The sequence below is a fragment of the Halomonas sp. MMH1-48 genome (assembly GCF_022348105.1).
Taxonomy (GTDB): Bacteria; Pseudomonadota; Gammaproteobacteria; order Pseudomonadales; family Halomonadaceae; genus Vreelandella; species Vreelandella piezotolerans.
In genome coordinates this window covers 1-50,147 of record NZ_JAKRFL010000021.1, presented here as the reverse complement: position 1 = coordinate 50,147, position 50,147 = coordinate 1, and the positions used below count along the sequence as shown (strand labels likewise).

Annotated in this window: 49 protein-coding genes; 37 read left to right on the top strand and 12 right to left on the bottom strand. The window is 58.6% G+C overall.

Annotation, left to right across the window (positions count from 1 at the left end; all coding sequences use genetic code 11):
* The 8 genes from MHM37_RS15055 to MHM37_RS15020 form a co-directional block, all read left to right on the top strand.
* Nucleotides 1–829 (top strand): IS3 family transposase (locus MHM37_RS15055; protein ID WP_239297197.1); only part of this gene is annotated, 829 nt, incomplete at its 5' end.
* 187 nt (nt 830–1,016) lie between these two features.
* A complete protein-coding gene (locus MHM37_RS15050; RefSeq protein ID WP_139526586.1) occupies nt 1,017–2,786 on the top strand; it encodes an SLC13 family permease in 1,770 nt (589 codons plus the stop codon).
* A gap of 72 nt (nt 2,787–2,858) precedes the next feature.
* The gene (locus MHM37_RS15045; RefSeq protein WP_219861463.1) at nt 2,859–3,524 is read left to right on the top strand and encodes an alpha/beta fold hydrolase; all 666 of its coding nucleotides are present in this window, start codon (nt 2,859–2,861) and stop codon (nt 3,522–3,524) included.
* A 79-nt stretch (nt 3,525–3,603) separates the two neighbouring features.
* Complete coding sequence (locus tag MHM37_RS15040; protein ID WP_139526588.1) at nt 3,604–4,284, top strand: DUF4040 domain-containing protein; 681 nt, start codon at nt 3,604–3,606, stop codon at nt 4,282–4,284.
* Nucleotides 4,281–5,771: a proton-conducting transporter membrane subunit gene (locus MHM37_RS15035; RefSeq protein WP_139526589.1), complete on the top strand. Its 1,491-nt coding sequence runs from the start codon at nt 4,281–4,283 to the stop codon at nt 5,769–5,771. The genes MHM37_RS15040 and MHM37_RS15035 overlap by 4 nt, the downstream gene beginning before the upstream one ends.
* Entirely contained in the window at nt 5,768–7,273 is a 1,506-nt protein-coding gene (locus MHM37_RS15030) for a proton-conducting transporter membrane subunit (protein WP_139526590.1), read from the top strand. The genes MHM37_RS15035 and MHM37_RS15030 overlap by 4 nt, the downstream gene beginning before the upstream one ends.
* The gene (locus tag MHM37_RS15025; RefSeq protein ID WP_239297200.1) at nt 7,270–9,039 is read left to right on the top strand and encodes a complex I subunit 5 family protein; all 1,770 of its coding nucleotides are present in this window, start codon (nt 7,270–7,272) and stop codon (nt 9,037–9,039) included. The genes MHM37_RS15030 and MHM37_RS15025 overlap by 4 nt, the downstream gene beginning before the upstream one ends.
* On the top strand, nt 9,039–10,064 hold the full coding sequence (locus MHM37_RS15020; RefSeq protein WP_231125560.1) for a YihY/virulence factor BrkB family protein: 1,026 nt from the start codon (nt 9,039–9,041) through the stop codon (nt 10,062–10,064). The genes MHM37_RS15025 and MHM37_RS15020 overlap by 1 nt, the downstream gene beginning before the upstream one ends.
* Before the next feature lie 46 nt (nt 10,065–10,110).
* Here the strand turns inward: MHM37_RS15020 and MHM37_RS15015 are convergent, their stop codons facing one another.
* Complete coding sequence (locus tag MHM37_RS15015) at nt 10,111–11,520, bottom strand: PhoH family protein (RefSeq protein ID WP_239297202.1); 1,410 nt, start codon at nt 11,518–11,520, stop codon at nt 10,111–10,113.
* A 211-nt stretch (nt 11,521–11,731) separates the two neighbouring features.
* Nucleotides 11,732–12,601 (bottom strand): LysR family transcriptional regulator, encoded by an 870-nt coding sequence (locus MHM37_RS15010; protein WP_139526594.1) that lies wholly within the window; start codon nt 12,599–12,601, stop codon nt 11,732–11,734.
* 125 nt (nt 12,602–12,726) lie between these two features.
* Between MHM37_RS15010 and MHM37_RS15005 the strand changes: the two genes are divergently transcribed.
* Together MHM37_RS15005 and MHM37_RS15000 are read left to right on the top strand one after the other, a co-directional pair.
* Complete coding sequence (locus MHM37_RS15005) at nt 12,727–13,590, top strand: cation diffusion facilitator family transporter (RefSeq protein WP_089675650.1); 864 nt, start codon at nt 12,727–12,729, stop codon at nt 13,588–13,590.
* A 104-nt stretch (nt 13,591–13,694) separates the two neighbouring features.
* Nucleotides 13,695–13,964 (top strand): hypothetical protein, encoded by a 270-nt coding sequence (locus MHM37_RS15000; RefSeq protein WP_153842651.1) that lies wholly within the window; start codon nt 13,695–13,697, stop codon nt 13,962–13,964.
* 57 nt (nt 13,965–14,021) lie between these two features.
* Here MHM37_RS15000 and MHM37_RS14995 read toward each other — a convergent pair whose 3' ends face one another.
* Nucleotides 14,022–14,210 (bottom strand): DUF3008 family protein, encoded by a 189-nt coding sequence (locus MHM37_RS14995; RefSeq protein WP_139526597.1) that lies wholly within the window; start codon nt 14,208–14,210, stop codon nt 14,022–14,024.
* A 107-nt stretch (nt 14,211–14,317) separates the two neighbouring features.
* On the opposite strand from MHM37_RS14995, the gene ybaK reads away from it, so the two are divergent.
* The 6 genes from ybaK to MHM37_RS14965 all read left to right on the top strand — a co-directional run bounded on the left by ybaK (nt 14,318) and on the right by MHM37_RS14965 (nt 21,349).
* The gene (gene ybaK / locus MHM37_RS14990) at nt 14,318–14,785 is read left to right on the top strand and encodes a Cys-tRNA(Pro) deacylase (protein WP_219861454.1); all 468 of its coding nucleotides are present in this window, start codon (nt 14,318–14,320) and stop codon (nt 14,783–14,785) included.
* 109 nt (nt 14,786–14,894) lie between these two features.
* Nucleotides 14,895–16,286 carry an ATP-dependent RNA helicase DbpA gene (dbpA, locus tag MHM37_RS14985; RefSeq protein WP_044629268.1) on the top strand — a complete coding sequence of 464 codons (1,392 nt, stop codon included), beginning with the start codon at nt 14,895–14,897 and terminating at the stop codon, nt 16,284–16,286.
* A 48-nt stretch (nt 16,287–16,334) separates the two neighbouring features.
* On the top strand, nt 16,335–17,192 hold the full coding sequence (locus MHM37_RS14980; RefSeq protein ID WP_044629267.1) for a PA4780 family RIO1-like protein kinase: 858 nt from the start codon (nt 16,335–16,337) through the stop codon (nt 17,190–17,192).
* 99 nt (nt 17,193–17,291) lie between these two features.
* On the top strand, nt 17,292–18,335 hold the full coding sequence (locus MHM37_RS14975; protein ID WP_239297205.1) for an AbrB family transcriptional regulator: 1,044 nt from the start codon (nt 17,292–17,294) through the stop codon (nt 18,333–18,335).
* A 68-nt stretch (nt 18,336–18,403) separates the two neighbouring features.
* On the top strand, nt 18,404–20,296 hold the full coding sequence (locus MHM37_RS14970) for an ABC transporter ATP-binding protein (RefSeq protein ID WP_275437534.1): 1,893 nt from the start codon (nt 18,404–18,406) through the stop codon (nt 20,294–20,296).
* A 45-nt stretch (nt 20,297–20,341) separates the two neighbouring features.
* Nucleotides 20,342–21,349, top strand: coding sequence for an NAD(P)-dependent alcohol dehydrogenase (locus MHM37_RS14965; protein WP_239297207.1), 1,008 nt, complete (start codon nt 20,342–20,344; stop codon nt 21,347–21,349).
* Between the two features lie 121 nt (nt 21,350–21,470).
* Here the strand turns inward: MHM37_RS14965 and MHM37_RS14960 are convergent, their stop codons facing one another.
* The gene (locus MHM37_RS14960; RefSeq protein ID WP_139526604.1) at nt 21,471–21,737 is read right to left on the bottom strand and encodes a hypothetical protein; all 267 of its coding nucleotides are present in this window, start codon (nt 21,735–21,737) and stop codon (nt 21,471–21,473) included.
* A 137-nt stretch (nt 21,738–21,874) separates the two neighbouring features.
* On the opposite strand from MHM37_RS14960, the gene MHM37_RS14955 reads away from it, so the two are divergent.
* Genes MHM37_RS14955 through MHM37_RS14945 form a run of 3 tightly spaced genes read left to right on the top strand, consistent with a single transcriptional unit; the run spans nt 21,875 to nt 24,648 of the window.
* Nucleotides 21,875–23,053, top strand: a complete 1,179-nt coding sequence (locus MHM37_RS14955; RefSeq protein WP_219861450.1) for a hypothetical protein — start codon at nt 21,875–21,877, stop codon at nt 23,051–23,053.
* A 9-nt stretch (nt 23,054–23,062) separates the two neighbouring features.
* Nucleotides 23,063–23,893 carry a mechanosensitive ion channel domain-containing protein gene (locus MHM37_RS14950; RefSeq protein ID WP_153842657.1) on the top strand — a complete coding sequence of 277 codons (831 nt, stop codon included), beginning with the start codon at nt 23,063–23,065 and terminating at the stop codon, nt 23,891–23,893.
* On the top strand, nt 23,893–24,648 hold the full coding sequence (locus tag MHM37_RS14945) for a DUF429 domain-containing protein (protein WP_239297209.1): 756 nt from the start codon (nt 23,893–23,895) through the stop codon (nt 24,646–24,648). Before MHM37_RS14950 ends, MHM37_RS14945 begins: the two co-directional genes overlap by 1 nt.
* Before the next feature lie 4 nt (nt 24,649–24,652).
* Here the strand turns inward: MHM37_RS14945 and MHM37_RS14940 are convergent, their stop codons facing one another.
* Nucleotides 24,653–25,384, bottom strand: a complete 732-nt coding sequence (locus MHM37_RS14940) for a YebC/PmpR family DNA-binding transcriptional regulator (protein WP_139526911.1) — start codon at nt 25,382–25,384, stop codon at nt 24,653–24,655.
* 239 nt (nt 25,385–25,623) lie between these two features.
* Between MHM37_RS14940 and MHM37_RS14935 the strand changes: the two genes are divergently transcribed.
* Together MHM37_RS14935 and MHM37_RS14930 are read left to right on the top strand one after the other, a co-directional pair.
* Complete coding sequence (locus tag MHM37_RS14935; RefSeq protein WP_139526607.1) at nt 25,624–26,241, top strand: LysE family translocator; 618 nt, start codon at nt 25,624–25,626, stop codon at nt 26,239–26,241.
* Between the two features lie 76 nt (nt 26,242–26,317).
* Nucleotides 26,318–26,803 (top strand): glutathione peroxidase, encoded by a 486-nt coding sequence (locus tag MHM37_RS14930; RefSeq protein ID WP_139526608.1) that lies wholly within the window; start codon nt 26,318–26,320, stop codon nt 26,801–26,803.
* 2 nt (nt 26,804–26,805) lie between these two features.
* Here the strand turns inward: MHM37_RS14930 and MHM37_RS14925 are convergent, their stop codons facing one another.
* Nucleotides 26,806–27,189, bottom strand: coding sequence for a hypothetical protein (locus MHM37_RS14925; protein WP_139526609.1), 384 nt, complete (start codon nt 27,187–27,189; stop codon nt 26,806–26,808).
* Between the two features lie 161 nt (nt 27,190–27,350).
* On the opposite strand from MHM37_RS14925, the gene fabV reads away from it, so the two are divergent.
* The 4 genes from fabV (at nt 27,351) to MHM37_RS14905 (ending at nt 31,129) form a co-directional block, all read left to right on the top strand.
* A complete protein-coding gene (gene fabV / locus MHM37_RS14920) occupies nt 27,351–28,556 on the top strand; it encodes an enoyl-ACP reductase FabV (protein ID WP_139526610.1) in 1,206 nt (401 codons plus the stop codon).
* 67 nt (nt 28,557–28,623) lie between these two features.
* Nucleotides 28,624–28,839, top strand: coding sequence for a hypothetical protein (locus tag MHM37_RS14915; RefSeq protein WP_139526611.1), 216 nt, complete (start codon nt 28,624–28,626; stop codon nt 28,837–28,839).
* A gap of 308 nt (nt 28,840–29,147) precedes the next feature.
* A complete protein-coding gene (locus MHM37_RS14910) occupies nt 29,148–30,002 on the top strand; it encodes a PRC-barrel domain-containing protein (RefSeq protein ID WP_139526612.1) in 855 nt (284 codons plus the stop codon).
* Between the two features lie 155 nt (nt 30,003–30,157).
* Nucleotides 30,158–31,129, top strand: coding sequence for a GlxA family transcriptional regulator (locus tag MHM37_RS14905; protein WP_176558231.1), 972 nt, complete (start codon nt 30,158–30,160; stop codon nt 31,127–31,129).
* Nucleotides 31,130–31,133: 4 nt separating this feature from the next.
* Here the strand turns inward: MHM37_RS14905 and MHM37_RS14900 are convergent, their stop codons facing one another.
* Nucleotides 31,134–31,928: an SDR family oxidoreductase gene (locus tag MHM37_RS14900; RefSeq protein ID WP_239297210.1), complete on the bottom strand. Its 795-nt coding sequence runs from the start codon at nt 31,926–31,928 to the stop codon at nt 31,134–31,136.
* A 218-nt stretch (nt 31,929–32,146) separates the two neighbouring features.
* On the opposite strand from MHM37_RS14900, the gene MHM37_RS14895 reads away from it, so the two are divergent.
* From MHM37_RS14895 to MHM37_RS14860, 8 genes are all read left to right on the top strand, one after another.
* Complete coding sequence (locus MHM37_RS14895; protein WP_239297211.1) at nt 32,147–33,361, top strand: aspartate aminotransferase family protein; 1,215 nt, start codon at nt 32,147–32,149, stop codon at nt 33,359–33,361.
* A gap of 35 nt (nt 33,362–33,396) precedes the next feature.
* Nucleotides 33,397–34,461: an arginine N-succinyltransferase gene (locus MHM37_RS14890; RefSeq protein ID WP_239297212.1), complete on the top strand. Its 1,065-nt coding sequence runs from the start codon at nt 33,397–33,399 to the stop codon at nt 34,459–34,461.
* Nucleotides 34,461–35,492, top strand: a complete 1,032-nt coding sequence (gene astA, locus MHM37_RS14885) for an arginine N-succinyltransferase (RefSeq protein WP_153842663.1) — start codon at nt 34,461–34,463, stop codon at nt 35,490–35,492. The genes MHM37_RS14890 and astA overlap by 1 nt, the downstream gene beginning before the upstream one ends.
* 81 nt (nt 35,493–35,573) lie before the next feature.
* Nucleotides 35,574–37,046, top strand: coding sequence for a succinylglutamate-semialdehyde dehydrogenase (gene astD / locus MHM37_RS14880; protein WP_219863913.1), 1,473 nt, complete (start codon nt 35,574–35,576; stop codon nt 37,044–37,046).
* Complete coding sequence (astB, locus tag MHM37_RS14875; protein WP_153842664.1) at nt 37,043–38,392, top strand: N-succinylarginine dihydrolase; 1,350 nt, start codon at nt 37,043–37,045, stop codon at nt 38,390–38,392. The genes astD and astB overlap by 4 nt, the downstream gene beginning before the upstream one ends.
* Before the next feature lie 49 nt (nt 38,393–38,441).
* A complete protein-coding gene (locus MHM37_RS14870; protein ID WP_139526618.1) occupies nt 38,442–38,867 on the top strand; it encodes a GNAT family N-acetyltransferase in 426 nt (141 codons plus the stop codon).
* 246 nt (nt 38,868–39,113) lie between these two features.
* The gene (locus MHM37_RS14865; RefSeq protein WP_153842665.1) at nt 39,114–40,091 is read left to right on the top strand and encodes a DUF1852 domain-containing protein; all 978 of its coding nucleotides are present in this window, start codon (nt 39,114–39,116) and stop codon (nt 40,089–40,091) included.
* 25 nt (nt 40,092–40,116) lie between these two features.
* On the top strand, nt 40,117–41,145 hold the full coding sequence (locus tag MHM37_RS14860) for a methionine synthase (protein ID WP_153842666.1): 1,029 nt from the start codon (nt 40,117–40,119) through the stop codon (nt 41,143–41,145).
* Nucleotides 41,146–41,157: 12 nt separating this feature from the next.
* Here MHM37_RS14860 and MHM37_RS14855 read toward each other — a convergent pair whose 3' ends face one another.
* A complete protein-coding gene (locus tag MHM37_RS14855) occupies nt 41,158–42,336 on the bottom strand; it encodes a glycosyltransferase (protein ID WP_231125563.1) in 1,179 nt (392 codons plus the stop codon).
* A gap of 103 nt (nt 42,337–42,439) precedes the next feature.
* Here MHM37_RS14855 and MHM37_RS14850 point away from each other — a divergent pair, with 103 nt between their 5' ends.
* The 3 genes from MHM37_RS14850 (at nt 42,440) to MHM37_RS14840 (ending at nt 45,543) form a co-directional block, all read left to right on the top strand.
* Nucleotides 42,440–42,667 (top strand): hypothetical protein, encoded by a 228-nt coding sequence (locus tag MHM37_RS14850; protein ID WP_139526622.1) that lies wholly within the window; start codon nt 42,440–42,442, stop codon nt 42,665–42,667.
* Nucleotides 42,660–44,150, top strand: coding sequence for a sodium:solute symporter family protein (locus tag MHM37_RS14845; protein WP_153842667.1), 1,491 nt, complete (start codon nt 42,660–42,662; stop codon nt 44,148–44,150). Before MHM37_RS14850 ends, MHM37_RS14845 begins: the two co-directional genes overlap by 8 nt.
* A gap of 64 nt (nt 44,151–44,214) precedes the next feature.
* Nucleotides 44,215–45,543 (top strand): DUF2252 family protein, encoded by a 1,329-nt coding sequence (locus tag MHM37_RS14840; RefSeq protein WP_153842668.1) that lies wholly within the window; start codon nt 44,215–44,217, stop codon nt 45,541–45,543.
* Nucleotides 45,544–45,582: 39 nt separating this feature from the next.
* On the opposite strand, the gene MHM37_RS14835 is transcribed toward MHM37_RS14840, so the two are convergent.
* Both MHM37_RS14835 and MHM37_RS14830 read right to left on the bottom strand, forming a co-directional pair.
* On the bottom strand, nt 45,583–46,632 hold the full coding sequence (locus MHM37_RS14835) for an SPFH domain-containing protein (protein WP_044629248.1): 1,050 nt from the start codon (nt 46,630–46,632) through the stop codon (nt 45,583–45,585).
* 1 nt (nt 46,633) lies between these two features.
* On the bottom strand, nt 46,634–47,128 hold the full coding sequence (locus tag MHM37_RS14830) for a nodulation efficiency, NfeD-like protein (RefSeq protein WP_153842669.1): 495 nt from the start codon (nt 47,126–47,128) through the stop codon (nt 46,634–46,636).
* Between the two features lie 248 nt (nt 47,129–47,376).
* On the opposite strand from MHM37_RS14830, the gene MHM37_RS14825 reads away from it, so the two are divergent.
* Nucleotides 47,377–47,724 (top strand): DUF305 domain-containing protein, encoded by a 348-nt coding sequence (locus MHM37_RS14825; protein WP_153842670.1) that lies wholly within the window; start codon nt 47,377–47,379, stop codon nt 47,722–47,724.
* A gap of 9 nt (nt 47,725–47,733) precedes the next feature.
* Here MHM37_RS14825 and MHM37_RS14820 read toward each other — a convergent pair whose 3' ends face one another.
* Entirely contained in the window at nt 47,734–49,527 is a 1,794-nt protein-coding gene (locus tag MHM37_RS14820; RefSeq protein WP_153842671.1) for a DUF2235 domain-containing protein, read from the bottom strand.
* Nucleotides 49,520–49,981 carry a DUF3304 domain-containing protein gene (locus MHM37_RS14815; RefSeq protein ID WP_153842672.1) on the bottom strand — a complete coding sequence of 154 codons (462 nt, stop codon included), beginning with the start codon at nt 49,979–49,981 and terminating at the stop codon, nt 49,520–49,522. The genes MHM37_RS14820 and MHM37_RS14815 overlap by 8 nt, the downstream gene beginning before the upstream one ends.
* Nucleotides 49,982–50,147: the final 166 nt, after the last annotated feature.

Here is a 50,147-nt window from a genome sequence, read left to right as displayed (position 1 = left end):
GCGGTGGCCTCTAGTGATCGTATGTGAAGTACTCGGCGTTTCTCGATCGGGTTATTACCGCTGGCGGGAACGCCAGCAGCAACATGGGCCACAACAGGTACGCCATCAGGCCCTCACAGCCTTCCTGCTGCAATGCGCTCGCCTTCAACATGGCGTGCCGGGCTACAGAAAGCTGTGGCGGGAAGCACAGGATGCCGGCTTCTGCTGTGGTCAGAACCAAGTTCAACGGCTTCTGCAGAGGGCCGGATACCGGTCTTGTACGGCCCTGAAGCCAGGATATCGTCGTGGCCGATCGTCCCTGCCGGTGCTGCCCAATTTGCTGAACCGCGAGTTCCTGCCCGGCAGGCCCAACCAAGCCTGGGTATCAGATATTACGCAGCTTCGCTGCCATGAGGGCTGGCTTTATCTGGCTATTGTCATGGACCTGGGAACACGACAGATCGTGGGTCGGGCCATGAGTCCGATCAACAGCGCGCAACTGGTCGTGGCTGCACTGGAGCACGCTTGGAAGAAACAGGAGCCGACCGGCGCTGGCCTGCTCTTCCATTCGGATCAGGGCACGCAATACCGTAACGAGGATGTCATGACATGGCTGAATGATCGGAACATCACGATCAGCATGTCCCGGCGGGGCAACTGCTGGGACAATGCCTGCGCAGAGAGCTTCTTTGCGTCACTCAAGAAGGAGTGGACCCACCCGCTGGGAATGCTCTCACGGGACGAGATGGCAGCAGAGGTTCGCTACTATCTGGATGAGTACTACCCCCATACAAGGCGCCACATGACGCTGGGTGGCCTTACACCCAGCGCTTATACCGCCGCTTATTAGTACATGTGTCTACGAAATTGGGGGCACTCCAACGCCTCACGCCTCACGCCTCACGCCTCACGATATATTCTATTTTCTTCTTACTGTGTGTCTAAAAATAACTTTTTAGAATATCTGATAAGCGGCACAATGCCCCTCGTACTATTCGGTTATGTCAGTGAGTGGGCTTGAGAAAGGATGTGGGGTTATGTCGCTGGATGCTTGGATTGCAGTAGGGGTCGTGCTGACGATTTTTCCGCTGATGGCGCTCTCACGCCTCGGACCGGATATCATTTTAATGGGTGCGGTGGTCGTGCTGATGACGCTGGGCGTCATCGATCCTCAGCAGGCACTCGGCGGGTTTTCCAATAGCGGTCTGTTTACCGTCGCGTTCATGTATGTGCTGGTGGCCAGCATACGTGAAACCGGCGGTATCGATCTGATTATTCGCTATGTGTTGGGCCGTCCCTCGAGCGAACGTGGCGCGCTGACGCGGCTGCTGTTGCCGGTGGCATCGCTCAGCGGCTTTCTCAATAATACCCCGGTGGTAGCCACCTATATCCCTGCCGTTTTGAGCTGGAGCCGCCGCCTGAGACTCTCTCCCCAGCGCCTGCTCATGCCACTGAGCTTCGCGTCGATTCTGGGCGGCACGATCACGCTTATTGGCACCAGCACCAACTTGGTCGTGCACGGGCTTTTGATCGAGCGCTATCCGGACTTATCCATGGGGTTGTTCGACCTAGCATGGGTCGGTATCCCCGTCGCCGTGGCGGGGTTGGCGTATCTAATTCTTCTCGGCCCGCGCCTTCTACCTGCCCGTGGCGGTACGGCCAAAGCCTTTGCCAACCCCCGTGAGTTCACGATCGAAATGGAAGTCGACCCTGGTGGTGTCTTGGTCGACCGCACCGTCGAGGAGGCAGGTCTGCGCCATTTGCAGGAGCTGTTTCTCGTCGAAATCGAACGCGCCGGTAACGTGGTCAGCGTCGTCGGCCCTGGCGAGCAGTTAAAAGGCGGAGACCGCCTCGTTTTCGTGGGCACCTCTGACGCCGCCGTCGAGTTACAGCAGATTCGTGGGCTGATCCCCTCACGGGATGGCGCGTCGAGTCTGGAGAAGGAGTTCAAAGAGCGCCGTTTGGTCGAGGCCGTGGTCTCCAACCAGTGTCAATTCATTGGTCAGCGGATTCGAGATGGACGATTTAGAACGCTATACGGTGCGGCCGTGCTGGCCATTTGTCGCGGCGGCGAGCGTGTGACGGGAAACCTTGGACAGGTACGCCTACAGCCTGCCGATGTGTTGCTATTAGAGGCGCGCCCGCCGTTCATCGAGCGCCACCGACAGTCGAAAGACTTTTTGCTGATCAGTGAGCTCAATGGCTCGGCGCGGCCCATCCACGAGAAGGCTCCGCTGGCCTGGGGTATTCTGATTGGCGCGGTGCTGCTAGCAGCTCTGGGTGTGTTGAGCATGCTCAATGCCGCCATGTTGGGCGCCGCCATGGCACTGTTGACCGGCTGCTGCTCGGTGGGGGCGGCCAAGCGCGGGTTGGATACCCAGGTGCTGTTGACCATTGCGGCATCGTTTGGGGTAGGGGCGGCGTTGCACGTCTCCGGGGCGGCGGATGCCATGGCCGGTGGGGTGCTCTCGGTGGTGGCTGGCAATCCATGGCTGCTGCTGGTGGGCACTTATGCCGTCGTGGCACTGCTTACGGAGTTGGTGACTAACAATGCCGCCGCCGTGATCATTTTTCCGGTGGTCATGGCGGCGGCGGAAAGCCTAGGGGTTAGCCCCATGCCCTATGTGGTCGCGGTCATGTTTGCGGCGTCGGCCAGTTTTCTTACCCCCATTGGCTACCAAACCAACCTCATGGTGCACGGGCCCGGTGGTTATCGGATCGCTGATTTTCTCCGCGTCGGGGGTGGCCTGAACGTGCTGACGGGGGTGATCGTGGTGGCGCTGATTCCATGGGTGTGGCCATTCTAAGCCGCGAATGACTCGCTCCCTGGGCTGCTTTACGCTAGGGTGGCGCTTTTAATATCAGCAAGGACATAGCCCATGACAGCCCCTGGCGAACTGATTATTGAACCGAAAAATGGTCAACCCGCCGATGCATGCGTGTTCATCATCCACGGCCTGGGTGCCGATGGGCACGATTTCGAGCCGCTAGTACCCGCCCTGGCGCTGCCGGAAAGCGCCCATGTGCGCTTCATCATGCCCCATGCGCCGCGCCTGCCGGTGACCATCAACGGCGGTATGGTGATGCCTGCTTGGTACGACATCCTGGCAATGGACCTGGGACGCCGCGTCGATGAGGTGCAGCTCAAGAAATCCGCCGAGCGCATCCAGGCGCTGATCCAAGAGCAGATCGACCAAGGGATCGATAGCCAGCGCATCATCGTGGCGGGCTTCTCGCAAGGCGGTGCGGTGGCGTATCAGGCCGCGCTGTCGTTTCCGCAGCCGCTAGGCGGACTGCTGGCGATGTCCACCTACTTTGCCACTGCCGACAGCATCTCGCCTGCCGAGGCGAACCGTCAGCTGCCGATCGAAGTCCATCACGGCAACTTCGACCCCATCGTGCCCGAGACGCTGGGTCGCAGCGGCGTCGATCGTTTGAAAACCATGGGCTACAGCGTCAACTATCGCCAGTACCCCATGGCACATGCACTGTGTCCGCAGCAGGTCAACGATATCGGCAAATGGCTAAGCGAGCGTCTGGGTTAAGGGGAGAGCAGTAGGCGTTCGGCGCCTTTGATAGTACGCTGCTGCTATTAATGCCGCGGCAAGGGACAGGCAGGGGCACATGATAGCGTCTATCGATACCGTTGAAAGTGGGTTAGCCGTTTGTCTACTGATGACCGCCATTGGGTGCTTATTCGATCGCCACCTATTAAGGGCGTGTTGGCTTTTGGTGCTATTTGCGCTGTTGATGAGTGCAGCGTGGTGGTACCTGAACGCCCCGTGGTTAGCCTTGGTGGAAGTGATATTAGGGAGTGCGCTCACGGGGGGTGGCTTTATTTACGTCTTGCGCACACTGCCCAGTCAGAGGCTATCGATGCCACGTTATGATCGTACGCGCGTCGAGTGGCCACACCGTTTGACGAAGGGGCTGCTCATCATTGCCTGGAGTATCATGCTAGGCGTGGCGACTCAGTTTCTATTACCTGATATGGCGCTTTCACTGACCGCGCATCCGCTTATTTTGTGCTCTGTGGTCATTGTATCGTTGGGAATGGGGGCGTTTGCTTTACACCACCATCTGATGCGCCGCTTGATGGCCTTTAATGTGCTTGGATCGGGCGTTTTCTTGATGCTCGCAGGCATGGCGGGTACGTCACCCAGCGCCCAGGCGCTCATCACGGTGGGGTTGCTCATCGCTTGGCTGGGGTCGCTATTGGGGGTTTTACTCCTTCGCCAGCTAGTGCACCAGGAAGGTAGCGCCGCCCTCAACGATGAATACGCCCCTGTAAGGCCGCCTTCATGATCTGGCGCTTTGGTCTGTACGACAATACCTTTGATCCCTTATGGATGACGGACTGGGCACTCGCCGCTGTGCTACTGCTGCCGATGGTGTTTGGTGCGCTCGGAGCCGTGTTTCGCCCCTCTCGTTTGCTGCCGGTGGCCTTGGCCTGCTTGCCGATTTTACTGGCTGGAGGGGTCATGGTATTGGACTACCAACAGGTCGGATTGCTGCGTTGGCAGTGGGAGGTGGCGGGTATCGAGCTAACGCTGCGCTTGAGTGGCCTTAGTGCTCTAATGCTCTTGATTACCCAGTGGACGGCCGCCGCCGTTGCCGTTTATACCCCTGGCTATCTCCGCCTAACGCTCCCCAATGCCAGCGTCCGTTGGTTATGGCCATTAATGGGGTTGCTCGTTAGTGCGCTTTCACTGATTTGGCTGGCGGCGGATCTGTTGATTCTGTATGCCGCGCTGGAGGCAATGGGACTCGCGGCCGTGGGGATGTTGCTGCTGTCGGGTAAGTCTGCGGCGCTACAGGCCGGTATGCGTTACCTCCTTTTGGCTCTGGTGGGGTCGCTCGCGTTTTTACTGGGCGTTGCCCTATTAATGAGTCAATGGGGAACGTTAGATTTAATCGCACTTGAAGCACGGGTGGAGCCAGAGCCCCTTACTTGGGTTGCAGCAGCCCTTATAGGCGCGGGACTTGCCTTAAAGGCGGCGCTATTCCCTTTGCATGGTTGGCTAACCCCCGTACACGAGAATGCTTGGACGCCGGTCAGTGCACTGCATGCAGCGCTCGTCATTAAGGCCTCGCTCTATATTTTAATGATGCTGTGGGGCATCTTGCTGCCGGAGACGCTGTTTGCTCCCCGTTTGGTGGCCTGGTTGGGCATGTTGGCGATTGTTTGGGGTGGATTGGTGGCCTGGCGAGCCGATTCACTTAAAACGCTGATTGCCTCTTCCACTGTGGGCCAGTTGGGCTATTTGATGGTGGCCTTTCCTCTGGTATTAGGTCCCAACATCGCTCCGCTGCCTTTGTCGCTGGCATGGGACGGGTTTTGGTTACATTTGGTGGGACACGCACTAGCCAAAGCAGCCATGTTTATGGCGGCAGGCAATTTGATCATTGCCACGGGTGAAAGCTCACTGAAAGCGCTGGCAGGAACCAGTCGTCGGCTGCCACTTTCGCTACTTATCTTTGGCATGGCTGCCGTTACGTTAATGGGGCTACCCCCCAGCGCTGGCTTTACGGCAAAGTGGCTCTTGCTTCAATCCATGGTGCTGACTCAGCAATGGTTAGCCGTGGCGGCCCTACTGGCAGGCACGCTATTGACGGCTGCCTACGTGTTTCGCGTATTTCGCTACTCGTTTGATGAAACCGCACCGCGACACGATTATCAGCCGCTTGCGCCCGGCATGGATGCCATTGCTCTGTGTTTGGCGGTAGCAGCCTTTGCGCTTGGCTTACTCGCCCACTTTCCGCTGGGGTTGCTGCATGGAGGTGGTGGATGAACGCGGCTTGGTTACCCCTGACGACGCTGGCAACCTCCTTATTCGCGGCGGTGATTATTTTCTCGTTGCCAGAAGAGGCTCGACGTGTCCGCACGAGCATCAACTTACTGGCGGCGGTCGTTAAAATTCTCCTAGTGATAGTGATGGTCGGGCGTGTTTCAGAAGGCTATGAAGACACCTTTAGCTTTCAAATCGTGGGAGGCGTTGATTTTGTGCTGCGGGCGGATGCCCTCGGCGTTATGTTTGCGGGTCTTTCGTCACTGCTGTGGCTATGCACGACGATTTACGCGATTGGGTACTTGGAAGGGGCGGCCAATCGGAAGCGTTTCTTTGGCTTCTTCAGCCTGTGTGTCACCAGTACGCTAGGGATTGCCCTGTCGGGAAACCTGTTTACCTTCCTGATTTTCTACGAAATGCTGACACTCTCAACTTACCCGCTCGTGGTGCACGCGGGTTCAGCAAAAGCCTTAGCGGCCGGTCGAGTGTATTTGCGTTACACCCTCACGGCGGGCGTCGTGCTGCTGCTAGGCGTTGTCTTGCTGTACAGCTTAACCAACGATCACTCTTTTGCGTCAGAGCAAGGGTTGTCCCCCTACCTGGATGATCACCGTGGTTTGCTAACCCTTATTTTTGCGCTGCTGGTCGGTGGCTTGGCGGTGAAGGCAGCCATGGTGCCGCTGCATGGCTGGCTGCCCAGGGCGATGGTGGCACCGGCGCCGGTGAGTGCATTGCTGCATGCCGTTGCTGTGGTAAAAGCCGGTGCGTTTGGCATTTTGCGTGTCATATACGACCTATACGGCATTGAACTTAGCGTGGAGTTGGGCGTCACCACCGTGCTGGCCGTCGCTGCGTCTATCACCATTATTTATGGGTCGCTGCGGGCGATTGCCCAAGAGGAGTTAAAGCCACGCTTGGCGTTTTCGACGATTAGCCAAGTTTCCTATGTGGTGTTAGGCGTTAGCTTGTTTGGCCCTTTCGGGACGATAGGCGCGCTGGCGCATTTGCTTCACCAAGGCCTGATGAAAGTGACGCTGTTCTTTTGTGCTGGCAATTATGCAGAAGAGCTGGGGATTCATCGCCTTGATGAAATGGACGGTGCAGGCAAGCGCATGCCATTGACTAGCCTAGCGTTTACGGTGGGGGCGCTAGGGATGATCGGGTTGCCACCGACCGCTGGGTTCATTACTAAATGGTACCTAGGCATGGGCGCTATCGAGGCAGATATGTACTGGGTAGTGGCCGTGCTAGTAGCAAGCAGTACGCTGAATGCGATTTATTTTCTCCCTATCGTACATCGCCTCTGGTTCCGTGAGGGTCCGGCCCATGGCAAGGGGCAATGGCCTAAAGAGCAGTCATTAGGGCGGCTGGAAACCCACGGATGGCTGTTGTGGCCAGCGGTATTGACGGCCGTCATTAGTATAGGGGCTGGTTTGTTGGCTGGGTTGCCATTTAGTCCGCTGGATTGGGCAACGCGCGTAGCCGTTGGGGAGTACCTGCCATGAGTTCACTGCTGTTGGCCGTGGCCTTACTCTGGCCGCTTATCGTGGCAGGCAGTAGCGTTTGGAGCGCTTACCGAGTCCCTGTTCAACAGCGTCATTTCATTTCGATGCTGTGGGTAAGTGCTGCCTGGCCTGCTTTACCGCTGGCGTATGTGGGTGACGTGCAGTGGACCATGGATGCTTGGATGTTAGGTGGGTATTGGGAGCTGAATGCGCTCAGCCGACCGTGGCTAGCCTTTACTGCTCTGCTTTGGAGTATGGCGGCGTTTCATGCACGAGGTTACTTCGCCGATGAACAGCGTCAGGCACAAGGAGGGGATGCGTCGGCACAACGGCGTTTACAGCGTTTAACCTTACTGTGGCCGCTAACCTTGCTGGGCAACATTCTTCTGATAGTCGCCCAGGATATTGCCAGTTTTTATTTTGGCTTTGCGCTGATGACCTTCGCTGCGTATGCGCTGGTGGTGCATAACGGCACTCCGGCCGCGAAGCTGGGGGCTAAGGCCTATCTTGTGCTGGCCGTTATCGGTGAAGGTTTGATATTAGGTGGTTTTCTCTGGGCCGCAGGCACCTCGGATACGTTAACACTCAAAGGCGTGCGCGACACCCTGGCCACGGCAGACCATGGTGCGTGGATGGCGCTGTTGCTGTGGCTGGGTTTAGGCGTGAAAGCGGGGGTGATCGGGCTGCATGTTTGGTTACCATTAGCGCACCCCGTGGCTCCCGCGCCCGCCAGCGCTGTCCTCAGCGGCGCCATGATCAAGGCAGGCTTGTTGGGTTGGTTGACCGTGTTGCCGTTGGGAATGGAGTCGCTATCTCCTGCCATGATGCAGTTTGGCAATGTCGTATTGGTGGCAGGGTTTGCAGCAGCATTTGGTGCGGCCCTGTACGGCATTTGGCAGTCGCATCCCAAAGCAATTTTGGCCTACTCCAGTATCAGCCAAATGGGCATGTTAACGGCGTTAGTGGGTATGGGAATCGTCGTGCCAGCGGTATGGCCGGCCTTGCTACCTGCCATCATTTTGTTTGCGGGTCACCATGCGTTAGCGAAGGGCGCTCTCTTTATGGGTACCAGTGTGAGTGAGCATATGCCCAAGTGGCCCACCTCGCTGCTGTTTCTTTTGATTGCTCTACCGGGCATTTCGCTGACAGGCGCACTCGCGGCAGGCATGTTCAGCAAGTGGGGGGTGAAGCATGCGCTCTATGAGTTCGAGCAAGAGCGCATTATCGCACTATTGACTTGGGCGGCGATGGGCACGGCCGCGCTGGTGACGGTCTGCGTGTGGCGACAATGGCAGCAGCGGCAGCGAGGAAACAGCCGTTCGTTTCAGTGGGGGGCGTGGCTAGCGGCATTGATCGCTGCGCTAATGACACCGCTGTGGCTGCCGTTACCGGAGGGGAGTGTGATCGCTCCTCCCTTGAACGAGTGGTTGGGCATTATTTGGCCTTTTCCGGTAGGCGTTGTCGGCATGGCGTTAGGCTTGTTGGCGCTGCGCCGTTTTGATGTGCCAACGCCACCTGCCGGGGATTGGTGGTGGGGATACCATTCCCTTGCCACTCTAGGCTTGAGCGCCGCACGCTCACTGGCCGCGCGATGTGGAAGAGGTAAAACAACCTCCGTGGCGCTGGCACTGAAGGGTGAGCGTTTGCTCATGAAGGGGTTGTTGCGCGGACTATCAGTGGAGTCATGGATGCGCCAGCATGGTGGAGGCTTGATGATGGCGTTGGCCGTTCTCCTGGCACTTTTGCTCATTTGGGAGGGACAGTAGTGGGGCAACAAGCAAGAGAGCCATTGGGTGAGCGCGGCCGAAGTGCCGATGTGCCCAACGATATTCCAAAGCGTGGTTGGCAGGATATTGCGTGGCGCGTCGTGCGCGCCGCGCGCCGAGACCGGGTCACCATGTTTGCCGCAGGGGTGGCGTTTTACGCGCTGCTGGCGCTGTTTCCGACCATTGCGGCGGTAGTGTCGGTATGGGGACTACTGTTCGATCCTGTCGAGGCGGGGCGGCAGCTCTATACGATCAGCCGCTTCATGCCGCCGGACGCGGCCAACTTGATCGATCAGCAGGCGCAAGACGTGGTCGAGAGCACCGAGTCGGGTAATGTCCTGACCGCGTTGGCGGGGCTGCTCATTGCCATGTTCATTGCCTCGAAAGCAGTCTCGGTGCTGGTCATTGGTCTCAACGCGGTATATGGCGAGCAAGAGCAGCGTTCACTGCTCTATCGAGGGGTGGTCCTCGTTTCGCTGACCTTTGGCTTGATTTGCATGACGCTGGTCTCCCTGGGATTCATCGCCATCGTGCCAGCGCTAGTGGACCGATTGATGATCGAGCCTCCTATGGATCGAGTGCTGCAGTGGCTGCGCTGGCCGGCGCTGCTGGTATTGATGAGCCTACTGATCGCACTGCTCTACCGCTTTGCACCTTATCGCCGCTCACCGCAGTGGCGTTGGCTGAGTTACGGCACGCTGTTTGCGACGCTTATGTGGCTGCTGGGCTCGGGAGGGTTGTCACTCTACGTGCGCTACTTTTCGACCTTTAGCGAACTGTACGGCTCGATAGGTGCCGTGGTGGCCCTGATGCTGTGGTTTTGGCTCTCGGCCTTCGTCGTGTTGTTCGGAGCGGAGCTCAACTGCGAAATGGAGCGTCAAACCTGCCACGACACCACCGTGGGCGAGGCGCGCCCGTTAGGCGAGCGCGAGGCGTTTGCTGCCGATACCATCGGCATCGAAAACCCCTGGAATAGCGACCGTGCCGCGAGACAGCGGCCGCCGTGCGATGGAGGTCAAGAGTGAACCGCCCAGTGAGCTGGGCGGTGTAGACGTTCGGGGGCAAAGAGCGCTACAGCAGCTCCTCGGCGGCCAGTGCCAAGCGGGAGCGCTCGACGCTTTTTAGAGTGATATGCCCAGCGTGGGGCCAGTCTCGGAACCGTTCGACCACAGCGGCCATGCCGCAGGTGTTGGCGGTCAGGTAGGGCGTGTCGATCTGCCCGACGTTGCCCAGGCAAACGATTTTGGTGTTGCGCCCGGCGCGGGTGACCAGCGATTTCAGTTGCTTGGGTGTGAAGTTTTGCGCCTCGTCGATGATCAAAAAGGTGTCGTTCAGGGTGCGCCCGCGCATGAAGCTGGGCGAGCGGATTTGTACCCTAGAGCCGATCAGCTGTCGCGTGGCGCCGTTGTCCCAGCTCGACTCCCCCTCGTCGTTGCGCAGCAGGTTATCCATGTTGTCGTGGAAGGCGCCCATCCACGGTGACATTTTCTCCTCTTCGGTGCCCGGCAAGAAGCCAATGTCCTCGCCCATGGGAATCGGCGCGCGGGTAAAGACGATGCGCTCGAAACGTTTGGCATCGAGGGTTTGTTGAAACGCAGCCGCAAGGGTCATGAAGGTTTTACCGGTGCCTGCGTTACCGGCAATGGTGACGAGATCGATCTCGGGGTCCATCAGTAGGTTGAGGGTAAAATTTTGGCGACTGTCGTGGGCGTGCACGCCCCATACGCCCGAGTGGTGGCGATAGTTGGTGAGCAGCTGCAGCCGCGCCGAGCTGGGGGAAAGCTCGCGCACGATGGCTTCGAATTCGGCGCCGTTTTCGCTATCGGACACCAGCATACCCACGTGCCAGTCGCGGGGCATAGTGCCGCTTAATTGATAAAAGGTGTGATGATCCACGCGTTCGACCGTGACATCGACATTCAGCGCTTCCCAGAGCGATGCGCCATTCTGGCCTGCCTGGGTATATACCTGCGCGCCTTCGATCATCGCATCGCTATCGGAGAAGGCGCGGTCGTTGAGGTAATCCTCCACCGGGACTTTTAGCGCGGCGGCTTTTACCCGCAGATTGATGTCTTTCGTGATGAGAATGACCGACGCATCCGGGCGTTCGTCACGCAACCGGCAGGTTTCTGCCAGAATACGGTTGTCGGGGCTATCGTCTAACGCGTCGAAGGGCTTGAGATCGTTGTAGCACAGAAAGTGTAGGCGGCCAGACTCTCCGCTGATGCGGGGAATGGGGATACCTTGCTGAATTTCGTCGAACGTCACCTGGCTGGTGAGATCGGACAGCGTGCGGCTGATTTGCCGTGCCGTTCGGGCGATTTCGCGGATACCGTTCTTATGCTTGTCCAGCTCTTCGAGCACGGTCATGGGGATGACCACATCATGCTCATCGAAATGGTAGAGCGCGGCGGGGTCGTGGATCAGGACATTCGTGTCTAGGACATACAGCCTAGTCGCTTTCTTATCGAGTCGTACCATCGCGGAAACTACTCCTTGGTTGACGGCAACATCGACACTGGCAGATGCACTTTACGCTTAGATGACACGTGCCTGTGTCGGTTCTCTAGCGTGTCCTTTGGGCTCCTTCAATGGCTTTTTTTACAGCGTGGTGGGCAATCGCTTTTTTCGCCACTGCTAAATTTCAACGTTACTCACGCGCCGTGCTCGGCTTTCCGACTGAGAGGGGGCCTCAGCGTGTGGTACCCAAGAAACGGATGACGTTGGTCAGCAGCGCCGTGGCGACCACCCCGAGGCTCTCGCCTTCCACGTAACGGTAGTAATGGCTTTCCAGCAGCAGGTCGTGATTGAGCGCACACAGAGTGTGGCTGGCCAAGGCGTCTTTGACGAGCGGGTAGGGCAGCAAGGCCCAGCCGGTCCCATTGATCACCGCGTCGCGAATCACCTCGAACATGGTCAGGCCTAGATAGTTGGTGGAGAACAGCGCCTCGCTCACCAATTTGTCGCCTTGGTCGAAGGTCAGGCATACCTGGGTGTACTGTGCCAAATCATCTTTGGTGACGTTGGGCAGGCGACTGAGTGGATGCCCAGGCGCCGCCACGAGACTCATGCTCACTGGGGCAAGGTTGCTGGCATTCACCGCGGCTCCTTCGGCGGTATACAGCCCAAAGGCAATATCTACCGTTTGGCGCAGCACGAACTGGGCGTGCTCCTGAGGTGGGAGCAGGTATACCGAAATGGCCGTGAGCGGGTAGCGCTGCTTCAGGTCGTGCATGACCTGTCGCCAAAACGCTTCGGGCAGCGCGTCGTCCCGCGCGATGCAGAGCTGGCTCTCTACCCCCTGCAAATGCTGCTGGCAGTGCTTGTTGATGCGGTTGGCACTGGTCAGCAGGCGGTAGCAGTCGGGTAGCACGCTTTCCCCCACGGCCGTGAGCTGAAGGCTGTTCCCCGACCGTTCGAAGAGTGCCACGCCCAGGCTATCTTCCAGCGCATTGACGGCGGCGCTCAGGGTGCTGCGCTTCATGCCGGTGTGCCGTGCAGCGGCGGCAAACGAGCCGTGCTCCGTGACATCGATGAACGCTTGGACCTGTTCCGCGCGCATGCAAACCACCTCATAAAGTAATAGCTTTCGAGCGCCAATATAGTTGGCGCTGAGCGACTAGTGTATCGTTGTTTTACTCACTATGATGGCTTGCTCTTATCTCCCCTTCTACTGGAGCAACCCGCGTGACCCCCTTTGTCGCCGAGCGCCGTGCGCTCAGATTTTCCGCCATCTCCGCTAGTCTGTTTGCCTTTACCGGACTTGCCTTGGGCCTTGCGAGTGGCTCGATAACGATCCTCTTCGATAGCGGCTATTCGCTATTAAGTTTAGTGCTGGCATCGCTCTCTCTGTTTGCGCTTCAGCAGGCCCGCAAACCGGCGGATGATCACTACCCCTTTGGGCGGCTGACGGTCGAGCCGCTGGCCGTGCTGCTCAAAGGCGTGGTGATTGCGCTGGTGTGCCTGTTCTCCCTGGTCTCTGCTCTGTGGAGCTTGGCGCAGGGAGGACGTTTGGTCACGCTGGACTTGGCGCTGATGTTTGGCGTGGTCAACGTGAGCGGCTGTTTGCTCACCTGGGGATGGTTGAACCGCTACGCCAAGGTCGCGCAGTCCTCGCTACTGGCTGCAGAGCTTCGCCAGTGGCAAATGGATACTTGGCTGAGTGCCGCCGTCATGCTGGGCTTTGCCCTTACCTGGGGGTTAACCCTCTCGCCTTGGGAACACTTGGCGCGTTTTGCGGACCCGGTGATGGTTCTTATCATTGCCGGTTACTTCCTGCCCATGCCCATTCGTATGGTCAAAGGCGCGCTGCGCGAGTTGATGTTCGGCGAACCGGTCGGCAGCGTGCGCCAGGAAGTGGTACAAGAAGTGGCGGAGTTCGATATCGCCGACGACGATGTACGCCTTGCGCAGGTAGGCAGCTTCCTGATGGTCGACATTCAGCTCGATAAGCAGCAAATCGATGACGCGGAAGAGATCGTCGAGAGCGTCGAGCAGCACTGTAAGCTGCGTAATTTACGACCGGTGACGAGCATTACGCTGGTCACGTAATGCGTGCATTGAAAAAGTGTTGACGCTATCGAAGGTGTGGTGATATCAAGCGCTACCGACAACGGGTGTCGGCCTAACACTGCACTTTTGAGGGTTGCAAAAACATGCCACTGCGCCGCTGTTTGCCCGTGCTGCTGGTCACCGCTTTGGTGGCTGGCTGCGCAAGTTCTACCATTGCCCCACGTTACACCACTGAAAATCCGGACGTCATGCGGATCGGCGGAGATCGCCCCGTCAGTGCGGAACCGCGTACCGAAAACGCCGGTTCGTTCTGCCTGGAAACCACCGAGCGCTGGAACGAACATGGCCGCACGCCCGATGGCCAAACGCTGTGGGCGAAAGATACGCTGCGCCGCGTGGTGCCTTGCCAATAATTGGCTGACATAGGCTCACGCAAGCTGCGCCAGCGCAAGCCGCTGGCGCAGCCTCGCTCAATCGTCCTCTTTCTTTTGCGGTTTGCCTTTACGTTGGGTACCCGCCATCTCTTCCAATTCCTCTTCGCTCATCGAGTCGTACATCTCTTTCGAGGCGTCATACAGCTCGCTGGGCTTGGTCTCGCCGCGTTTGGCGGAAAGGGCGGCGCCAGCGGCTTTTTGCTGGGCTTTCGACGTGGCTTTCATTTAACGACTCCTGTCAGTTGACTTCCATGAGGTGGGCACGCTATTAAGCCTAGCAGTGGGAAGTGATGTTTTCAGATAGGCTGGCGCGTTTAACTTAAGAGACCTCCATGACACCGGCAATCAACAGCGCAAGGCACGCAGGTATTGCGTTTCAGCTCCATGAATATCAGCACGATGCCACCGCCCCGTCCTACGGGCTGGAAGCGGCCGACAAACTTGGCGTTACCGCCGAACAGGTCTTCAAAACCCTCGTCGTTAGCTTGGATGGCAAGCAGTTGGCCGTGGGTATCGTCCCCGTGAATAGCCAGTTGGGGCTGAAGCAGATCGCCAAAGCGGCCGGCGCTAAAAAGGCCGCGATGGCCGCGCCGGATATCGTCGAACGTACCACCGGCTACGTGCTAGGAGGAGTGAGCCCGCTAGGCCAGAAAAAGCGCCTGCCGACGTTCATTGATGCCTCGGCACAAGCGTGGTCGACGCTTTACGTGAGTGCTGGTCGGCGAGGGTTAGAAATCGAACTCTCGCCGGAGGACCTCGCTGCACTCAGCCAGGGCCGTTTCGCAGCGCTCTCTGCATAGAACGATACGCATCGTGTTAAGTGCCTGGCAAAGCAGGAGAGGGCGCTTTCTGGTATGGTGCTTCCATCAATCGGATCGCTGGGCACCGCCGCCCCTTCAGGAATTTTTTGTGTCAGATACCTCTTTTGCCTCCCTTGCCCTCTCGCCCGCGCTGCTGAGCACGCTCGACTCTCTGGGCTATCACGACATGACGCCCGTTCAGGCGCAGAGCCTGCCGCCCATGCTGGTGGGGCGCGATGTGATGGCGCAGGCCAAAACGGGCTCGGGTAAAACCGCCGCGTTTGGTTTGGCGCTGTTGTCACAGCTGCGTGTAGAAGCCTTCAGCGTACAGGGCTTGGTGCTGTGCCCCACCCGCGAACTGGCCGATCAGGTCGCCGAGGAGCTGCGACGCCTGGCGCGGGGCATGCCCAACGTCAAAGTACTCACACTGTGTGGCGGCGCGCCCTTTGGGCCGCAGCTCGCCTCGCTGGAGCACGGTGCGCATATCGTGGTGGGCACGCCGGGGCGGGTGGACGAGCACTTGCGCAAAGGCTCGCTCACGCTTGGGTCGCTGGCCGTGCTGGTGCTGGACGAAGCCGACCGTATGCTGGACATGGGCTTTCAGGTCACCATCGACGACATCATCGCCGATACCCCCACTGACCGACAAACGCTGCTGTTCAGCGCGACGTTTCCCGATGAGCGGGAGGGGCTGGCAGCCATGACCCGCGGCGTGCTGCGCGACCCGGTCAGTGTCAAGGTGGCAGAGACCCACGATGCCACGACCATCGAGCAGCACTTTTACCGTGTGTCCCATGACGACGACCGTTTTGCTGCGTTGATCGAGCTGCTGCTTGCCACGCGACCTACCACTAGCGTGGTGTTCTGTAATACCAAGCGGGAAACCCAGGCCGTGGCCGATGGCTTGGTCGATGCGGGATTTAGCGCCGTCGCCTTGCACGGCGATCTCGAGCAGAAAGACCGCGACCGGCTGCTGGTGCTGTTTGCCAATCAGAGCGCATCGATTTTGGTCGCCACCGATGTGGCCGCCCGCGGGCTCGACATTGCTCAACTAGACGCCGTTTTCAATTACCAAATCGCCCGCGAGCTGGACGTCCACGTTCATCGCGTCGGCCGCACGGGGCGCGCAGGAGCCAGCGGTATCGCCTGTACCCTGGTCACACCGCAAGAAGATTATCGACTCGAACGCCTCGCTGAGCTGTTGGGCGAGCCGCTTGCGACCGAGCCGCTGCCGAAAGCCACCAACGGTTCGCCGTTCGAGCCCCCCATGGCCACGCTACAGTTGGCGGGTGGCAAGAAAGATAAGCTGCGCCCTGGCGACATTCTGGGCGCATTGACCAGCGAAGGCGGTCTGCGCGGTGATCAGGTGGGTAAGATCAAGGTGTTGGCTCGAAGCGCTTACGTCGCGGTGGCGCGCAGCGCTGTCCAGAAAGCTCAGGCCAAGCTGGAGCGGGATAAACTCAAAGGGCGCGCTTTCCGCGTGCGACGCATTCGCCATTAACGATCCCAATGACGTGGTCGCTATCATAAGGAGCCTTCGCAGCAAGTTATGAAAACACCCAAACGATTACAGCCCCTGGTCGACGATGGCCTGATCGATGAGGTGCTGATGCAGTTGATGAGCGGCAAGGAAGCGCAGGTGTACATAGTGCGCTGTGGCGACGACACGCGCTGTGCCAAAGTCTTCAAAGAGGCCAAACAGCGTAGCTTCAAGCAGGCGGTGCAGTACCAGGAAGGGCGTAAAGAGCGCAACAGCCGCCGCGCCCGCGCCATGGCCAAGAAGACCCGCTACGGCCAGAAAGAGCAGGAGCAGGCGTGGCTGACCGCCGAGGTGGATGCGTTGTACCGCTTGGCCGCGGCCGAGGTGCGTGTGCCCAAGCCCTATGGTTTCGTGGATGGCGTACTGCTGATGGAGATGATCACCGATGCAGAGGGGGATGTGGCACCGCGCTTGGACGATGTCACCCTGACCGAAGAGCAGGCGCTGCGCTATCACGCCAAAGTGATCCAAGACGTGGTGCGCATGCTCTGTGCAGGCTTGATCCACGGTGATTTATCGGAATTCAACGTGCTCGTCGACGCCGATGGCCCGGTCATCATCGATTTACCTCAGGCGGTGGATGCGGCGGGCAATAACAGCGCTGCTGCCATGCTGGAGCGCGATGTGAACAACATGCGTGCCTATTTTGGCCGTTTTGCGCCCGAGCTGCTCGCTACCCATTACGGTAAAGAGATGTGGGCGCTGTATGAAGCGGGGAAGCTGCATCCCGATAGCCAGCTGACCGGCCACTTCGAGTTCGATGACCACATTGCCAATGTGGACGAGCTGATGGAAGTGATCGACGACGTCAAAGAGGAGGAGGCCGAGCGCCAAGCGCGCCTGCGCGATGACGACGACGAGGATTGACCCCAATAGTGATAAACTGAGGCAACGCTTAGCAGAGTAAGTAGTTGAACGAGACGACTCTGCCATACCGCATCGCCTGAGAGATCATGGGAGGGGAGTGTGAAGGGCAGCCGTTACAGTGCAGGGAGAGCCAAGGCGCTTGTCTTATCACTCGGTGTTGGCGCCGCAGGCGGCACGCTGTTTCATGTGACCGGGCTGCCGCTGGCCTGGATGTTGGGCCCTCTAGTGGCGAATTTGCTGGTGTCTGCCAGAGGGGTGAGCGTAGCGGTGCCCGAGTCGCTGCGCAGTGTGTTCCTAGCCGTCATGGGCATGGTACTGGGCAGCCAAGTCACCCCTGAGCTGGCCCAGCGGGTGCTTGATTGGCCCATCTCGGCCATGCTGCTGCTTGCAGGCGTGGCTGCGTCGACCGCCGTGGCGTCTGCCTGGTATCGCCGCTGCGGCTTCGACCCCGTCAGCGCCTGGTTTGGCGCATCACCGGGCGCCATGACCGCGATGATCCTGCTCGGTGAACGGTGCGGCGGCGACCCGCAGCGCATTGCCATTGCACAGTCGCTGCGTATCGTGCTGGTGATTCTTTTCCTACCGCCGCTATTTTGGGCTTTCGAGGGCGGAGAGGGCACGCTGGGTCCGGCGGCGTCGTCACTCACGGATGGCTGGCTACTGCTCACCATCCCTCTTTTACTTCCGTTGGGTAAGTGGTTGCGCCTGCCAAGCCCTGCGCTGCTCGCTCCCTTGTTAGCCACCGCGCTGCTCTCCGGGCTGGATATGGCGAGTCTTGCCCTGCCAAACTGGGGTATGAACGTGATGCTCTGGGTGCTAGGTAGCGCCATCGGCTCGCGCTTTCAAGGTATGACGCGGCGGCTACTCGGGCGCTATCTTTGGCAATCGGGGGTGGCGACGTTGCTTGCGCTGGTGGTTCTGGCACTGTTTGCCGAACTCATCCACCAAACCGTGGGGGTAGGGCGCGATGTGGCGCTCTTGGCGCTGGCCCCAGGCGGCATTGGTGAAATGGCGATACTCGCCGTCGCGCTCAACATCGACCCGGTGTTCGTGGCGTTTCATCACCTGCTGCGCATGGTCACACTCATGGTCGTCGCTCCTTTTTGGGCCCGCTGGCTCATGCGTCATCATCCTGACGCTTGACGTCGCGATCATGCTTCTAAGCGTTCTTACGCCGTCCTTTCTTTTATTGCGTCTTGTAAGGAATGTCCATGCTGTCACGTTTGCTCTCGCCGCTGTTCCGCTTTTTCGAGGCGCGCGTCAACCCCTACCCAGAGGGTGAGGTCACCACACCGCCCAAAGGGCTGTTGCCGTTCATTTGGCACTTTTCCAGCCCGGTATGGCCGTGGCTGCTGGTGATGTCGCTGATCACGGCGGTGGTGTCCGCCGCCGAGGTCGTGTTCTTTAGCTACATGGGGGATTTGGTGGATTGGCTGGGCGGCGTCGAGCGCGCCGACTTTTGGTCGAGCCACGGTCTCTGGCTGGCGGGTGTGGCGGTGTTGGTGGTGGTGGGATTGCCGCTGCTGGTGTTGCTGCAGTCGCTGGTGACGCATCAGAGCATTTTCGGCAATTACCCGATGATTGGCCGCTGGCTATCGCATCGCCATATGCTCAGCCAGAGCCTGGCATTTTATCAGGATGAGTTTGCCGGGCGGGTATCGCAAAAAGTGATGCAAACCGCGCTGGCCGTGCGGGAAACCGTCACCAAAGTGATGGATCTGCTGGTGTACGCCATCGTCTATTTTACCGGGGCGGCCATCTTGCTGGGCCGCGCCGACCCATGGCTGCTGCTGCCGCTGGGGCTTTGGCTGGTCGGCTATTTGGGCATCATGCGTTTTTTCGTGCCGCGTCTGCGGGACGTTTCCATGGCCCAGGCGGATGCGCGTGCGCAAATGACCGGTCGCGTGGTGGATAGCTACAGCAACATCCAAACCATCAAGCTGTTTGCCGATACCCAGCGCGAAGAGCGCTATGCCAAAGATGCCATGGAAGGCTTCATGACTACCGTGCATCGCCAGATGCGCCTGGTGACCGTGATGAGCGTCTGCTTGACGCTACTCAACACGCTACTATTGGTCGGCACCGCCGGCATGGCCATCGCCGCTTGGTACATGGAGGCGATCTCGTTGGGCGTACTGGCCATTGCCATTGCCCTGGTAATGCGGATTCGCTTCATGTCCGACTGGATTTTGTGGGAGGTTGCCGGGCTGTTCGAAAACATCGGCACGGTGCAGGATGGCATGAACACCATCGCCCAGGAACCGACTGTCAAAGATGCTCCTAATGCCAAAGCATTGTGCGTGCCCAACGGCGAGATCGTCTTCGACGCGTTGCGTTTCCAATATGCCCAGGCAAAAGGGGAGAGCAAAAACGTGTTCGATGGTCTGAGCCTGACCATCAAGCCCGGCGAGAAAATTGGCCTGATTGGCCGCTCTGGGGCCGGGAAATCGACCCTGGCAAACCTGCTGCTGCGCTTTTACGACCTGCAGGGCGGACGCATTCTGATCGATGGTCAAAACATCGCCGAGGTCTCCCAAACCTCGCTACGCCACCAGATCGGCATGGTGACCCAAGATACCTCGCTGTTGCACCGCTCGCTGCGGGACAACATCCGCTACGGCAGCCCTAACGCCAGCGATGAGGACGTCTGGCAGGCGGTGTGCCGCGCCCATGCCGACACGTTCATCAATGATCTGGTCGATCCCAAAGGTCGGCGTGGTCTGGATGCCCACGTGGGAGAGCGGGGCGTCAAACTCTCCGGCGGTCAGCGCCAGCGCATTGCCATTGCCCGAGTGCTGCTCAAGGACGCCCCGATTCTGGTGTTGGACGAAGCCACTTCGGCGCTGGATTCCGAAGTCGAGGCGGCGATTCAAGAGCAATTGGATGCGTTGATGGAGGGCAAAACGGTCATCGCCATTGCCCACCGGCTCTCTACCATCGCCATGCTGGATCGTTTGATCGTGGTGGACGAAGGGCGCATGGTGGAGAGCGGCACCCATCAGGAATTGCTCGCCCGCAATGGTATCTATGCCGGTCTTTGGCAGCGGCAGTCGGGCGGCTTTTTGGGTAACGACCTTGATCCTGATAACAACGCCCTCATTTGAGACTAGACCGGTCGCCTAGTGAAGGCGCTTCAACAGGAGGTAGAGATGCAAACGATTGAGCTTCAACAACCCGGCGGTTTAGATAAATTGAACGTCGTCGACACGGCCGCGCCCGGCGAGCCTGGCCCTGGCGAGATCAAAGTGCGCCTGCACGCCAGCTCGCTGAACTTTCACGACTACGCGGTGGTGGCGGGGATGATCCCCACCGACGACAAGCGCATCCCGATGTCCGACGGCGCGGGCGTGGTGGAGGCCGTGGGCGAAGGCGTTGAGGAGTTTGCCGTGGGCGACGCGGTCGTCTCGACGTTCTTTCCCTACTGGCTGGAAGGCCCGGCACGAGTAGGCGACTTTACCACCACCCCCGGTGATGGCGTCGATGGCTATGCCCGGGAGCAGGTAATTCGACCGGCCACATGGTTCACTCGCCAGCCGATCGGCTACAGCCATGCAGAATCCGCCACGCTGACCACTGCGGGATTGACCGCTTGGCGCGCGCTGGTGGTGGACGGCGGCTTGAAAGCGGGCGATACCGTGCTGGTACTGGGTACCGGCGGGGTGTCGATCTTTGCACTGCAGTTCGCCAAGCTGATGGGGGCTCGAGTGATCGCGACCTCCTCTTCCAATGAGAAGCTGGAGCGCCTGCGTAGCCTCGGCGCGGAGCACACCATCAACTACCGCGAGACACCCGAGTGGGGAAAAGCGGTCAAAGCGTTGACCGACGGCAAAGGCGTGGATCACGTCGTCGAGGTAGGCGGCCCCGGTACGCTGCCGCAATCCATCGATGCCGTGAAGATTGGTGGACACATTTCGCTGATTGGCGTGCTGACCGGCCGCGAGGGAGACATTCCCACTGCAAAACTCATGGCCAAGCAGGCCAAGCTGCAGGGATTGATCGTCGGTAGCCGTCGCCACCAGATCGAGATGATCGACGCGATCGAAGCGGCGAATTTGAAACCGATCATCGATCGTGAGTTCCCGCTTAGCGAGATTGCCGAGGCGTTTCGTCATCAAGAATCGGGCAAGCACTTTGGTAAAATTTGCCTGACGTTCTGAGCGACGCGATGCACTTTGCGTAAAATGCACGTTGCGTAAAGAGTGAGAAAAGCGCGTCTGCCATGGGCGGACGCGCTTTTTTATTGGCCAGCCGGAGGAAGGCCGTACAAGGGCAGAGACATTACTCTCCTAACCGACTGTAGACCACGCCTTTGACTTCCAACTCCCAGATATCGTCATAGGGTACGGTGACGCCATCCACGTCCCCAGGGTCGCCGGTACTGTTTTTGATGACGGTTTCGGGGATGATCTTCACCCCCATGACACCCACATGTTGGATGCGGCCGCTGAATCGATTGCCCTCCTGCTCAATGAGCACCCGCTCGCCTGCAATGCACTTCGCAAGCTTCTCGTGTAGTTCAGCCATCGTGACATTCACCACGCTCATCGTTGCCTCCTGCGCATCGCTCAAAAGTGAGTTACTTGGCAATAACGACTTTATTCTAGACGATAAGTTCGACTGGCCCCTTGGGAGGAGACTCAGGCATGCTAACCTTAATCTACTTTACCTAACCGAGGCAGACGATGGCGCAGAGCTCAACGAACGCGGCGTTATCGCCATGGAAAGTAGTGTCATTGGATAGCTTTCACACCCCTGAACGCACCCAGGCAAGCCAGTGGCGGCGCAGCTTTCGAGCAGCTACCACTTGGATGGTTGGCCGCGAAGCTTCCGAACGCCAAGCCAAACAAGAGAGCGAGCTACGCGCGCTGCCGGAGGTCAAATTGGCCCACTGGGCGCCCAGTATCGACTGGACACCCGCCGCGCGTGGTTTGGCCCAGTCACTGCAAGCCTATGATGAAGCGCCCATGGTGATGTTCGTTTCGCCACCTCATGGTGGACATGCAGCAGTGGTGCGGCACTGGGCCGCGCAGCGAAGCGTGGAGTGCCTTACTCCTCCTACGCTTCCCGAGCTGCTCGAGGGAAGTACCGTATGGCTCGATCATGTAGCCCCGCGCAAGCGCTGGGCCATCCCCGCCCTCGAGCGCCACTTTCTGCGTCACACCAACGGCTTGCAGGGCGTGCGTGAGCTGGTCGAGCGCTCCCTGAGCGGCCGAATGGGGCAGAGCGTGATTGGCTGCGATAGCTGGACGTATGCCTACTTACAGCACGCCGTAGGCCTTGAGGGCGTGCCGGTGCTCACCCTCCAAGGGCTCGAAGGTGAGCAGCTGGCCCACTATTTTGCCCACCACGTGGATCGAACGGTGCAGGTGTGCCCAACGGTGTACAGCACACGCACGGGGAGGCCGGTGCTCACGAGCGAAAGCGACGATAAGGCGGTTTACAGCGAACTGCAGCGATTGGCCGCGCACTGTCGCGGACATTTGGGCATTGCCTGGCACTACTGGCGCGAGCGGCTGCGAGAGCCATCGGAGGAGAATGCATCGGATGACGGCCAAGAGACGCGCAGCGACATGCAAGAGCTGTGGCTCCTTGATGCGTTGGCCGATGCCGAGCTACCGGCGGATACCGGCGACGTCGCTACCCTGCTGCTTCATACGCTGCTCATACACGGCGGGCTCGATGACCAAGCGTTGAGGTACGTGCTGCCGTTTTCCGATCATGAAGCGTTGAACGCACGATTCTCCTTGGCGCAACGCGGAATTCTGAGCGGTCAGGAGGGGCGTTGGCAGGTGGCGCCGCTGTGCTACGCCAGCGTACGACAATTGCTGGCGTCGCGTAATTATTTGGTAGATCCGCTTTAAGGAGCGTCGATGGACGATCAAGGGCAGTATGCCAAGTTATTTAATGAGCTCGATAGCCAAGCGCTAATCACGCTAGGCATTGTGGTGGGCAGTGCCATCGTATTGATCATTGCCAGCCAGCGCGGTCTCAACTGGCTGGCCAATCGGCTGCATGGTCAGGTGCGCTTTCGCGTCTTTGCGTTGGTACCGCTAACCCGCCTGATCATCCTCATCGTGGCACTGGCCATCGCCGTGCCGATCATCGTCGAGCCGTCGTTGCGTAATATGGTGACGCTGCTAGGTGCCATTGGCTTGGCCATTGGTTTTGCGATGAAAGATTATGTGAGTAGCCTGATTGCTGGCGTCGTCTCAGCGGTCGAGTTGCCATACCGCCCAGGGGACTGGGTCCGGATCGAAGAGACTTATGGTGAAGTGAAACACGTGGGCATGCGTACGGTAGAAGTACAAACTCCTGATGACGATCTGGTCGCCGTGCCGCATTTGAAGCTCTGGGACACCGCGATTTACAACGCCAATAATGGTGGCACTAGCCTGCAGTGCGTGGCGAGTTTTTATCTTCACCCCGAGCACGAGGCGGGCTGGGTACGCAAGGCGCTTCGTGACGTGGCGCTGACCAGCGCTTATTTAAAATTCGATGAACCGATCATCGTGGTGGCCGAAGAAAAACCTTGGGGCACTCACTATCGCATCCGCGCGTATCCGGTGGATCCGCGTCAGCAATTTCTCTTCATCACCGATTTGACGGTGCGTGGCAAGGCGGTGCTGAGCGAGGCAGGCGTCACGCCCGCGCTCTTGCCCCCGGATGCAGCGCTCGATGCCCACGGCGCGGAGAGTCGATAATGACGGCTTCGACGCTCTATATTGGGTGGGACGTGGGCGGTTGGAATTGCGACCACAATCCCGCCAGCCGCGATGCGTTGGTGGTGTTGGATGACGCACTCCATGTGATCGGCAAGCCTTGGCGAGGCAACCTCCGTGAGACGCTGAACGAGGCGACCTCGAGTCGTGATGTGATCCATCGGCTGCTGGCGCTTTGCCAGCACGTGACCAGCGGCGATGAGCGGGTGGTCATGGCCATCGATACGCCGTTGGCACTCCCTCAGGCGCTCCTAGCGCTCGCACGTGGAGAGGCGGTGGATAGACTGGGCCGCTCCCAAGAAAATCCTTACCTGTATCGGGAAACCGAGCGCTGGCTGTTCGCTCGGGGGATCACGCCGCTGTCTCCCATCAAAGACATGATCGGCAGTCAAGCCACGAAAGGCATGCACTTTCTAGCTCGCTTTGCCCCACACGTCGCGGCCTGCGGGCAGTGGCAATCGAAGGGGGGCGAGCTGTGTGTGGTGGAGGGGTATCCATCGCCCGCTAAACGATCGGCTGAATTTGCAGCGCTCCGTCGGCGCGTGTGCATGACTGAAGGGCTGCACGCCATGCTTCATCAACCAACGCCGAAGCAGCAGGATATCCAGGATGCCTGGCACTGTGCACTACTGGCGTGGAGCTTGGAGCATGCCAAAGGGAGTGTGGCTTGGCCGCCAGCAGAGATGCCAGCGGCGGAAGGGTGGATCTTCGTACCCAAAGATGCGTTAAGCGCCTAACGGCTCAAGCGCTCTCTTCCGGTAGCTCCGCGTTATGGAAGACGTTCTGTACGTCGTCCAGCTCGTTGAGCATGTTGAGAAATTTCTCGAACATCGCCACGTCATCGCCTTCGATGGGCGTGGTGGTTTGCGGCAGGAACTGAATCTCGTCGACCTCGAAGTCGATCTCGCCGAACGCATCCAGCAAGGCCTGCTTGGCTTTGGCGTAATCGGTATGGGGAGCAAACACCGTAATACGACCTTCTTCCTGCTCGATATCGGTCACGTCCACGTCGGCTTCCATTAGCGCCTCCAGGACGGCTTCTTCATCACTGCCGTTGAAGGAGAAAATAGCGCAGTGGTCGAACATGTGGCTGACGCTGCCTGGCGTGCCGATCTTGCTTTTGGTTTTGGTGAAGCAGCCGCGCACATCGCCAAAGGTACGGTTGGGATTGTCGGTCAGGCAGTCGACGATCACCATGGCGTTGCCAGGGCCAAAGCCTTCGTAGCGCGCCGGTGAAAAATCCTCACCGCCTGCGCCGCTGGCTTTGTCCAGGGCCTTGTCGATCACGTGAGAGGGCACCTGGTCTTTCTTGGCGCGCTCCATCAAACCGCGCAGCGCAAGGTTGCCATTGGGATCCGTACCGCCCGCTTTGGCACAGACGTAAATTTCACGTCCATACTTGCTGTAAACCTTGGTTTTCGCAGCGGCCGTTTTGGCCATGGATTCCTTACGGTTTTGAAACGCCCTACCCATATTGAAGTCCTTCATTAGCCATGAAACGCCTGCATGGCAGGCGTCATCGTGTTCAAAAAGGAGAAAATTCTACCCAACAGCGTACCATGCTAACAGCGTTATTTAAGCGTGCGAGGCGTTAATGCGTTGCGTCGAGACGTTACGACGACCGCTAAGATCAAGATAGGCGCTATACCTCTTCTGTCTGGCGTATACTGGCGGCTCATCGAGTGTTCCACGAATTCTTCAGGGAGGAGACCATGCCGCTGACACTATGGCTTTCATTGGCCGCTATTTGTGCGATGGGGGCCATGTCGCCCGGGCCGAGCTTGGCGTTGGTGCTGCGTCATACCTTGGGCGGTGGCCGCGTGCCAGGCATCACGGCGGCTATTTTTCATGCCTTCGGCGTTGGTGTCTACGCGCTGCTGACAGTATTGGGGTTAGGCGCGCTGGTGGTGCGTTTTCCCGAATTGTTTCAGTTGATTACATGGTGCGGCGCAGCGTATTTGGCGTGGCTGGGTATCAAGGCGCTGCGCGCTGGCCGTAGCGGTGCGCTCTCGCCGAGTGCCGTGGCCACGACGCCGCAGCAAGCCGCCAAGGAAGCCGTACTGGTGGCCCTGGGCAACCCCAAGCTGATCATCTTTTTCGTCGCGCTATTGAGCCAGTTCGTGACGCCGGAGATGTCCTTGCTTGCCAAGGCGATCATCGTGGCCACGGCGATTATCATCGATGGTGGCTGGTACGTGCTGGTCGCCGTTGGGCTGTCTCACTCACGGGTATTGCCCTGGCTGCAACGCCACGCGCACTGGATCAATCGGATGACTGGCGTATTGCTGATCGCGCTGGCGCTGCGGGTGGCGGCGGGGCCGATCCTTTGATCACGAGGCTGGTGTCGCCAACGTTGCCGTGGCAAGGTAAAGCGTATGCTGGCAAAGGCATTTTAGAGGCCTGGCGATGACGATTTACGAGCAGGATTGTTATACCCATCAAGGTAAGCCCTTCAATCTGCGCGCTTTGCGTGGGCAGGTATTATTGGTGGTCAATGTGGCCAGCCAGTGCGGTTTTACTCCGCAGTTGAAAGAGCTCGAGGGGCTGTACCAGCGTTACCGGGATCGTGGATTTACCGTGTTGGGCTTCCCCTGTAACCAGTTTGGCCGCCAGTCACCAGAGAGCGCCGAGGCATTTTGTGCCTTCGGAGAGCAGCAGTTTGGCGTGAGTTTCCCGCTCATGGAGAAAGTGAAGGTCAACGGCGCCGATGCCCACCCGCTGTTCGCACAGCTCAAGCAAGAAGCGCCGGGGGTATTGGGTACCAAGGCCGTAAAGTGGAACTTTACCAAGTTCCTCGTTGGCCGAGATGGCAAAGTAATTGCTCGTTTTGGTCCTAGGGATCGCGGTCTCACGCTACGTTTGGCCCTCGAGGCTGCCCTCGACAAAGAGTAGGCCTAGACGTCCCCGCGAAAGACCATGAGACGCTGCATCAGTTCGTTCCAACGGTGGCGTACCATCATGGTCGTCAGCCCCGAAAAGAGCGCCCAGCTTTTGCGCCGCCAACCAGTGAGTTTCATGTTGTGGTTCACGAGCTGCTTCATCAGCTTGTAATCGTCGAACTTTCGCCACTCGCTGGCGACGGAAAGCTGGTGACGTGACATGACGGGTGCTAGCTCCAGGCGCAGCACCCATTCCAGCTCCTTGAGTGACATCGCGTGCTGCTCGATCACTTCGATCATATGGGCGTAGTCGCGCTCGCTGGGCTCACGATCGAGCCAGAGAGGGGCAAGGGCCAGCCATAAATCGCCTCGCTCATCGACTAGCTGCTGTGCATTCATCCAAGATCCCGTCGGCAAGTGGTGTGCAGGGCGCTATCGTGCCCCGAATGGCGGATAAGCTCAAGAGCGGACAGGGCGCGCCGAGACCGCTAGAATACCCTCATTGGTAACTCGGCACCCGCCGTGCCGAATGCGATACTCATCTGATGAAGGGGTCCAACGTGATCATTAAACCGAAAGTGCGCGGCTTTATCTGCACCACCACCCATCCGAAAGGCTGCGAGCAGAACGTGCTCGAGCAAATCGAGGCGACCCGCGCCCGTGGTTTGGATAAACGCCAAGGCCCGAAGAAAGTGCTCGTAATCGGTGCCTCTAGCGGCTACGGCCTAGCGGCACGTATCACCGCCGCCTTTGGTTACGGCGCCGATACCTTGGGCGTGTTTTTCGAAAAGCCGGGCACCGAGAAGAAGCCGGGCACCGCAGGCTGGTACAACAGCGCCGCGTTCGACAAGTTTGCCAAGCAGGAAGGCCTGTACAGCAAATCCATCAACGGTGACGCGTTCTCCCATGAAGCGCGCGACAAAGCCATCGAGCTGATCAAGCAGGATATGGGCGAAATCGATCTCGTGGTCTACTCGTTGGCCTCCCCAGTGCGCAAGCTGCCCGACAGCGGCGAGCTGAAGCGCTCTAGCCTGAAGCCGATTGGCGAGACTTACCGCGCCACGGCGATCGACACCAACAAGGACGCTATCATCGAAGCCGAAGTAGAACCGGCGACTCAGGAGGAGATCGACGACACCATTACCGTCATGGGTGGCGAAGATTGGGAACTTTGGATGAGTGCGCTAGATGATGCGGGCGTGTTGGCCAAAGGCGCGCGCAGCGTGGCGTTTAGCTATATCGGTACCGAAATCACATGGCCGATTTACTGGCACGGTGCTCTGGGTAAAGCCAAAGAGGACCTGGATCGCGCGGCAGCGGCCATCGATGCCAAACTCAAAGAGAGCGGGGGCGGTGCCAACGTCGCCGTTCTGAAGTCCGTGGTCACTCAGGCCAGTGCTGCGATCCCGGTGATGCCGCTGTATATCGCCATGGTTTACCGCATCATGAAAGAGCAGGGCCTGCACGAAGGCACCATCGACCAGTTGAACCGCCTGTTCGGCGAGCGTCTTTATTCCGGTGAGCCGGGCGACATGGTCACTGACGATCAGGGGCGCTTGCGGTTGGACGACTGGGAACTGCGCGAGGACGTTCAAAAAGCCTGCCAAGACCTCTGGCCGGAAGTCACGACGGACAACCTCTTCGACATTACCGACTATGCTGGTTATAAGCATGAGTTTTTGAAGCTGTTTGGCTTCGAGCGTGACGACGTGGACTACGATGCCGATGTGAACCCCGAGGTCGAGTTCGATGTCGTAACGTTATAAGCGCAGCGCGACGGGCAGCGCACGCCGACGCGCTATGAATCATCGACCGGACTGGATGAGGTGCTGTATGGATACCCGAGAAAGCAAAACCCCGGAAGAAGAGAAAGAGCACGTGCTGAGCGAACGCGTCCCCGAGGACTTCGAAACCTCGCAACCCCAGCAGCAGCCCGAAGCGAGAAAACCCGCCAATGGTCTCCATAAGATGCTGCCATTGGTCATCGTGGTGATGGGTATCATCGTCGCGGGTATCGTGCTGTTGGGGTTGGGCAATAGCGGCGGCTAACGGCTACGCTATTGTGAGATATTGTAAAAGACATCGCCGGGCTACATGGCCCGGCGATTTGCGTTTGAGCCCCTGGCGTGGCGCGCTGAGAAATACCCAGAGTAAACATGTCAATTTGATGTTTGTAATCTTTTGCGCCTATTTCCTGCTAAAAGACCGTTAATTTAAGTACAACGTTGTCGATTTTTGCCTTTTCGCTTTGCATTTATGCGCGCTGGTTCACTAGTTTGCAAAGTGTACTTCAGTACAGAAGTGCTTTGGGAAAAGTGCTTTAGGAAATTAGGTACTTCAGCGAAAGGAGCAAAGGTATGAAACGGACAGCACTCGCAGTCGCCATTGGAATGGTATGTGCCAGCTTCTCAGGCGTCGCCTTGGCACAAAATGATGACCAAACAGACCCATCAACCGCCAGGGACATGTCGCAACAGCGACAGAACGAGGTGGCCGAGCAGCAGCGTCGAGATGGCCAGACCCAAGATGGCAGCGAAACGATGGACGTCACGGTCGATCAAGCGCCAGCGGACGTGCAGGTTCAGCAGGAGTCTCCCAACATCAAAGTGGAGCAGTCCAAGCCCGATGTCACTATCGAGCAGCCTAAACCTGAAGTGACCATCGAGCAGCCGGAACCAGACGTGACGGTCGAAGAAGCAGAGCCGAACGTGACGGTCGAGCAGCAGGGCGAGCCCGATGTCTCCATCGAGCAGGCCGATAATGCTGAGGTAGAGGTAAACCGGGCCGAGGACGAGCGTGATGGCTCACAGCAGTCAGCTCAGCAAAACCAAAATCAAAGCCAACAAGTAGTGCGAGAAGACGTTCAGCAGGACGAGCAGGGTCATTCGCTGATGTCGGAGCGCGCACGTGATCTGGAGGGCATGACCGTCGTTAACCAGCAGGGAGACGAAGTGGGTGACATCCAGCACATTGCGCGTCATCAAGAGAGCGGTGAGCTATTCGCGATTGTCGCGATTGGCGGTTTTTGGGGTTTTGGTGCAAGTGATGTCGCGCTTCCCGTCAAAGAGATGCAGCGTGAAGAGGACCAACTGGTCGTCAATACCGATTATGGTAGCGAGGAGATCGAGGCCTCTGCGGACGAATATCGCGAAAGCGATTACCAAATCATCGATAACCAGACGGCGCTCTCAGACGCCGAAGAGAATGCCTAACGTGACTTCGCTACACCCCTGCGACCCCTTTTTTTAGATAGCGACAGCAGGCGCTGCCTTCATTGGCACAATTGGGTAAGATGTCGTTCACACCCACGACCCAGTTAGCCAGCGGCGGTTTTCATGCAGCGCGATAGGCAGCATAGCGAAGTCACATGCATTCCAATACGTTAACGCCACCTAGCCACCGCAGGCGGGTGGCGTTTGTGTTGCTTCCCGGGTTTTCTCTGTTGGCTCACGCCAGCGCTATCGAACCGCTACAGATGGCCAATCAGCTTAGCGGTCACATGCTCTATCATACCGTGACCCTCAGTTTGGATGACGAGCCCGTGCGCAGCGGCGCGCAGCTTTCGCTCCTGGCGCAGCACACGCTGAGCGCACCCCTTGGGCCGATGGATCTGCTTTTCATATGTGCACCGACGCCACTTCCCTACGCACTACCCGCAAAGCTGAATGAGTGGCTGCGTAGTCACCAAGGGCGAGGCGTCGCCTTTGGGGGGCTGGCGGGCGGCACCGAAGTATTGGCCCGTTGTGGTCTGCTGGAGGGCTACCGCGCGACGCTTCCTTGGCAGCGTTTTGACGCCTTTGCCCAGGCGTACCCTCAAGTCACACTCTCACAGCAGCTGTTCGAAATCGATCGCGACCGCCTGACCTGCGCAGGCGGCACCGCCGCGATGGACATGATGCTTACGCTGATTGGTAAGCATCACGGTCCGCGCTTGGCCGAGCAGGTCTCCGAACAGTTCGTCTGCGACCGTATTCGACTGGCCGATGAGCGCCAGCACGTACCTTTGCGCAGCCGTTTGGGGCACGCGCCACAAAGTCTCGTGGATGCGGTGACGCTGATGGAGGCCAACATCGAAGAGCCGCTCTCGACGTTGGAACTCTCTGAGCATCTGGGAATTTCCAGGCGGCAGTTAGAGCGGCTATTCAAGAAGTACTTACAGGCAGTGCCCAGTCGCTACTACCTGGATTTACGTTTACAGGAAGCACGCAAGCAGCTGCGTGAGAGCGACCGGGCAGTGGGCGAGATTGCCTTTGCCACCGGATTTTCGTCGGGTGCACACTTCTCGACGGCTTATCGCCACCACTTTGGCATGACGCCCCGAGAAGAGCGTCTTGGGTAACGCACTATGTCAGGGTGTCCACAATGCCGCCCTCGACACGCAGTGCGGCGCCGGTCGTGGCACTTGCCTGGGGCGAAGCAGCATAGACGCTCATATGGGCGACTTCTTCAGGAGTGGCCAAACGCTGAATGATCGACGATGGACGGTTCTCTCGAACGAAACGCGCTTCGACATCCTGTTGTGAGGTGCCCTCTTGCTGAGCGATATCGCTGAGCATGTTCAATACACCCTCCGAGCGTGTGGGCCCTGGCAGAATGGCATTGACCGTCACCTGAGAGCCGCTCAATACTTTCGCCAGGCCGCGTGAAATGGACAGCAATGCAGACTTCGTCATGCCGTAGTGGACCATTTCGCTGGGAATGTTGATACCAGATTCGCTTGATACGAACTGAATGCGTCCCCAATCGCGCTCGCGCATGCCTTTGGCGTAATGGCGTGACAAGCGGACGGCGCTCATGATGTTAACATCGAAAAACTGTTGCCAAGTGGCGTCATCCACGTCGAAAAAGTCTTGCGGGCCGAATATCCCGACGTTGTTAATGAGGATGTCGGTATCGGGCTGCTGGTCGATCAACGTCTGACACCCTTCTGCAGTACCCAAATCGGCAGCCACCCCGGTGATGCAAGCTTGTGGGTAGCGCTTTTTGACCGCCTCGATGGCGTCATCCACCCGTTGCTGCGTTCGCCCAGTAATGACGATGTCGGCCCCTGCGTGAGCCAATCCTTCTGCAATGGCATAGCCGATACCAGCGGTGGATCCCGTGATAATGGCACGTTTGCCGCTCAGATCGATCTTCATGATTACGCTCCTTGGGTCAAAAATATCCGTACTGCGCCATAAAGCGCGGGTCATTACCCTTTACTCACTATGGGGGGCTTCGGCCATTCTTCAAGGTGATACGATCAACGGCAGGCGCACGTCGCTATTCGTAATTTACCGTCCCAATACTGAAAGCAGGGCGCCCATTGCCCCCCGTATACTGAATCCACTGTTTACTCCACTGGAGGTATCGTTCCATGAGCCACACCCCGAACCGTCAAGACTTCGACCACTACATGGCGCCCAACTACGCGCCGCAGCAGATTATTCCGGTACGTGGTGAAGGCAGCCGCTTGTGGGACCAAGAAGGCCGCGAGTACATCGATTTCGCTGGCGGTATTGCGGTGAACTCCCTGGGTCACTGCCATCCGGTGCTGGTCAACGCGTTAAAAGAGCAGGGCGAAAAGCTTTGGCATCTTTCCAACGTATTCACCAACGAACCGGCGTTAAAGCTGGCCAAAACTCTCACCGAGCGCACGTTCGCCGATAAAGTGTTCCTGTGCTCCTCTGGCGGTGAAGCCAACGAAGCCGCATTAAAGCTGGCCCGCCGCTGGGCGGTCGACCACTACGGTGAGCACAAAGACAAAATCATCTCGTTCTACCAATCGTTCCATGGCCGCACCTTCTTTACCGTCAGTGTCGGCGGCCAGCCCAAGTACTCCCAAGGCTTTGGCCCAGTACCGGGCGGCATTCTGCACGCCAACTTCAACGACCTGGAGAGCGTGCGCAAGCTCGTGGGCGACGATACCTGCGCCATCATGGTCGAGCCGATGCAGGGCGAAGGCGGCATCGTACCCGCCACTCAGGAATTCTTGCAGGGCCTGCGCAATCTGTGTGACGAGCACAATGCGCTGCTGATTTTCGATGAAGTTCAAACTGGCGTTGGCCGTAGCGGCGAGCTGTATGCTTATAAAAATTTCGGCATCACGCCAGACATACTCACCAGCGCCAAATCGCTGGGTGGCGGCTTCCCGATTGGCGCCACGCTGACCACCGATGCCATCGCCAAGTCGCTGGCCATCGGTACCCACGGCTCTACCTACGGCGGCAACGCGCTGGCCTCTGCGGTGGCGCTGGCGGCGGTCGAGTTCATCGATACGCCCGAGGTGCTGCAGGGGGTCAAACATCGTCACGATCTGTTCCGCGAGCATCTGGAAACCATCAACCGCAAACACGGCGTTTTCAAAGAGATCCGCGGCATGGGCATGCTGATGGGGGCCCAGATGTCGGACGCTTTCGAAGGCCGCGCCAAAGATATTCTGCCGTTGGCGATCGAAGAGGGCGTGATGGCGCTGATTGCAGGCCCCAACGTGCTGCGTATGGCGCCCTCGCTGGTGATTCCCGAGGAAGACATCGCCGAGGGCATGGCGCGTCTCGAGCGTGCCATCGAGCGACTTGTCGCTAGCGCATGAGTCAGGCGCAAGTCACACAAGAGGGGGCGTTAACTATGTTGGTAATCCGACCGGTCACGCTGGCTGACCTTCCCGCCTTGGAGCAATTGGCAGAGCATGCGGTGCCTCGGCTTACCAACCTGCCCGCCAATCGGGATCGCCTCGAGGAGCGCATCGTGCGCTCCCAAGAAGCATTCGAGAGCGAGATCGAGTACCCCGGTAACGAGCACTATATGTTCGTGCTGGCGGACGATAGCCGCAACGAGGTGCTGGGGACGGCCACCATCCGCGCCCAGGCGGGGGCTGCCGAGGCCTACTACACCTACCGCCAAGAGACGCTGATTCACGCATCGCAGCAGCTCAACGTGCGCCGTGAGGTGCAAACACTGGCGCTCTCTCATGAAGCCTCGGATGCCACACTGCTCTGTGCACTGTCGCTCGACCCGCGCTACAAGGGCACCAGCGCCGAGAGCCTTCTGCGCCGGGCGCGGCTGATGTTTATTGCCCAGTACCCGGAGCGTTTCTCGCGGATATTAGCGGTGGCTTTCCCCGGCTATTTGGATAGCCAGAACGAGTCCCCCTTTTGGGAGAGCGTGGGCCGCCACTTCTTTGCCCGCAGCTTTCAAGAGATGAATCACATGGCGGGCGTGCGCTCGAAAAGCTTTATTGCTGAAGTGATGCCGCAGTTTCCGCTCTACTTACCGCTACTCACGCCCCAGGCCCGCGCTGCGATTGGCCGCGAGCATCCGGCCCACGAAGAGGCGCTGGCCGAAATGCTGGCCGAGGGCTTCGTGCGCTCCCGGCATGTGGATATTTTCGATGCAGGCCCCATCGTCAAAGCCGAGCGCGAGCGCCTGGAAACCTTCCGTCGCGCCGCCTGGCACCCGGTACGGATACGCCCCGAGCACGCGCTACCCGATGCCGAACCGGCGATGATTGCCAATCAAACGCTGAGCGATTTCCGCTGTATCGTCGCGCGCTACGCGCTATCGCCCACGGGGCAGCTGATGCTCTCGCCGCAGCACGCGGAGCGTTTGGGTGTAGAAGAGGGACGGGCGGTGCTGGCGGCACCGTTAACCCTGCCAAGCGCCATCGATGCGCTCGATGAAGGAGAGATGTAATGCGCATTCGACCCATTGCCCGTGATGATCTGGATGGGCTCCAGGCGCTTGCGCAGCAGGCCGGTGTTGGCTTTACCTCGCTGCCGGATAACCGCGAGTTTTTGGCCGGTAAGATCGAGTCCGCCGCCCGCGCGTTCGAAGAGCGTACGCCAGTGGACGACCGTCTCTACTTCTTCGTGCTGGAAGATGAAACCAACGGCGAGCTAGCAGGTTGTTGCGCCATCGAAGGCCAGGTAGGGCGTGAAGTGCCGTTCTACAACTACCGGCTTGGCACGCTGGCGCACTCGTCGGTACAGCTCGATCTGCATCGCACCATCGACACGCTATTCTTGAGCTCCGACCACACCGGCGACGCCGAAGTGTGCTCGCTGTTTCTGCGCCCCGAGTATCGCGGCGAGGCCAACAAACACCTGCGTAACGGGGCGCTGCTTTCCAAAGCGCGCTGGCTGTTTATTGCCCAGTTTCGCGACCGCTTCCCGCAGAAAGTGCTGGCCGAGATGCGCGGCGTGTTCGACGAGAACAACGTTAGTCCCTTCTGGGAGAGCCTGGGGAAACACTTCTTCCCCATGGATTTCAACGAAGCCGACCGCTTGACCGGCCTGGGCCAGAAGAGCTTCATCGGTGAGCTGATGCCCAAGTTCCCGATCTACACCACCTTCATGTCGGAAGAGGCGCGGGCGTGTATCGGGCAGGTGCACCGTCACACCCGGCCAGCGCTGGAGATGCTTAAAAAAGAGGGGCTGCGCTGGGAAGGCTATATCGACATTTTCGATGGTGGCCCCACAGTGGAGGCCTACATCGATGACGTGCGGGCGATTCGCAACTCGCAGCTTTATCAGGTGGAAGTCTCCTCTAACGCGCCGCAAGAGAGCGTTAGCCGCTGGCTGGCGGCATCTACCCAGATGCTGAACTTTACCGCGAGCTGGATCGGCCGTGGCCCTGCCGACAGTAGCACGATCGTGCTCACCCCCGATGAGGCCGATCGGCTAGGGGTTTCCACCGGCGACGCCGTTCGCCTGCTGGAAACCTAACATGAACGCCTGGAACGTCCCTCTACCCGTGCGAACGACGACAAAAATTCAGTAAAGGAGAGCATGATGCACACCGAGAACATGCATGCCCAGCAGCAACAACTGATCAACGGCACTTGGGTCGTCGGCAACGCCGAGCCTTTTACCAAGCATGATCCGGTGGCGGGTATGCTGCTTTGGCAAGGAGCGGCAGCTTCCAGCAGCCAAGTCGGCGCTGCGGTGGAGGCGGCGCGAGCGGCATTCCCGGCCTGGGCACGTACGCCTTTTGCTGAGCGTCAGGCGCTGGTTGAGCGGTTTGTCGAGGTCGTCACCGCTCGACGAGAAGACTTAGCTATTGCCATTGCCTCGGAAACCGGCAAACCGCTGTGGGAAGCTCGTACCGAAGCAGGTGCGATGATTGGTAAAATCGCGCTCTCTATCAAGGCCTACCACGAGCGCACCGGGGAGCGTGAAAAAGCCGTCGGCAGTGCCAAAGCGGTCCTTCGTCATCGCCCCCACGGCGTCATGGCAGTATTTGGCCCCTATAACTTCCCTGGCCACCTGCCCAATGGCCATATGGTGCCCGCCCTGTTGGCGGGTAACACCGTGGTGTTCAAGCCCAGCGACCAAACCCCGCTCACCGCGGATCTCACCCTGCAGTGCTGGATAGAAGCCGGGCTACCTGCTGGGGTGATCAACCTCGTGCAGGGCGGTGTGGCCGTGGGACAGGCGCTCTCTGCCCACCCCGGTATCGACGGTCTGCTGTTTACCGGCAGTGCCAAAGTGGGTGGCATGCTGCAGCAGCAGTTTGCCGGGCAGCTGGATAAAATCCTCGCGCTGGAATTAGGCGGCAACAATCCGCTGGTGGTGAAGGATGTGGAGGATGAGCGCGCTGCCGTGCTGACGATTCTCCAGTCGGCGTTTCTCTCAGGGGGGCAGCGCTGCACTTGCGCCCGCCGCTTGATGGTGCCCCAAGGCGAGGTGGGCGACCGCCTCATCGATGCGCTTTCGGATGCCATCGCCAAGCTGCACGTGGCGGGGCAGTTCGACGAGGAGCCTGCGCCGTTCTATGGCGGCTTGGTCAGCGTTGCCGCCGCCGATGGCCTGCTCAACGCCCAGGATGAACTGGAAGCCATGGGCGGCACCGTGATTAACCGTATGCAGCGCCTCAAGGAGAATACCAGCCTGCTCAGCCCCGCGCTGATCGACGTGACGGGTTTGAACGTGCCCGACGAGGAGCACTTCGGCCCGCTGCTGAAAGTCCATCGCTATACGGATTGGGATGAGGCGCTTGCCCTGGCCAACGACACCCGCTATGGCCTGTCGGCTGGGTTGATCGGGGGCGAGCAGGCGGATTGGGACGACTTCCTGCTGCGTATCCGCGCCGGTATCGTCAACTGGAACCGCCAGACCACCGGTGCCTCGGGCGATGCGCCCTTCGGCGGCGTGGGCGACAGCGGCAACCACCGCCCCAGTGCCTACTACGCCGCAGACTACTGCGCTTACCCGGTCGCCTCCATGGAGGCCGAAAGCCTGGAAATGCCCGAAACCCTGCCACCGGGAGTCCATCTATGAGCCTGAACAGCATCCGGGAAGTCAACTTCGATGGCTTGGTAGGGCTTACCCACAACTACTCGGGGCTTGCCCACGGCAACGTGGCCTCCATGAGCCACGGCGGCTTGGTTTCGAACCCCAAAGAGGGTGCGCTGCAGGGGCTGGCCAAGATGAAATCGCTGATGGACGCGGGCTACGCCCAGGGTGTTTTGCCGCCGCAGCAGCGCCCCGATTTGGGCGCGCTGCGCGACTTGGGCTTCAGCGGCAGCGACCGTGAGATGCTGGCACGTGCCGCGACACAAGACCCTCAACTTTTGCGAGCCGTGTGCTCGGCGTCCAGCATGTGGACCGCCAACGCGGGCACCATTACGCCTAGCGTGGATGCACCCGATGGTCGGATGCACATTACCCCGGCCAACCTGCAGTCGAGTTTCCACCGCTACCTGGAGCCGCGCACCACGGGGCGCGTGCTCCAGGCGATTTTCCGCGATGAGCAGCACTTCGCCCACCACCCGGTGCTGCCCGCCACCCCCGCGTTTTCCGATGAAGGGGCGGCCAACCACACCCGGCTGTGCGGTGAGTATGGCGAGCCCGGCGTGCACCTGTTCGTGTATGGCCGACAGGCGTTTGGCGGCGGGCGGAACGAGCCCAAGCGTTATCCGGCCCGGCAAACGCTGGAAGCCAGCCAGGCGGTGGCCCGCCAGCACGGGCTGAGCGACGCCCAGACCGTATTTGCTCAGCAGCATCCCGAGGCCATCGATGCCGGGGTGTTCCACAACGATGTGATTGCCGTGGGCAACGGCCCGGTGCTGCTCTACCACGAAATGGCATTTCTTGATGAAGAGCACACGCTTAACGAGCTGCGCGCCAAGATGAGCACGCCGCTGATTCCTGTCCGGGTGCCGGTGGAAGCGGTGAGCATGGAAGACGCGGTAGCGTCGTACCTGTTCAACTCGCAACTGCTCTCCAACCCGGATGGCACCATGACCCTAGTGGTGCCCAGCGAGTGCCAGGAGCGGGAATCCGTGTGGCGCACGCTGAAGGACTTCATCCTGGCAGGCAATAACCCCATTGGCGAAGTGATCGTCAAGGACGTGAAGCAGAGCATGCGCAACGGCGGTGGCCCCGCCTGCCTGCGTTTGCGCGTGGTGCTCAGCGAGGCCGAGCGGGCTGCCCTCAGCGGTCGGGTACTGCTCGATGATGCGCTTTACGACGACCTCACCGCCTGGGTGAGCCGCCACTACCGCGACCGCCTCGCCACCGACGACCTGGCCGATCCGCAGCTCGCGACGGAGGTGCTCACCGCGCTGGATGAGCTGACGCAGCTGCTGAACATTGGCTCGGTGTATCCCTTCCAGTTGGGGTAACGGTTGCAGGTCCTTCATCCACCTTTTGTCGGCGATAGAGCGAGAAGCTATGACGCCGGTATTCCGCGCGACGAACGATAGGACCTTTGCTGAAACGCTCATTCGTCGCAACATGACGGCTTACTACGAACGGTTGGGATGGCACTGGGATACCCAACTGTTCGCTAAGCAGTGGGGCGAGATGGACAGCATCGAACTCTGCGTGAACACCTCGCGCGTCGGGCTGCTGTGTCTTTATCGCGACGACACTGCTTACGACATTCGCGAATTGCAGATCGATCCTCCATGGCAGCGGCGAGGGTTAGGTACGGCGGCCATCCATTACGTCGAGGATCTCGCTCGGCAGGCCGACGTCGCCTCACTGCGTCTGCGCGTGTTTCGTATCAACCCTGCCCGCCATCTCTATCAGCGCCTGGGGTTTCGAGTGTGTCGAACCGACGGCGATGTCATCACCATGCAGCGAACACTGCGTTAAATCACCGTCTCCCGTCGGTCATCTCTGTGTCCTGACGGCTGCCCTCGATGGACGCCTGTTGGGCAACATCCTCCCTGTCAGGGCAAGCGCTTTCCTTTATATGAATTTTATTCATTTTTAGTTGAGTCGATATCGCTTTTCATTCATCTGTGTGGTCTGGCATAAAGGGCGCATTCGTTTCGACGGGAGCTGAACGTTCACTGGCAGCGCCGTCGCCAATCTCGACCAACAGGGTGCCTGTTCGCGATGAGCTACGACTTTACCTTCGACATCAAGCGCGTCCGGTTCGACGAACACTACCGTCCTGCCGAGAGCACGCGTACCACGACCAACTTCGCTAACCTCGCCAGGGGGGAGCGCTGCCAGGAAAACCTGCGTAACGCGCTGACCATGATCGGCAATCGCTTCAATACCCTGGCCCATTGGGATAACCCCAAGGGAGATCGTTATGCCGTCGAGCTGGAGATCATTACCGGTGAGCTGAGCGTGGCGGCTGAAGGCACTACCTTCCCGGCGATCGAGATGTTGAAGACGACCATCATCGATCGGCATCTCGACAAACGCATCGAGGGCATGACGGGAAATAACTTCTCCTCCTACGTCCGCGACTACGACTTCAGCGTGTGGCTCTCGGAGCACAACAAGGAGCGGTCGGAATTTGGTATTCCGGAGGGGTTTGGCGATCTTCACGGCAAGCTGTTCAAGCGTTTCGTCGACTCCGAGGCGTATCGATCCGTTGCCAGCAAGGCGCCGGTGATCTGTCTCAGCGTTTCCAGCAACAAGGTGTATCGCCAGACGGAAAATCGCCACCCGGTGCTGGGCGTCGAATACGTGAACGACACATCGTCACTCACGGATTTCTATTTCGCCAAGATGGGCCTGCAGGTGCGTTATTTCATGCCGCCCCATAGCGTGGCACCGCTGGCGTTCTACTTTTCCGGCGATCTGCTGGCCGATTACAGCGATCTCGAACTGATCAGCGCCATCAGCACCATGGAGACGTTCCAGAAGATCTATCGTCCAGAAATTTACAACGCTAACTCGGCGGCGGGTAAGGTCTATCAACCGCACCTGACCCATCAGGACTACTCGTTGACCCGCATCGAGTACGACCGCGAAGAGCGCAGCCAGCTGGCCGTCGAGCAGGGCAAGTTTGCCGAGCGCTACTTCATCGAACCTTTCCGTCACGTGCTCGAGCGCTGGTCGGCCGATGTCGCCCTTTGATTCACTGTTTACCAAGGATATTGCTATGAAGACATTGCTGCCCACATCGACGGCCGGAAGCCTGCCCAAGCCCGCTTGGCTGGCCGAACCCGAAAAACTCTGGTCGGACTGGAAGCTGCAGGGCGAGGAGCTGACCCAAGGCAAGCAGGATGCACTGCGGGTATCGCTGCACGATCAGCGCTTGGCGGGCATCGACATCGTCAGCGACGGTGAGCAGACTCGCCAGCACTTCGTCACCACCTTCATCGAGCACTTGAACGGCGTCGATTTCGAGCAGCGCGAGATCGTCAAGATCCGCGACCGCTACGACGCCAGCGTGCCCTCGGTATTGGGTCCCGTATCGCGGGAAAAACCGGTCTTCGTCGAGGATGCCAAGTTCCTGCGCCAGCAGACCGACCAGCCCATCAAGTGGGCGCTCCCCGGGCCCATGACCATGGTCGACACGCTCTATGACGGCCACTACAAGAGCCGCGAAAAGCTGGCCTGGGAGTTCGCCAAGATCCTCAACCAGGAAGCCCGTGACCTGGCAGCGGCGGGCGTGGACATCATTCAGTTCGATGAGCCCGCCTTCAACGTTTTCTTCGATGAGGTGAACGACTGGGGCATCGCCGCCCTGGAGAAAGCTATCGCAGGGGTCGAGTGCGAGACCGCCGTGCATATCTGCTACGGCTACGGCATCAAGGCCAACACCGATTGGAAGAAGACCCTCGGGTCGGAGTGGCGCCAGTACGAAGAGATCTTCCCCAAGCTGCAGGCGTCGAACATCGACATCGTTTCGCTGGAGTGCCAGAACTCCCACGTGCCGATGGAGCTGATCGAGCTGATTCGCGGCAAGAAGGTGATGGTCGGGGCCATCGACGTGGCTACCCACGCCATCGAGACGCCGGAAGAGGTCGCCGACACGCTGCGCAAGGCGCTGCAGTTCGTCGATGCCGACAAGCTCTACCCCTGCACCAACTGCGGTATGACGCCCCTGCCTCGTGAAGTCGCCCAGGGTAAGCTGCAGGCGCTGAGCGCTGGCGCAGCGATCGTGCGGCAGGAGATTTCTCGATAGTCGGCTTGGCCATTAGGCGGGTGATGACCCCCATGCATTGGGACACAGAGAGTGATACAGGCTGACTAGCATTTCCGCTTGGGTATCCTCGTTCCAGCGCTGGGCGTAGATGCGGCCTCGCTGGGCGAGGCGTGTGCGAAGGGCGTCATCGTCGAGCAGCCGGTTGATCTGTTCGGCGAAGTGGCTACGGTGTTCTTCGGCAATTAGGCAGCCCTCGTCCTGCTGTAGAACATCCTGGGTGCCCATGATGGCGGTCGAGACGACGGGGGTGCCCAGCGCCAAAGCTTCCAGTAACACCAAGCCTTGAGTTTCGGTACGCGAGGCAAACACGAAGACGTCGGCTGCTCGATAGGCGTCCTGTAGCGCGCCATCGCGTGGCAGGTAGCCTAGGAAGTGAACGGAATTTAAAAGCCCCGCGTATTCGGCCTGCTGCTTGAGCGATGCCAAGGCAGGGCCCTCGCCCACGACCGCCAAGTGGGTCTCTGGGTGGTGCCGATGCACTTCGGGCAGCATATCGATCAAAAAACCGATGTTCTTCTCGTGTGCCGCACGCCCCACGAAGAGCAGTAGTCGACCGTGCTTCGGAAGGCCGTGGCGCTCACGAAAGTGGGCGCCCACGGTTTGCGTGGTAAAGCGGGTAAGCGATAAACCCGTGGCGATGGTGGCGACGGACGTACGAACGCCATAGGCATTCAGTGCGGCAGCCATGGCCGATGACGGCGCCACGACGGTCGCGAGTTGCTGGCACTGGTGTACCGAAAAGCGCCTAGCGGCAAAACGCAGGCAGCGGCGGGGTAGCCACGGCAAATAGTGGTGCAAATACTCTTCGAACAGCGTGTGGTAGGTGCCGATCACAGGGATCCCAAGCCGTTTGCTCAGTGCCACGCCCGCGTAGTGGGCCACGAAGGGCGTGTGGATATGAATTAGGTCAAATTCGTTGGCTTGCAGTCTCGTCGCCAGCGCCATGATGGCGCGGTAGCGCATCATGCGGTCTTCCGGGTCGCCGAGCACCCCGCGCGAGTCGATGCGCCAAATCTGAGGCCCCGCCTCGTCGTGGTCGGTGTAGCGAGGGCAAATGAGGTTCACCTGATGTCCCTGGCGTTCCAGCGCCCCCCGAAAGCTTTCGATCGACGTCGACACGCCGTTCACCCGCGGGAAATAGACGTCGGAAAGCATTAAAATCTTCATCATGAACGACTTAACGGCTAGGGTGGCTGCCAGTATGGCAACGCGCCGTGACACCGCCATGACAGCTGTGGTGGTGTCGACTTCTTTTCATCATGATGGATATGACATGCGACGTATTTTTGTGCTGCCCACGTCCTGGGCGGGCTGGGGGCTTTTCATTGCCTTTATGATGCTGGTGCTAGCAGGCACATGGCCGGTGATCGGCCTGGTCAATCGGGCTACGCTGGTAATGGGGCTGCCGCTGATGGTGGTGTGGAGCTATGTGATCATCCTCTCCTGCGTAGCGGTCATGCTGGTGGGCAATCGCATTGTAGAGCGAGACGATCATGAATAGTGCCTGGCCGTTAGTGATCACGCTGTTATACGTGGCCACCGCGATGTTGATCGGCCTTCGCGCACGGGCGGGGCGCTCTATGAATACGCTAGAAGAGTGGGGCGTGGCTGGGCGCAGTATGGGTCCAGTGACCCTCTACTTACTGATCGCGGCGGGCAGTGTGAGTGCTTACACCTTCATGGGCGCACCGGGCTGGGCCTACTCCAAGGGCGTGGCGGTATTTTATGTGGCGGTTTATTTGGCCTATTTAGCGCTGGTGGCGTGGTACTTCGGGCCGAAGGTGTGGCAGTTCGGCGAGCAGTTTGGCCATGTGACCCAAGCAAGCGCCATTGCCGACCGTTATCAAAGCCCTGCGCTAGGGGCGCTCTCCGCGCTGGTGATGGCGGTGGGCTCGGTGGCCTACGCAGTGCTACAAACCATTGGTTCCGCTTATATCCTGTTTGTTATGAGCGGCGGGTTGATACCCGTTTGGCTAGGCGTGCTGTTGGTGCTGACTTGTATAGCCGTGTATCTCTACGCCAGCGGGCAGCGGGCGATAGGCCGCACTAACGCGTTCCAGGGTGTGCTGATGCTGGCGGTGGCCTGGGCGGTAGGCCTGTGGGCCGTACACAGCGCCACCGGCGGGCTGAGTGTTGCCGGGGTGTTCGAACGTATCGCTGCCGAGCACCCTGAGTTTTTGACCCTACCCGGCGCAGGTGGCGATATGAGTGTTAGCTTCTGGACCACATCGATTATCGTGTCGATGCTGTCGTTCATGCCCCCAGTGTGGACGCAGTGGATGAGCGCTTCATCAGCGCGCACCCTGCGTCGTAGCGCAACGTGGCTGCCTACCTATTACGTGGTGATTCTGCCCATGGTGGTGGTGGGTTTCATCGGTATTTTCTCTCTGCCGGAGCTGGCGCGGGCAGATACCGTGGTGCTGGAATACGCCATGCAGCACTTGCCCGTGGTGCTGGTGGGGCTGCTGGGCGCGGGTACCCTGGCGGCTTCCATGTCCTCCAGCGAGCCATTCATTCACTCGGTTTCTCTCTCGGTGAGCAAAGACGTGCTGCAGCCGCTTTTGAAGCTCTCGGAGGGTGACACCGCCCAGTTGGCGCGGCTTTTGATTCTACCCATCATGTTCTTGCTGATTGCGCCGCTGGCGATTGCCGAGCCGGGTAGCCTAGTAATGATCCTGCTGGTAGGGCTTGGTTTTGCGTCGCAGGTGTTGCCTGCGTTCATTGGTATGTTCTTTTGGCCTCGCGCCTCTAGGTTGGGCGTTATGGCGGGCATTTTGGGCGGTTTTGTAGTGACGGTGGCATTCACCACGCTATGGCGACACCCGCTCGGCATTCATGCCGGTTTTTGGGGGCTCATGGTCAACTTGCCGCTGTTCGTGCTGGTGTCGCTGGTGACGCCTGCTACGCGTGAAGAGGTGGTCGAGCGTTTCTTTCGCATTTCAGCCCCTCGCGGACTGACGCGTTTGGGCAGACGGGTGTCTTAATCTGTTAACGTCCATCGTCTACGCTTATCTCAGAGCGTTTTAATGCACTGACAAAGGCACTGCAATGAGCCATGCATTGACTGGACATAACCGCCCTCAACAGGTCATCGAGGCCATTCAACAGGCGAATGCGTCGCTGAGCGCGGCGCATCGGCAGGCGAAATACGCCAAAATGGCAGCCTCTCCTTATCGTTTCTTTCGCGGTTCCAACCATCTGTATTGGCAGGATGTTTGGCACGACTGGCGCTTCGCGCTGTTCGGCGGCTGGCCCAATACTCAAACATGGCTACAAGGCGATGCCCATGCCTACAACTTTGGCGCTTACGGCCATCACGATGACCAAGTACGCTACGGCATGGATGACTTCGATGATGCGCTCATTGGGGATTATCAGTACGACGTGTGGCGGCTGGCTATCAGTCTCGTGTTGGATGCCTGTGAGAACGCTGAGTTAAGCTCCAAAGCGGTGGATAAAGCGCTCAAAAAATTGCTGGAAGGCTACATAGAGACGCTGAGTGCGTACCGTGATGAAGAGCGGCCGATTTATGCGGTAACGCTCGACAGCGCGAAAGACCCGCTCAAATCCTTTATGGGTAAAGTAGCCGATAAACAAAGCCGGGCGCGCATGCTGGAGAAGTGGACGACTCTTGACCCCGACAAAGGACGTCACTTTGCCGAGCGCCCCGGCAAGCTCGCCAATCTGCCTGCCGATGTAGCAAGCCAGCTACGCCGCATCATCGAGCAGGAGTACCAGCAAACGCTGCAGCACCCCATCAAGGAGAGCGACCCGCAGCACTTCTTCGTCAAAGACACCGCACGGCGTTTGGATGCCGGCACCGGGTCGCTGGGCGTCGAGCGATACTACGTGCTGATCGAAGGCGGGGCAGATCACGAGCACGACGATGTGATCCTAGACATCAAAGAGCAGGTCACGCCAGAAGCCTACCGCCTGATGGACAAAGCGCAGCAGCAGGCGTGGCGCAAGCTATTTCCCAATGAAGGCATTCGCCATGCCGCGGCGTTCCATGCCATTGCCGAACACCCGGATGCCTACCTTGGCTGGTTGACCATGAACGGCAAGGTGTTTTCGGTACGCGAGCGATCACCGTTCAAAAAAGACTATCCCACCCATAATCTTTCTGGCGGTAAAGCCTACCGCAAGCTGGCACGGCAGTGGGGTGAGATTCTGGCCCGGGAACACCTGCGCGGCGCGCAGGCGCTTAACCGAGGCAAAGCCGCACCGTTTGCCAACGCGGTATGCCAGCGATTAGAAGGGCGTGAGGAGCAGTTTATTGGCGTGGTCGCAACGCTTGCTAAGGCCTATGCCGACTGTGTTACTCAAGACTACCAAGTGTTCATGGAGCATTTTCAAGCCAACGACACGGCATTATAGGTTGAGTAGTGCCGTGCCAGTGGCTTAATACGTAACGCGTTAGCTGCTACTGGCACCACCGACGATGCCACTTCTCAAGCCGCTTTCCTGACCGGAGCGGCTTTTTAAATGATGAGACACGGTGTCTTCTGGGGAGCCTGCCATTTCCCGGAACATGCCCATGGAGCCCAGCAGAGCCGAAGACTCATACGGCACGAACACGCGCTCGCCGTCTTTCGCCATGGTGGGCAACACTTTGATATAGCTTTGGCCAAGCAGGTAACCTACCACCGTGCGCTTGTTCTCTTCGCTATCGCCAATAGCGCTCAGCACCAGCTTGATGGACTCCTGCTCACCCTGGGCGCGCAGAATGGCAGACTCTTTATCGCCCTGGGCATTCAAGATGGCGGATTCACGCTGGCCTTGGGCCATGGCAATGGCGGCCGATTTTTCACCCTCGGCTTCGGTCACGGTGGCGCGACGCTTCCGCTCGGCGGCCATCTGTAGGCGCATGGCCGACTCGACCTCTTCCGGCATGGCGATATCCTGCACTTCCACCCGGGAGATCTTGACGCCCCACTTGGAGGCAGGCTCTTCCATCGCCGCCTGAATCTCGTTGTTGACCTCCGCGCGGGACTCGAACAGTTTATCCAGCTCCATCTTACCGACCACCGAACGGAGCGTGGTTTTCGCCAATACCTCGACGGCTTGGCTCATGTTTTCGACTTCATAGACCGCCCGCTTGGGATCGATGATTTGGTAATACAGCGCGCCATTGATGCGCACGGTGACGTTGTCCGTGGTCACCACGGGCTGGCCGGGGAAATCCATCACCGTCTCGCGGCGGTCGATGCGGGTCTCATCGGTGGTGATGGCGGTGTACTCCTCGCCCATTTTGCGATAGCGCAGCATAGTGATGGCGCGGGGCTGTTCGATGAACGGAATGATGATGTTGATACCGCTCTCCAGCACGCGGTGAAAAGAGCCGAGACGCTCGATCACCATCACTTCCGATTGGCGAACGATCACCAAGCCTTTCGAAATGATCAAAATGCCGATGACGACGATGATCAGGCTAATCAGTAGGCCGGGGCTTATCGGTAAATCCATGTCAAGACTCCTGGGTGTTGGGGGTGGCGCGTGAACGATCATCCGTGTCGGATGGCGTTAAGGTGACCAGCGCGGTCGTGCCTTCAAAGCGTTTGAACACGACCTGCGTGCCTTCGGGCAGCTCGGTTTGGCCACTTTCGAGCACACGTAAACGGAAAAAATCGCCGTTTACTTTAATGCCGGTGGCCTGATCATACTCGCGTAAAAGCGTGGTATAGCGGTTGCCTTTTTCGACGCCGGTACCGGTGGTGCCGTAGGCAACCCCTTTGGGGGAGAAGCGTGGCCGAATCACCATCACGCCCACCGGCACCATCACGCCGGCAAAGATGCCCATGCTGAGCAACTGCCAGGGCAGCGATAGCCCCAATGCCGTGACGGCGGCGGTCAGCGCCGCCGCGATGCCGAGCGCCAGCAGCACCATGGCGCCCGAGGTCAGTTCGGCAAGACTCAACAGCAAGGCGAGCACCAGCCAGCTGTAAGCAGGGTTCCAATCCATATTGACTCCATGAATGACGAAAAAGATTGTTTAACAGAGTAACGCACTTAGCCCATATTGACCTGTGGGCTGCCTATAGGTTTTACACTTCGTTCGGCTTTATTGGTAAGTGTTAATGGTTGTGACACGCGATCACGCGTTCCTTCATCAGGAGAAGTCTATGTCTCGTTATGTTGCACTTCGGGCGGTGTCTGCAAAGCCACGTGTGATGCCGGTACTGAGCCTTTGTTTGCTGTCAGGCTTTTTTAATCTCCTCGAATAGCTATGCGCACCATCACACAGAAGAGGGGCATGGCGGCCATCAGCAGCATGGGGGAGAGCACAGCGCTACCCATAGCGACAACCCTGCTGTTATCGCTTATCGAGCCGCAAATGATCGCATGCACAACGATATGAATATGGCGTTTACCGGCCAACCCGACGTGGACTTTGCGCAGGGCATGATTCCACACCATGAGGGCGCTATCGCCATGGCAGAAATTGTGCTGGCGCACGGCGAAGATGACGAAATTCGTCAACTGGCCGAGGACATTATTGCCGCCCAAGAGAGTGAAATTGCTTTCTTGAAAGCGTGGTTGGCTAGGAAAGGGTATTAATTGTCGACTTTATTCTTCAGGTTGATCAATCCCTCGCCACGTTATAAACCTGTAACCACCAACAAGCTGTGAGGGTTGTCGATTTCGATAAGTCATCTCTTCGGGCTGCTTGTCATGCAATCCATAAGCAAACAGCAGCCCTACTGGCTCGGGTAGCTCAGGTGGCGATTCTTCCCTTGTCCACTGATACCACCTGTTAGCTAATTGCGAGTGGTGACGAAGCGTCGCTCGCGCATGCAAATAGGTATTCCTGTCTGATGAACGTTCGCGCCGACGTATATCCCTCGCCTCGCTGTCAACATCTTCGAGCCAGCTCCAAGACTGCTTTAATGAGTCTATAGCTGCATCAATCTCGGCTTGCTCCGCCCTCTGAAGTGACCACTCTTCTTGCTCTCCTGAGATAGACGCCACCAGTGAGCCAATGGTGCGATGGTAATAACGGTTAGGCAGCGCATCTTCGCGTGCTTCTAGAGCAGCCAGTGTGTCCTGATAGTCGCGGTAACGTTGCGCTAGCCAGGCCAGATAAACCAGGGTATGGAAGCGAAAGTTTTCACCTGTAGGACTGCGTCGAGAATTGGTATATCGTTGATAGTGGCGGGCCAAAGCGGGTAATGAATAGCCTTCGATTTCATCATTTAGCTCAAACAGTTGAGCAGTAAATTCGTTCTGTTCTCTCAGCGTGTCCAGCGGCGGAAAAGGCACGCCAGCAATAGTGGCACGGCGATACATGCGGTGCAGGGCGGCACGCGATAATTCTGCGCTAGCTTTCTGTTCGTCGGCTACTAGGCCACCGCCAATATCTTCGCTAATGCCGGGGCACAGTTCTTCATGCCACTGCGAATTTTCCACTCCGAGCGGACGGCAGCGGCGATAAAAACGGCGCTCGTGAGCGGCGATCAAATGCAGTGCCCGCTGGCAGCCTGGGTGAAGCTCACCACCATCATCAAGCACCGGGGTCAACGGGTGAAACCAATCCAACGGCCCCATCTCGGCATGTGTACGGTCCACACAGTCCAACAAGCCTACAAATACGACCTCCACATCGCTGTCCTGATAAACAAAACGTTCGCCATCCTGATCGCACACTTCATCCAGAAGCCGCCGTACAAATGCTTTAGCCATGGCGGCACCAAAATCGAAGCCAAAGACAGAGACGCGTATTCGGGCCAACGGTAGCTCACTGTGTTGCTTAACATCAGCAACGCTGTTGTGGAAATCGCGAACAGCGGAGGAGAGGCGGGTGTGACTCCCGCTCATCAACAGGTTAGCGGCAATGGAAGTGTCCCTGATAGGTGCAGCGGCTTCAATACCCGTGCGAATAGCGGCATCCCGAGCCGATTTTATCCAGTTCCAGGGTTGAGTGATGGATACTTTAAATGAACGCCCAAAAACCTCGTACCAGCGCCCCGAACCACCACCAGAGAGAACTTCTTTTGCGGCATCTGCGCCACTGGAACGTAGCTGTCCTGCGCCCGTTCCGACGGCTTCGCCAGGAAAGCGGTGCGCAGCACCCACCACATCATCTGATAGGCTGGAGTCGAAAGACGTTCCAAGACCGGAGTAATAATGCTTACGGAAAGCATTGCCTACGTGATCATCCTGCTCACGCAAATGGGCTTCAAACATCGCTGATATATTACTAACTTTACCAGTTAAAACATCATCAGAAATGTTTCGGTTTATTCCATCAAAGAAAAACCCCATATCTAAGAATTTACGGCAATCAGCTCCAAATTCGATGTAATTATTACCTTTGTTACGAGAATTGAACGCCTGAAGGTTTTCTAATGTTTCTTCATTCATCGCGTCTTTCCTCCTCACTACGGTACTGGTCTAGCTTTGGAGACCTGATGTTAGAGCTCCAAATCAAGTCAACTTTATTATTCGACAGGAAATGAACATGCAAATACTGGTCTGTTTTATTATGTTCGGGCATAGGCATAGTGACTCTATGGATTTCTTGCTCTAAGCCCTGCCTTTTCTGTTCACCCGTCACGCTCAAAATCCATTCCACCTCGACAGTATCCCCCTTAAAAGACCAGCAGCAGGTTGTTCCTCCATTACCGCCATAGTTACCATCTACAAAGTATCTACCTAGGGGACGATCAGTATGGTTGTATCCAACCAAACTTCCTTTCTTAGACGTATTAGAAAGCATGCTCCAGGCTAGCCATATCATGACTATTCCAGCTAATACCACCTGAAGCCATAGAGGGATTAAACGCATATAACGGCTTATTGCCCAGCGAACTAACATGGTAATTGATTCCTTTTTTTCATAATAAATTCCGAACAGTGCGATGCCTGTCAAGCTTGTTGGAACCTGGAATCAGGCGGCTTCTAATCGCTGATCGCGTTGAACCAGCGGGTCTTCCCGGTCCGGGTTCAGCCAGACCGTCCGGCGCGGTGTCCAGTTCCGAGTG

What these genes read in the sequence shown, in the direction of transcription:
- MHM37_RS14815 (WP_153842672.1), bottom strand. Translation starts at nt 49,981, where the DNA reads ATGTTAGTTCGCTGGGCAATAAGCCGTTATATGCGTTTAATCCCTCTA.
- MHM37_RS14940 (WP_139526911.1), bottom strand. Translation starts at nt 25,384, where the DNA reads ATGGGTAGGGCGTTTCAAAACCGTAAGGAATCCATGGCCAAAACGGCC.
- ybaK (WP_219861454.1), top strand. Translation starts at nt 14,318, where the DNA reads ATGACACCGGCAATCAACAGCGCAAGGCACGCAGGTATTGCGTTTCAG.
- MHM37_RS15015 (WP_239297202.1), bottom strand. Translation starts at nt 11,520, where the DNA reads ATGGTACGACTCGATAAGAAAGCGACTAGGCTGTATGTCCTAGACACG.
- MHM37_RS14855 (WP_231125563.1), bottom strand. Translation starts at nt 42,336, where the DNA reads ATGATGAAGATTTTAATGCTTTCCGACGTCTATTTCCCGCGGGTGAAC.
- MHM37_RS14980 (WP_044629267.1), top strand. Translation starts at nt 16,335, where the DNA reads ATGAAAACACCCAAACGATTACAGCCCCTGGTCGACGATGGCCTGATC.
- MHM37_RS14935 (WP_139526607.1), top strand. Translation starts at nt 25,624, where the DNA reads ATGCCGCTGACACTATGGCTTTCATTGGCCGCTATTTGTGCGATGGGG.
- MHM37_RS15000 (WP_153842651.1), top strand. Translation starts at nt 13,695, where the DNA reads ATGCCACTGCGCCGCTGTTTGCCCGTGCTGCTGGTCACCGCTTTGGTG.
- MHM37_RS14930 (WP_139526608.1), top strand. Translation starts at nt 26,318, where the DNA reads ATGACGATTTACGAGCAGGATTGTTATACCCATCAAGGTAAGCCCTTC.
- MHM37_RS14900 (WP_239297210.1), bottom strand. Translation starts at nt 31,928, where the DNA reads ATGAAGATCGATCTGAGCGGCAAACGTGCCATTATCACGGGATCCACC.
- MHM37_RS14860 (WP_153842666.1), top strand. Translation starts at nt 40,117, where the DNA reads ATGAAGACATTGCTGCCCACATCGACGGCCGGAAGCCTGCCCAAGCCC.
- MHM37_RS14845 (WP_153842667.1), top strand. Translation starts at nt 42,660, where the DNA reads ATGAATAGTGCCTGGCCGTTAGTGATCACGCTGTTATACGTGGCCACC.
- MHM37_RS15035 (WP_139526589.1), top strand. Translation starts at nt 4,281, where the DNA reads ATGATCTGGCGCTTTGGTCTGTACGACAATACCTTTGATCCCTTATGG.
- MHM37_RS15030 (WP_139526590.1), top strand. Translation starts at nt 5,768, where the DNA reads ATGAACGCGGCTTGGTTACCCCTGACGACGCTGGCAACCTCCTTATTC.
- MHM37_RS14955 (WP_219861450.1), top strand. Translation starts at nt 21,875, where the DNA reads ATGGCGCAGAGCTCAACGAACGCGGCGTTATCGCCATGGAAAGTAGTG.
- astB (WP_153842664.1), top strand. Translation starts at nt 37,043, where the DNA reads ATGAGCCTGAACAGCATCCGGGAAGTCAACTTCGATGGCTTGGTAGGG.
- MHM37_RS14830 (WP_153842669.1), bottom strand. Translation starts at nt 47,128, where the DNA reads ATGGATTGGAACCCTGCTTACAGCTGGCTGGTGCTCGCCTTGCTGTTG.
- MHM37_RS14895 (WP_239297211.1), top strand. Translation starts at nt 32,147, where the DNA reads ATGAGCCACACCCCGAACCGTCAAGACTTCGACCACTACATGGCGCCC.
- MHM37_RS14835 (WP_044629248.1), bottom strand. Translation starts at nt 46,632, where the DNA reads ATGGATTTACCGATAAGCCCCGGCCTACTGATTAGCCTGATCATCGTC.
- MHM37_RS14995 (WP_139526597.1), bottom strand. Translation starts at nt 14,210, where the DNA reads ATGAAAGCCACGTCGAAAGCCCAGCAAAAAGCCGCTGGCGCCGCCCTT.
- MHM37_RS14820 (WP_153842671.1), bottom strand. Translation starts at nt 49,527, where the DNA reads ATGAATGAAGAAACATTAGAAAACCTTCAGGCGTTCAATTCTCGTAAC.
- MHM37_RS14890 (WP_239297212.1), top strand. Translation starts at nt 33,397, where the DNA reads ATGTTGGTAATCCGACCGGTCACGCTGGCTGACCTTCCCGCCTTGGAG.
- astD (WP_219863913.1), top strand. Translation starts at nt 35,574, where the DNA reads ATGCATGCCCAGCAGCAACAACTGATCAACGGCACTTGGGTCGTCGGC.
- MHM37_RS15010 (WP_139526594.1), bottom strand. Translation starts at nt 12,601, where the DNA reads ATGCGCGCGGAACAGGTCCAAGCGTTCATCGATGTCACGGAGCACGGC.
- astA (WP_153842663.1), top strand. Translation starts at nt 34,461, where the DNA reads ATGCGCATTCGACCCATTGCCCGTGATGATCTGGATGGGCTCCAGGCG.
- MHM37_RS14905 (WP_176558231.1), top strand. Translation starts at nt 30,158, where the DNA reads ATGCATTCCAATACGTTAACGCCACCTAGCCACCGCAGGCGGGTGGCG.
- MHM37_RS15025 (WP_239297200.1), top strand. Translation starts at nt 7,270, where the DNA reads ATGAGTTCACTGCTGTTGGCCGTGGCCTTACTCTGGCCGCTTATCGTG.
- MHM37_RS15050 (WP_139526586.1), top strand. Translation starts at nt 1,017, where the DNA reads ATGTCGCTGGATGCTTGGATTGCAGTAGGGGTCGTGCTGACGATTTTT.
- MHM37_RS14970 (WP_275437534.1), top strand. Translation starts at nt 18,404, where the DNA reads ATGCTGTCACGTTTGCTCTCGCCGCTGTTCCGCTTTTTCGAGGCGCGC.
- MHM37_RS14950 (WP_153842657.1), top strand. Translation starts at nt 23,063, where the DNA reads ATGGACGATCAAGGGCAGTATGCCAAGTTATTTAATGAGCTCGATAGC.
- MHM37_RS14965 (WP_239297207.1), top strand. Translation starts at nt 20,342, where the DNA reads ATGCAAACGATTGAGCTTCAACAACCCGGCGGTTTAGATAAATTGAAC.
- MHM37_RS14870 (WP_139526618.1), top strand. Translation starts at nt 38,442, where the DNA reads ATGACGCCGGTATTCCGCGCGACGAACGATAGGACCTTTGCTGAAACG.
- MHM37_RS15045 (WP_219861463.1), top strand. Translation starts at nt 2,859, where the DNA reads ATGACAGCCCCTGGCGAACTGATTATTGAACCGAAAAATGGTCAACCC.
- MHM37_RS14840 (WP_153842668.1), top strand. Translation starts at nt 44,215, where the DNA reads ATGAGCCATGCATTGACTGGACATAACCGCCCTCAACAGGTCATCGAG.
- MHM37_RS14915 (WP_139526611.1), top strand. Translation starts at nt 28,624, where the DNA reads ATGGATACCCGAGAAAGCAAAACCCCGGAAGAAGAGAAAGAGCACGTG.
- MHM37_RS14865 (WP_153842665.1), top strand. Translation starts at nt 39,114, where the DNA reads ATGAGCTACGACTTTACCTTCGACATCAAGCGCGTCCGGTTCGACGAA.
- MHM37_RS14945 (WP_239297209.1), top strand. Translation starts at nt 23,893, where the DNA reads ATGACGGCTTCGACGCTCTATATTGGGTGGGACGTGGGCGGTTGGAAT.
- MHM37_RS14960 (WP_139526604.1), bottom strand. Translation starts at nt 21,737, where the DNA reads ATGAGCGTGGTGAATGTCACGATGGCTGAACTACACGAGAAGCTTGCG.
- MHM37_RS14925 (WP_139526609.1), bottom strand. Translation starts at nt 27,189, where the DNA reads ATGAATGCACAGCAGCTAGTCGATGAGCGAGGCGATTTATGGCTGGCC.
- MHM37_RS15040 (WP_139526588.1), top strand. Translation starts at nt 3,604, where the DNA reads ATGATAGCGTCTATCGATACCGTTGAAAGTGGGTTAGCCGTTTGTCTA.
- MHM37_RS14910 (WP_139526612.1), top strand. Translation starts at nt 29,148, where the DNA reads ATGAAACGGACAGCACTCGCAGTCGCCATTGGAATGGTATGTGCCAGC.
- MHM37_RS14850 (WP_139526622.1), top strand. Translation starts at nt 42,440, where the DNA reads ATGCGACGTATTTTTGTGCTGCCCACGTCCTGGGCGGGCTGGGGGCTT.